The 55,341-nt window shown below is 72.8% G+C and carries 58 protein-coding genes, 1 tRNA gene and 2 pseudogenes (1 of these 61 only partly in view); 33 read left to right on the plus strand and 28 right to left on the minus strand.

What is annotated here, in order from left to right; genetic code table 11:
- The coding region (locus tag BLW04_RS10295; protein ID WP_139306802.1) for a transposase at positions 1–310 on the plus strand (310 nt) is incomplete at its 5' end.
- An 86-nt stretch (positions 311–396) separates the two neighbouring features.
- On the opposite strand, the gene BLW04_RS10300 is transcribed toward BLW04_RS10295, so the two are convergent.
- Positions 397–2,997 (minus strand): bifunctional FO biosynthesis protein CofGH, encoded by a 2,601-nt coding sequence (locus BLW04_RS10300; RefSeq protein WP_091539802.1) that lies wholly within the window; start codon positions 2,995–2,997, stop codon positions 397–399.
- 85 nt (positions 2,998–3,082) lie between these two features.
- Complete coding sequence (locus tag BLW04_RS10305; RefSeq protein WP_091539804.1) at positions 3,083–3,592, minus strand: flavin reductase family protein; 510 nt, start codon at positions 3,590–3,592, stop codon at positions 3,083–3,085.
- 34 nt (positions 3,593–3,626) lie between these two features.
- On the opposite strand from BLW04_RS10305, the gene BLW04_RS10310 reads away from it, so the two are divergent.
- The 4 genes from BLW04_RS10310 (at position 3,627) to BLW04_RS10325 (ending at position 7,979) form a co-directional block, all read left to right on the plus strand.
- Complete coding sequence (locus tag BLW04_RS10310) at positions 3,627–5,048, plus strand: dihydrolipoyl dehydrogenase family protein (RefSeq protein ID WP_217630973.1); 1,422 nt, start codon at positions 3,627–3,629, stop codon at positions 5,046–5,048.
- Positions 5,049–5,522: 474 nt separating this feature from the next.
- Positions 5,523–5,870 (plus strand): YciI family protein, encoded by a 348-nt coding sequence (locus BLW04_RS10315; protein WP_091539815.1) that lies wholly within the window; start codon positions 5,523–5,525, stop codon positions 5,868–5,870.
- On the plus strand, positions 5,867–7,168 hold the full coding sequence (locus tag BLW04_RS10320; protein ID WP_254781261.1) for an RNA polymerase sigma factor: 1,302 nt from the start codon (positions 5,867–5,869) through the stop codon (positions 7,166–7,168). The genes BLW04_RS10315 and BLW04_RS10320 overlap by 4 nt, the downstream gene beginning before the upstream one ends.
- A complete protein-coding gene (locus BLW04_RS10325) occupies positions 7,152–7,979 on the plus strand; it encodes an SGNH/GDSL hydrolase family protein (protein WP_091540097.1) in 828 nt (275 codons plus the stop codon). Before BLW04_RS10320 ends, BLW04_RS10325 begins: the two co-directional genes overlap by 17 nt.
- A 21-nt stretch (positions 7,980–8,000) precedes the next feature.
- Here BLW04_RS10325 and BLW04_RS10330 read toward each other — a convergent pair whose 3' ends face one another.
- Positions 8,001–9,920: a putative bifunctional diguanylate cyclase/phosphodiesterase gene (locus BLW04_RS10330; RefSeq protein WP_254781264.1), complete on the minus strand. Its 1,920-nt coding sequence runs from the start codon at positions 9,918–9,920 to the stop codon at positions 8,001–8,003.
- Between the two features lie 196 nt (positions 9,921–10,116).
- Here BLW04_RS10330 and BLW04_RS10335 point away from each other — a divergent pair, with 196 nt between their 5' ends.
- Positions 10,117–10,818 (plus strand): hypothetical protein, encoded by a 702-nt coding sequence (locus BLW04_RS10335; RefSeq protein ID WP_217630975.1) that lies wholly within the window; start codon positions 10,117–10,119, stop codon positions 10,816–10,818.
- A gap of 132 nt (positions 10,819–10,950) precedes the next feature.
- Here the strand turns inward: BLW04_RS10335 and BLW04_RS10340 are convergent, their stop codons facing one another.
- A complete protein-coding gene (locus BLW04_RS10340; protein WP_091539819.1) occupies positions 10,951–11,253 on the minus strand; it encodes a DUF427 domain-containing protein in 303 nt (100 codons plus the stop codon).
- A 103-nt stretch (positions 11,254–11,356) separates the two neighbouring features.
- Between BLW04_RS10340 and BLW04_RS10345 the strand changes: the two genes are divergently transcribed.
- Both BLW04_RS10345 and BLW04_RS10350 read left to right on the plus strand, forming a co-directional pair.
- The gene (locus tag BLW04_RS10345; protein ID WP_254781267.1) at positions 11,357–12,403 is read left to right on the plus strand and encodes an LLM class flavin-dependent oxidoreductase; all 1,047 of its coding nucleotides are present in this window, start codon (positions 11,357–11,359) and stop codon (positions 12,401–12,403) included.
- Positions 12,404–12,458: 55 nt separating this feature from the next.
- Complete coding sequence (locus BLW04_RS10350) at positions 12,459–13,292, plus strand: HpcH/HpaI aldolase/citrate lyase family protein (RefSeq protein ID WP_175483990.1); 834 nt, start codon at positions 12,459–12,461, stop codon at positions 13,290–13,292.
- Between the two features lie 67 nt (positions 13,293–13,359).
- Here BLW04_RS10350 and BLW04_RS10355 read toward each other — a convergent pair whose 3' ends face one another.
- From BLW04_RS10355 to BLW04_RS10375, 5 genes are all read right to left on the minus strand, one after another.
- Positions 13,360–13,863, minus strand: a complete 504-nt coding sequence (locus tag BLW04_RS10355) for a hypothetical protein (protein WP_091539830.1) — start codon at positions 13,861–13,863, stop codon at positions 13,360–13,362.
- A 64-nt stretch (positions 13,864–13,927) separates the two neighbouring features.
- Positions 13,928–14,599 (minus strand): haloacid dehalogenase type II, encoded by a 672-nt coding sequence (locus BLW04_RS10360; protein ID WP_217630976.1) that lies wholly within the window; start codon positions 14,597–14,599, stop codon positions 13,928–13,930.
- Between the two features lie 91 nt (positions 14,600–14,690).
- On the minus strand, positions 14,691–15,767 hold the full coding sequence (locus BLW04_RS10365) for an alkene reductase (RefSeq protein WP_175483991.1): 1,077 nt from the start codon (positions 15,765–15,767) through the stop codon (positions 14,691–14,693).
- A 25-nt stretch (positions 15,768–15,792) separates the two neighbouring features.
- Positions 15,793–16,599, minus strand: coding sequence for an SDR family NAD(P)-dependent oxidoreductase (locus BLW04_RS10370; protein WP_091539833.1), 807 nt, complete (start codon positions 16,597–16,599; stop codon positions 15,793–15,795).
- Positions 16,600–16,638: 39 nt separating this feature from the next.
- Positions 16,639–17,115, minus strand: a complete 477-nt coding sequence (locus tag BLW04_RS10375) for a peroxiredoxin family protein (RefSeq protein ID WP_091539837.1) — start codon at positions 17,113–17,115, stop codon at positions 16,639–16,641.
- Between the two features lie 98 nt (positions 17,116–17,213).
- On the opposite strand from BLW04_RS10375, the gene BLW04_RS10380 reads away from it, so the two are divergent.
- Positions 17,214–17,903, plus strand: coding sequence for a TetR/AcrR family transcriptional regulator (locus BLW04_RS10380; protein WP_091540110.1), 690 nt, complete (start codon positions 17,214–17,216; stop codon positions 17,901–17,903).
- Between the two features lie 100 nt (positions 17,904–18,003).
- Here BLW04_RS10380 and BLW04_RS10385 read toward each other — a convergent pair whose 3' ends face one another.
- From BLW04_RS10385 to BLW04_RS10400, 4 genes are all read right to left on the minus strand, one after another.
- Positions 18,004–18,777, minus strand: coding sequence for a hypothetical protein (locus BLW04_RS10385; RefSeq protein WP_091539840.1), 774 nt, complete (start codon positions 18,775–18,777; stop codon positions 18,004–18,006).
- Positions 18,767–19,606 carry an alpha/beta fold hydrolase gene (locus tag BLW04_RS10390; protein WP_254781270.1) on the minus strand — a complete coding sequence of 280 codons (840 nt, stop codon included), beginning with the start codon at positions 19,604–19,606 and terminating at the stop codon, positions 18,767–18,769. Before BLW04_RS10390 ends, BLW04_RS10385 begins: the two co-directional genes overlap by 11 nt.
- Complete coding sequence (locus BLW04_RS10395) at positions 19,603–20,091, minus strand: vitamin K epoxide reductase family protein (RefSeq protein ID WP_217630977.1); 489 nt, start codon at positions 20,089–20,091, stop codon at positions 19,603–19,605. The genes BLW04_RS10390 and BLW04_RS10395 overlap by 4 nt, the downstream gene beginning before the upstream one ends.
- Before the next feature lie 225 nt (positions 20,092–20,316).
- A complete protein-coding gene (locus BLW04_RS10400) occupies positions 20,317–21,693 on the minus strand; it encodes an FAD-dependent oxidoreductase (protein ID WP_091539852.1) in 1,377 nt (458 codons plus the stop codon).
- Between the two features lie 99 nt (positions 21,694–21,792).
- On the opposite strand from BLW04_RS10400, the gene BLW04_RS10405 reads away from it, so the two are divergent.
- From BLW04_RS10405 to BLW04_RS10420, 3 genes are all read left to right on the plus strand, one after another.
- Positions 21,793–22,587 (plus strand): DUF427 domain-containing protein, encoded by a 795-nt coding sequence (locus BLW04_RS10405; protein ID WP_091540114.1) that lies wholly within the window; start codon positions 21,793–21,795, stop codon positions 22,585–22,587.
- A gap of 349 nt (positions 22,588–22,936) precedes the next feature.
- Positions 22,937–23,971 carry a DUF427 domain-containing protein gene (locus BLW04_RS28310; protein ID WP_254781273.1) on the plus strand — a complete coding sequence of 345 codons (1,035 nt, stop codon included), beginning with the start codon at positions 22,937–22,939 and terminating at the stop codon, positions 23,969–23,971.
- Positions 23,968–24,543: a carboxymuconolactone decarboxylase family protein gene (locus BLW04_RS10420; RefSeq protein WP_091539855.1), complete on the plus strand. Its 576-nt coding sequence runs from the start codon at positions 23,968–23,970 to the stop codon at positions 24,541–24,543. Before BLW04_RS28310 ends, BLW04_RS10420 begins: the two co-directional genes overlap by 4 nt.
- Positions 24,544–24,554: 11 nt before the next feature.
- Here BLW04_RS10420 and BLW04_RS10425 read toward each other — a convergent pair whose 3' ends face one another.
- Positions 24,555–24,887: a trehalase-like domain-containing protein gene (locus BLW04_RS10425; RefSeq protein ID WP_091539859.1), complete on the minus strand. Its 333-nt coding sequence runs from the start codon at positions 24,885–24,887 to the stop codon at positions 24,555–24,557.
- A 221-nt stretch (positions 24,888–25,108) separates the two neighbouring features.
- Here BLW04_RS10425 and BLW04_RS10430 point away from each other — a divergent pair, with 221 nt between their 5' ends.
- Complete coding sequence (locus BLW04_RS10430; protein ID WP_091539862.1) at positions 25,109–25,351, plus strand: hypothetical protein; 243 nt, start codon at positions 25,109–25,111, stop codon at positions 25,349–25,351.
- 146 nt (positions 25,352–25,497) lie between these two features.
- Here the strand turns inward: BLW04_RS10430 and BLW04_RS10435 are convergent, their stop codons facing one another.
- Positions 25,498–26,658 carry a flavin-containing monooxygenase gene (locus BLW04_RS10435; protein ID WP_091539866.1) on the minus strand — a complete coding sequence of 387 codons (1,161 nt, stop codon included), beginning with the start codon at positions 26,656–26,658 and terminating at the stop codon, positions 25,498–25,500.
- Positions 26,655–26,801 carry a CBS domain-containing protein gene (locus tag BLW04_RS29600; protein WP_091539869.1) on the minus strand — a complete coding sequence of 49 codons (147 nt, stop codon included), beginning with the start codon at positions 26,799–26,801 and terminating at the stop codon, positions 26,655–26,657. Before BLW04_RS29600 ends, BLW04_RS10435 begins: the two co-directional genes overlap by 4 nt.
- A 44-nt stretch (positions 26,802–26,845) precedes the next feature.
- Between BLW04_RS29600 and BLW04_RS29605 the strand changes: the two genes are divergently transcribed.
- The 4 genes from BLW04_RS29605 (at position 26,846) to BLW04_RS29155 (ending at position 29,199) form a co-directional block, all read left to right on the plus strand.
- Positions 26,846–27,421, plus strand: coding sequence for a glutaredoxin family protein (locus BLW04_RS29605; protein ID WP_091540122.1), 576 nt, complete (start codon positions 26,846–26,848; stop codon positions 27,419–27,421).
- Between the two features lie 136 nt (positions 27,422–27,557).
- Positions 27,558–27,755 (plus strand): HAD family hydrolase, encoded by a 198-nt coding sequence (locus tag BLW04_RS10450; RefSeq protein WP_091539873.1) that lies wholly within the window; start codon positions 27,558–27,560, stop codon positions 27,753–27,755.
- Between the two features lie 126 nt (positions 27,756–27,881).
- Positions 27,882–28,448 carry a hypothetical protein gene (locus tag BLW04_RS10455; protein ID WP_091539877.1) on the plus strand — a complete coding sequence of 189 codons (567 nt, stop codon included), beginning with the start codon at positions 27,882–27,884 and terminating at the stop codon, positions 28,446–28,448.
- 619 nt (positions 28,449–29,067) lie between these two features.
- Entirely contained in the window at positions 29,068–29,199 is a 132-nt protein-coding gene (locus tag BLW04_RS29155; RefSeq protein ID WP_256375477.1) for a hypothetical protein, read from the plus strand.
- A 340-nt stretch (positions 29,200–29,539) separates the two neighbouring features.
- Here the strand turns inward: BLW04_RS29155 and BLW04_RS10460 are convergent, their stop codons facing one another.
- Positions 29,540–29,959: a hypothetical protein gene (locus BLW04_RS10460; RefSeq protein WP_091539882.1), complete on the minus strand. Its 420-nt coding sequence runs from the start codon at positions 29,957–29,959 to the stop codon at positions 29,540–29,542.
- A gap of 426 nt (positions 29,960–30,385) precedes the next feature.
- On the opposite strand from BLW04_RS10460, the pseudogene BLW04_RS10465 reads away from it, so the two are divergent.
- Together BLW04_RS10465 and BLW04_RS10470 are read left to right on the plus strand one after the other, a co-directional pair.
- Positions 30,386–30,718: pseudogene (locus BLW04_RS10465) on the plus strand (MFS transporter); the annotation flags it as partial.
- A 219-nt stretch (positions 30,719–30,937) separates the two neighbouring features.
- Positions 30,938–32,332 carry a radical SAM protein gene (locus BLW04_RS10470; RefSeq protein ID WP_091540125.1) on the plus strand — a complete coding sequence of 465 codons (1,395 nt, stop codon included), beginning with the start codon at positions 30,938–30,940 and terminating at the stop codon, positions 32,330–32,332.
- Between the two features lie 256 nt (positions 32,333–32,588).
- Here the strand turns inward: BLW04_RS10470 and BLW04_RS10475 are convergent, their stop codons facing one another.
- From BLW04_RS10475 to BLW04_RS28315, 3 genes are all read right to left on the minus strand, one after another.
- A complete protein-coding gene (locus tag BLW04_RS10475) occupies positions 32,589–33,032 on the minus strand; it encodes a hypothetical protein (RefSeq protein ID WP_254781275.1) in 444 nt (147 codons plus the stop codon).
- 147 nt (positions 33,033–33,179) lie between these two features.
- A complete protein-coding gene (locus BLW04_RS10480; RefSeq protein WP_091539890.1) occupies positions 33,180–33,983 on the minus strand; it encodes a DUF427 domain-containing protein in 804 nt (267 codons plus the stop codon).
- Between the two features lie 9 nt (positions 33,984–33,992).
- The gene (locus BLW04_RS28315; protein WP_254781279.1) at positions 33,993–34,241 is read right to left on the minus strand and encodes a hypothetical protein; all 249 of its coding nucleotides are present in this window, start codon (positions 34,239–34,241) and stop codon (positions 33,993–33,995) included.
- On the opposite strand from BLW04_RS28315, the gene BLW04_RS10485 reads away from it, so the two are divergent.
- The gene (locus tag BLW04_RS10485) at positions 34,128–34,466 is read left to right on the plus strand and encodes a nuclear transport factor 2 family protein (protein WP_254781315.1); all 339 of its coding nucleotides are present in this window, start codon (positions 34,128–34,130) and stop codon (positions 34,464–34,466) included. The genes BLW04_RS28315 and BLW04_RS10485 overlap by 114 nt on opposite strands.
- A gap of 69 nt (positions 34,467–34,535) precedes the next feature.
- Here the strand turns inward: BLW04_RS10485 and BLW04_RS10490 are convergent, their stop codons facing one another.
- Positions 34,536–36,227 (minus strand): radical SAM protein, encoded by a 1,692-nt coding sequence (locus BLW04_RS10490; RefSeq protein ID WP_175483992.1) that lies wholly within the window; start codon positions 36,225–36,227, stop codon positions 34,536–34,538.
- A 142-nt stretch (positions 36,228–36,369) separates the two neighbouring features.
- Between BLW04_RS10490 and BLW04_RS10495 the strand changes: the two genes are divergently transcribed.
- From BLW04_RS10495 to BLW04_RS10515, 5 genes are all read left to right on the plus strand, one after another.
- Positions 36,370–37,194, plus strand: coding sequence for a TIGR04283 family arsenosugar biosynthesis glycosyltransferase (locus BLW04_RS10495; RefSeq protein ID WP_175483993.1), 825 nt, complete (start codon positions 36,370–36,372; stop codon positions 37,192–37,194).
- Positions 37,191–38,597 (plus strand): MFS transporter, encoded by a 1,407-nt coding sequence (locus tag BLW04_RS10500; protein WP_175483994.1) that lies wholly within the window; start codon positions 37,191–37,193, stop codon positions 38,595–38,597. Before BLW04_RS10495 ends, BLW04_RS10500 begins: the two co-directional genes overlap by 4 nt.
- 177 nt (positions 38,598–38,774) lie before the next feature.
- The gene (locus BLW04_RS10505) at positions 38,775–39,182 is read left to right on the plus strand and encodes an AhpC/TSA family protein (protein WP_091539910.1); all 408 of its coding nucleotides are present in this window, start codon (positions 38,775–38,777) and stop codon (positions 39,180–39,182) included.
- The gene (locus BLW04_RS10510) at positions 39,179–39,586 is read left to right on the plus strand and encodes an FAD-dependent oxidoreductase (RefSeq protein ID WP_091539915.1); all 408 of its coding nucleotides are present in this window, start codon (positions 39,179–39,181) and stop codon (positions 39,584–39,586) included. Before BLW04_RS10505 ends, BLW04_RS10510 begins: the two co-directional genes overlap by 4 nt.
- Positions 39,561–40,130 carry an NAD(P)/FAD-dependent oxidoreductase gene (locus BLW04_RS10515; protein WP_091539918.1) on the plus strand — a complete coding sequence of 190 codons (570 nt, stop codon included), beginning with the start codon at positions 39,561–39,563 and terminating at the stop codon, positions 40,128–40,130. Before BLW04_RS10510 ends, BLW04_RS10515 begins: the two co-directional genes overlap by 26 nt.
- A 103-nt stretch (positions 40,131–40,233) precedes the next feature.
- Here the strand turns inward: BLW04_RS10515 and BLW04_RS10520 are convergent, their stop codons facing one another.
- Genes BLW04_RS10520 through BLW04_RS10530 form a run of 3 tightly spaced genes read right to left on the minus strand, consistent with a single transcriptional unit; the run spans position 40,234 to position 42,532 of the window.
- The gene (locus BLW04_RS10520) at positions 40,234–41,700 is read right to left on the minus strand and encodes a dihydrolipoyl dehydrogenase family protein (RefSeq protein WP_091539921.1); all 1,467 of its coding nucleotides are present in this window, start codon (positions 41,698–41,700) and stop codon (positions 40,234–40,236) included.
- Positions 41,697–41,972 carry an anti-sigma factor gene (locus BLW04_RS10525; RefSeq protein WP_091539924.1) on the minus strand — a complete coding sequence of 92 codons (276 nt, stop codon included), beginning with the start codon at positions 41,970–41,972 and terminating at the stop codon, positions 41,697–41,699. The genes BLW04_RS10520 and BLW04_RS10525 overlap by 4 nt, the downstream gene beginning before the upstream one ends.
- Positions 41,969–42,532: an RNA polymerase sigma factor gene (locus BLW04_RS10530; protein WP_091539926.1), complete on the minus strand. Its 564-nt coding sequence runs from the start codon at positions 42,530–42,532 to the stop codon at positions 41,969–41,971. The genes BLW04_RS10525 and BLW04_RS10530 overlap by 4 nt, the downstream gene beginning before the upstream one ends.
- Before the next feature lie 276 nt (positions 42,533–42,808).
- On the opposite strand from BLW04_RS10530, the gene BLW04_RS10535 reads away from it, so the two are divergent.
- Complete coding sequence (locus BLW04_RS10535; RefSeq protein ID WP_091539931.1) at positions 42,809–43,210, plus strand: hypothetical protein; 402 nt, start codon at positions 42,809–42,811, stop codon at positions 43,208–43,210.
- Between the two features lie 40 nt (positions 43,211–43,250).
- Here BLW04_RS10535 and BLW04_RS10540 read toward each other — a convergent pair whose 3' ends face one another.
- Positions 43,251–43,640: a heavy metal-responsive transcriptional regulator gene (locus tag BLW04_RS10540; RefSeq protein WP_091539935.1), complete on the minus strand. Its 390-nt coding sequence runs from the start codon at positions 43,638–43,640 to the stop codon at positions 43,251–43,253.
- 82 nt (positions 43,641–43,722) lie between these two features.
- On the opposite strand from BLW04_RS10540, the pseudogene merA reads away from it, so the two are divergent.
- The 3 genes and pseudogenes from merA (at position 43,723) to BLW04_RS10555 (ending at position 47,831) form a co-directional block, all read left to right on the plus strand.
- A pseudogene (gene merA, locus BLW04_RS10545) lies at positions 43,723–45,130 on the plus strand (mercury(II) reductase).
- A gap of 70 nt (positions 45,131–45,200) precedes the next feature.
- Positions 45,201–46,550, plus strand: a complete 1,350-nt coding sequence (locus tag BLW04_RS10550) for a dihydrolipoyl dehydrogenase family protein (protein WP_091539938.1) — start codon at positions 45,201–45,203, stop codon at positions 46,548–46,550.
- A gap of 114 nt (positions 46,551–46,664) precedes the next feature.
- Complete coding sequence (locus BLW04_RS10555; protein ID WP_256375478.1) at positions 46,665–47,831, plus strand: MFS transporter; 1,167 nt, start codon at positions 46,665–46,667, stop codon at positions 47,829–47,831.
- Between the two features lie 141 nt (positions 47,832–47,972).
- On the opposite strand, the gene BLW04_RS10560 is transcribed toward BLW04_RS10555, so the two are convergent.
- Positions 47,973–48,045 (minus strand) — tRNA-Arg (locus tag BLW04_RS10560).
- Positions 48,046–48,813: 768 nt separating this feature from the next.
- Here BLW04_RS10560 and BLW04_RS10570 point away from each other — a divergent pair.
- Entirely contained in the window at positions 48,814–49,185 is a 372-nt protein-coding gene (locus BLW04_RS10570; protein ID WP_175483995.1) for a helix-turn-helix domain-containing protein, read from the plus strand.
- A gap of 102 nt (positions 49,186–49,287) precedes the next feature.
- Positions 49,288–49,932 carry an APC family permease gene (locus tag BLW04_RS10580; RefSeq protein ID WP_175483989.1) on the plus strand — a complete coding sequence of 215 codons (645 nt, stop codon included), beginning with the start codon at positions 49,288–49,290 and terminating at the stop codon, positions 49,930–49,932.
- Between the two features lie 195 nt (positions 49,933–50,127).
- Here the strand turns inward: BLW04_RS10580 and BLW04_RS10585 are convergent, their stop codons facing one another.
- Positions 50,128–51,888 carry a PucR family transcriptional regulator gene (locus tag BLW04_RS10585; protein WP_091539953.1) on the minus strand — a complete coding sequence of 587 codons (1,761 nt, stop codon included), beginning with the start codon at positions 51,886–51,888 and terminating at the stop codon, positions 50,128–50,130.
- A 138-nt stretch (positions 51,889–52,026) separates the two neighbouring features.
- On the opposite strand from BLW04_RS10585, the gene gabT reads away from it, so the two are divergent.
- Positions 52,027–53,385 (plus strand): 4-aminobutyrate--2-oxoglutarate transaminase, encoded by a 1,359-nt coding sequence (gene gabT / locus BLW04_RS10590; protein WP_091539956.1) that lies wholly within the window; start codon positions 52,027–52,029, stop codon positions 53,383–53,385.
- On the opposite strand, the gene BLW04_RS10595 is transcribed toward gabT, so the two are convergent.
- Positions 53,274–54,839, minus strand: a complete 1,566-nt coding sequence (locus BLW04_RS10595; RefSeq protein WP_254781288.1) for an aldehyde dehydrogenase family protein — start codon at positions 54,837–54,839, stop codon at positions 53,274–53,276. The two genes, gabT and BLW04_RS10595, sit on opposite strands and share 112 nt — an antisense overlap.
- Before the next feature lie 197 nt (positions 54,840–55,036).
- On the opposite strand from BLW04_RS10595, the gene BLW04_RS10600 reads away from it, so the two are divergent.
- A protein-coding gene (locus BLW04_RS10600; protein WP_091539960.1) for a purine-cytosine permease family protein crosses the window boundary here: on the plus strand, positions 55,037–55,341 show its start. The gene runs 1,162 nt beyond the window's last position; the window shows 305 of its 1,467 coding nt (coding positions 1–305); it begins with the start codon at positions 55,037–55,039; its stop codon lies off the right edge, out of view.

Here is a 55,341-nt window from a genome sequence, read left to right on the forward strand (position 1 = left end):
GTTCCGGCTGCTGGCGGACAAGGCGTACTCCCATCCCAGTACGCGGGCGCACCTGCGGGCGAAGAAGATCGCTCACACGATTCCCGAACGCAGCGACCAGATCGCACGCCGCAAGGCCAAGGGCTCGGCCGGTGGGCGACCACCGGCCTGCGATGCCGAGCTCTACAAGGACCGCAACACCGTCGAACGCGGGTTCGGCCGGCTCAAGCAGTGGCGCGCTATCGCCACCCGCTACGACAAATACGCCACCACCTACCTCGGCGGTGTCCTCCTCGGCTGCATGATCATCCATCACCGCGTCCGCAGTTAGCAGACACGCTCTAGTCAGTTGCCCGAGTGTTCGGTGGCCGAGCCTGGCTCCCGGTCGGATATCTTGTGGGCAGTAGCCCGTCTTGCTCAGAGCAGGGTCAGCGCCCGGCGGCCGGCGTCGGAACGGGCGGTGGCCAGCCGTTCGGCCGACGGCCTCCCGTACTCCGTGGTCCGCTGTCGGGCCGGCCGGCCGATCGCGGCGGCCATCGCCTCGAGCTCGGCGATGGTCTTCAGTGAGCCGTTGCCCGAGCCGGCCATCCGGCTGATCGTCTCCTCCATCAGCGTGCCGCCCAGGTCGTTGGCGCCGCCGGTGAGCATCGCCTGCGTGCCGGCGTCGCCGAGCTTCACCCACGAGGTCTGGATGTTGTCGATCCGCCCGTGCAGCAGCAGCCGGGCCACCGCGTGCACAGCCCGGTTCTCCCGGTTCGTCGGCCCCGGGCGGGCGACCCCGGCGAGGTAGATGGGCGCGTTGTGGTGCACGAACGGCAGCAGCACGAACTCGCGGAAGCCGCCGGTCTCGTCCTGCAGCGCGGCCAGCGTGCGCAGATGGCCCACCCAGTGCGCGGGGGTGTCGACGTGGCCGTACATCATCGTGGAGGTCGTCGGCAGCCCCACCGAATGGGCGGTGCGGACCACCTCCAGCCAGGTCGCCGTCGGCAGCTTGCCCTTGGTGAGCACCCAGCGGACCTCGTCGTCCAGGATCTCCGCCGCCGTCCCCGGCAGACTGTCGACGCCGGCCTCCTTCGCCACAGTGAGGAAATCGCGGAAGGACAGCCCGGTACGGGCCGCGCCGTTGACGACCTCCATCGGCGAGTAGCTGTGCAGGTGGATGTCGGGACGGCGGGACTTCACCTCGCGCGCCAGGTCGAAGTACGCCGTCCCGGGCAGGTCGGGGTGAATGCCGCCCTGCATGCAGATCTCGGTCGCCCCGCCGGCCCACGCCTCGTCGACCCGGTCGCCGACCTGCTGCATCGACAGGGTGTAGGCGTCGGCGTCGGTGCGCCGCTGGGCGAACGCGCAGAAGCGGCAACCGGTGTAGCAGACGTTGGTGAAGTTGATGTTCCGGTTCACCACGTAGGTGACCTCGTCGCCGTTGACCTGTCGGCGGACGTCGTCGGCCAGCGCGGCGAGAGCGGTCAGGTCGTCGCCGTCGGCGCCCAGCAGGGTCAGGTACTCGGCGTCGGACAATCCGGCCGGGTCCCGCTCGGCGTGCCGGAGGGCCGCATGCACCTCGGGGTCGCCGACGGTCAGCGCGGTCGAGTGCCCGTCCCGTGCCGAGACGGTCGCCTCACGCAGCTCTGCCCAGTCGCCGTAGACGGCGTCGAAGTCGCTGCGCCGGTCGCCGGTGCGCCCGACCGTGTCCACCTCGACGTGCAGCTCGGTGCGGCCGGTCGCCGCTGCGCCCCACGCCTCGTCCGGCTCCTGCCAGGGCAGCCCGACCGGGAGCCGGCCCTCCACCGCCAGCCCGTCGGGGCCGGCGAGGGCGGAGACGTGCGGGCGTACCCGCGGGTCCAGCCACGGCTCGGGTTGCGTCACGTAGCCGGGCTGCGCGGCCAGCCGCTCGCGCAGCGTGAAGCCGGCCTCGCGGGACAGCTCGGCGAGGGTCTCGATCTGCGGCCAGGGCCGCTCGGGGTTGACGTGGTCGGGGGTCAGCGGTGAGACCCCGCCCCAGTCGTCGACGCCGGCCCGCAGCAGCAGGCCGAGCTCGGTGGCGTCGGAGAGGTTCGGCGGAGCCTGCACCCGCGCCTGGGGGCCCAGCATCAGCCGGCTGACGGCGACCGCGGCGATGTACTCCTGCAGCCCCAGGTCGCCCGTCGCCGCCATCGCCGTCCGCGGCTTGGCCCGGAAGTTCTGCACGATGACCTCCTGCACGTGCCCGTGCCGCCGCGCCGAGGCCCGGATCGCCGCGATCGCCTCGACCCGTTCGGCGTAGTTCTCCCCGATGCCGAGCAGCACGCCGGTGGTGAAGGGCACGGCGGAGCGACCGGCGTCCTCCAGCACCCGCAGCCGGACGGCGGGCTCCTTGTCCGGCGAGCCGAAGTGCGGGCCGCCCGGCTCCGACCACAGCCGGGTCGCCGTCGTCTCCAGCATCATCCCCATCGACGCCGACACGGGCTTGAGTCGCTGGATCTCCTCCCAGCTCAGCACGCCGGGGTTCAGGTGCGGCAGCAGCCCGGTCTCCTCCAGCACCCGGATCGCCATCGCCCGCAGGTAGGCCAGCGTCGAGTCGAAGCCGTGCGCCTCCAGCCACTCCGCGGCGACCGGCCAGCGGGCCTCCGGGCGGTCGCCGAGGGTGAGCAGCGCCTCCTTGCAGCCCAGCGCTGCGCCGGCCCGGGCGACGTCGACCACCTCGTCGGGGGAGAGGAACGGTGCTTTGCCCTGCGCGCGCAGCTGACCGGGCGTAGCCACGAAGGTGCAGTAGTGGCAGCGGTCGCGGCACAGGTGGGTCAGCGGGATGAACACCTTGCGGCTGTAGGTGACCACCCCGGGGCGCCCGGCCGAGGCCAGCCCGGCGTCGCGGACCCGGGAGGCGGCGGCGAGCAGTCGGTCGAGGGGGTCGCCCGCACCGAGGCCGCGGGCGTGCAGCAGGGTCTCGGCCTCGGTGGCGTCCAGGGTCACCCCGCGCTCGGCCCGCACCAGGGCGCGGCGGAGGGCGGAGTCGGTCGGGGCGGGGATCGGCGCAGTCATCTCGCCCCCGACGCTAACCCGGCGATGTGACGCCCGCGTTCGCGGATGCCTTCCGGCCCCGTCCAGAGGAGGACGGGGTCCTTCCTCACGGACGGCGGAGGGGCTGCCCGGCGCCGTCGGTCCACCGGCCCCGCAGCCGCACCAGCGGGTCGCCCTCGCCCAGCACCGGTACCGCATCCACCCGCAACAGGGCGAGCACGTGGTCCCCGGCCGGCACCACCGAGTGCAGGCGGCAGTCCAATGCGGTCAGCGCGCCCTCAAGAACGATGGCCCCACTGTGCTCGGCCCGCCGCCAGGGCACCGCATCCAGCAGGTGCCGGGCGCTGGGCCGCCCGGCCGAGGAGAACCGGCTGGCCAGGATGGCGTGGCGGGCGGCGAGCACGTTGACCGCGCAGGAGCCGACGCTCTCCAGCACCTCGCAGGGGTAGCCGTCGGCGGCCAGGCCGAGCGCGATCAGGGGCGGATCGGCGGACACGCTCATCACCGAGGTGACCGTCGTCCCGACGTCGTCGATGTCGTCGCGCACCGTCATCAGCGCCACCCCGGCGGCGTAGGTGCGCAATGCCGCGGAGTACTCGGTGGCGTCGACCGGCATGCGGTCAGTCGACCACAACCGACAGGATGGGCGGGTGGCTGACGCAGAGAAGACCTACGACGTCATCGTCCTCGGCGCGGGGTCGACGGGTGAGAACGTCGCCGACATCGCCGTTCGGGGCGGCCTGAGCGCGGTGCTGGTGGAGGCCGAGCTGGTCGGTGGTGAGTGCTCCTACTGGGCGTGCATGCCCAGCAAGGCGCTGCTGCGCGGCAGCGAGGCGCTCGCCGCCGCCCGCGCCGTGCAGGGCGCCGCGGCGGCGGTCACCGGCGAGCAGGACGTCGCCGCCACCTTGGCACGGCGCACCTCCTTCACCTCCGACTGGAACGACTCCAGTCAGGTGGAGTGGGTGCAGGGCGCCGGCATCGACCTGGTCCGCGGCACTGGCCGGCTGGCCGGGGAGAAGTGCGTCGTGGTGACCTCCGTCGACGGGACCGAGCAGACGCTCACCGCCCGGCAGGCGGTCGCCGTGTGCACCGGGTCGATGGCGAAGATGCCGCCGGTCGAGGGGCTGGCCGACGTCCGGCCGTGGACGTCGCGGGAGGCCACCAGTGCCACCACCGCACCCGGGCGGCTGGTCGTCATCGGCGGCGGGTACGTGGGCTGCGAGATGGCCACGGCCTGGCAGCAGCTCGGCTCCCAGGTGATCCTGCTGCAGCGCGGCGGGGGCCTGCTGCCCGGCCTCGAGCCGGCCGCCGGCGACGCCGTCCTCGCCTCGCTGCGCGAGATGGGCGTCGACGTCCGGCTCGGCGCCGACGTGACCGGCGCCCGCCGGGACGGCGACGAGGTGGTCGTGAGCACCGCTGACGGCGAGTTCCGCGGCGACGAGGTGCTGGTGGCCACCGGCCGGGCCGCGCGCACCGAGGACATCGGCCTGGACACCGTCGGCCTCGAGCCCGGCGCCTATCTGGACGTCGACGAGTCCCTGCAGGTCCCCGGCACGCCGTGGCTCTACGCCGTCGGCGACGTCAACGGCCGCAAGCAGCTCACCCACATGGGCAAGTACCAGGCCCGCCAGGCTGGCGCCGCGATCGTCGCCCGCGCCCGCGGCGCGCAGGTCGACCTCGCCGACTGGTCGCCGTTCGTGGCCACCGCCGACCGGCTGGCCGCCCCGAGCGTGGTGTTCACCGAACCGCAGGTCGGCGCGGTCGGGCGCACCGCCGCCCAGGCCGCCGAGGCGGGCCTGCCGCACCGCGTCGTCCAGTACGACATCGGCAGCGTCGCCGGGGCGGCCGTCTTCGCCGACGGTTACACCGGGACGGCGATCGCCGTGGTGGACACCGAGCGGGAAGTGCTGCTCGGCGTCACCTTCGTCGGCGCGGGCATCGCCGAGCTGCTGCACTCCGCCACCATCGCGATCGTCGGGGAGGTCCCGATCAGCCGGTTGTGGCACGCCGTCCCGTCCTATCCGACGATCAGCGAGGTCTGGTTGCGGCTGCTCGAGACCTATCGGGGCTGAAGAAGGACCCCTCTGCCCCCCACGCCTCGCAGGCTCGGCGCGGGCCCCTGCAGAGCGGCCGTCCGGCGGCTGGGCAGATCGCGGCCTGGACGACGACGCACGGCGTGGACCTGGGGGGCCGAGGGGCTCCAGCTGGAGCTGACTGCGGGGCGGCCTGCCCACGAGCTGGACGGCGTCACCAGCGGCGGGTGCTCGGCCGGCGACGTGCTGTCGGTGACCGTCCAGCCGGACGCGGGCCTGCTGGTGCGGCTCGCACGGTTCCTTGGCGGCGGAGCGCAGCCGGGTCAAGCTTGTCCCTGCTGGACCTGCCGGTGCTGCTTGAGGAGCTCGTCGAGCTGGTTCCGGAGGATTTGCGCCGGCACCAGCCCGGTGGGGCCTCCGAACACCGCTGAGGGAGTTGTCGATCTGCCGGGTCGCCGTTCGTACAAGGGATGAGCCGGCACCGCGCCGGCCGTCGCCACAGGAGGTCTCCCGATGACCCAGTACCTGCTCAGCGTCGTCACCCCGGCCGAGGGCGCGGAGCCCCCGACCCCGGACGAACTCACCGGGATCATGGCCCGCGTCGAGGCGGTGCAGACCCGCGTCCGGAAGGCCGGCGCGTGGGTCTTCGCCGGCGGGCTCGCTGCGCCATCGTCGGCCACCGTGCTCCGGCCGCAGGGCGATGACGTCCTCGTGGTCGACGGCCCGTTCGCCGAGGGCAAGGAGTACGTGGGCGGCTTCTCGATCATCGACGTCGGCGATCTGGACGAGGCGCTCCGCTGGGGCCGGGAGTACGTGGCCGCCATCGGGCTGCCGATCGAGGTCCGGCCGTTCGTGTGGTGATCCGGTCCCCTGTCGAGCAGGTGTTCCGTGAACAGCACGGCCGGGCGGTCGCCGTCCTCGTGCGCCTCCTCGGCGACATCGACCTCGCCGAGGAGGCGGTCGCGGCCGCGTTCACCGCAGCGGTCGCTACGTGGCCCGAGCGTGGTGTGCCGCCGAGTCCGGCCGGCTGGATCATCACCACCGCTCGCAACCGGGCGATCGACCGGTTGCGCCGGGAGTCCGTGGGTGCGGCCAAGCTGGCCGAAGCGGCCCTGCTGCACGGGCCGGTCGAGCCCGACGAGGCGGGTCCGGTGCGCGACGACCGGCTGAGGTTGCTGTTCACCTGCTGCCACCCGGCGCTGTCCTCAGCGACGCAGGTGGGCCTCACCCTCCGGCTGGTGGGAGGGCTCACCACCGCGGAGATCGCCCGCGCCTTTCTGGTGCCCGAGGCGACGATGGCCCAGCGGCTGGTCCGGGCCAAGGGCAAGATCCGCGATGCGCGGATCCCGTACCGGGTGCCGTCGACGGCCGACCTGCCAGCGCGCCTGCGCTCGGTACTGGCCGCCGTCTACCTGATCTTCACCGAGGGCTACACCGCCAGCACTGGTGACCGGCTGGTCCGGGAGGAGCTGTGCATCCAGGCCATCCGGCTGGGCCGCCAGCTCCTCGAGCTGTTCCCGGACGACCCGGAGGTCATCGGGCTGCTGGCGCTGATGCTGCTGACCGACTCCCGGCGGGAGGTGCGGACCGGCCCGGACGGTGAGCTCGTGCTGCTGGCCGACCAGGACCGCTCGCGCTGGGACCCCGCGCTCATCGCCGAGGGCCAGGCGCTCGTGCGCCGGTGCCTGGCGCGCAACGAGCCCGGCCCGTATCAGGTGCAGGCGGCGATCACCGCGGTGCACAGCGACGCCCCGGTCGGCGCGCTGACCGAGTGGGGACAGATCCGGCAGCTCTACGACCTGCTGCTGAGCCTCACTCCGACGCCGGTGGTGGCGCTGCACCGGGCGGTCGCGGTGGCCGAGTTGGACGGCCCGGCCGCGGGGCTCGCGCTCGTCGAGGAACTGGCGCTCGACCGGCACCCGCTGGCCCACGCCGTCCGGGCCGACCTGTTGCGCAGGCTGGGCCGCACCGGGGAGGCTGCGACCGCATACGCCGCTGCCCTGGCCGGGACGGAGAACGCGGCCGAGCGGGCCTTCTTGCAGCGCCGGCTCTTCGAGCTGAGAGCGACCGGGACAGCGGTCAGCGCCACGGGTGGCGCGCCTTCCCCGCCGCCGCCCGGGTCGTCGTGGTGCAGTGGAGGACGTGCAACCGGGCAGTGACCGACGGACGTGGCGGCGCTACATCGCGCTGGGGGACTCCTTCACCGAGGGGCTCAGCGACCCCGACCCGGGCCGGCCGGACGGGTACCGCGGCTGGGCCGACCGGCTGGCCGGCCACCTGGCCGCCGCCGCGCCGTCCGGGGAGGTCGAGTACGCGAACCTCGCCGTCCGGGGCAGGCTGCTGCCCCAGGTGCTCGCCGAGCAGGTCCCGGTCGCGCTGGCGGCGCGGCCGGACCTGGTGAGCCTGGTCGCCGGTGGCAATGACCTGCTGCGCCCGGGCGCGGACCCCGACCAGCTCGCCGCGGACCTGGAGGCGGCCGTCGTCTCCTTCCGGGGGGCCGGGGCGGACGTGCTGCTGGGCACCGGCGTGGACCCGCGGCAGACCCCGATCATCCGGCGGACCCGCGGGCGGGTCGCGGTGTTCAACGCCCACCTGTGGTCCATCGCCGCCCGGCAGGGTGCCGTGGTGCTCGACCAGTGGGGTGCCGCCTGGATCCAGGACGACCGGCTCTGGGACGCCGGGGACCGGATCCACCTGACCGCCGAGGGCCACCGGCGCACCGCGTTGGCCGCCGCGGCCGCGCTCGGGGTGCCGGTCGCCGGGGCCGACACCGACTGGCGCGCCCCGCTCGCGCCGGCGCCGGCGCTGCCGACCCGCGAGGTGGTCGCCCAGGAGCTGGCCTGGGTGCGCGGCTTCGTGCTGCCCTGGATCGGCCGGCGGCTGCGCGGGCGGTCCACCGGCGACGGCCGCGCCGCCAAGCGCCCGACGCCGCAGCGGGTCGCCGCCTCGGCCCCCACCTCTACGGGCTGACCTCCCGAGGAGGGGCGGACGTCAGCGGGAGCCGTCGGGCTCCGGGGTGTCGGTCTCCGTAGCCGGACCGTCGTCGCCGTCGTCCTCGGAGGGGGCGGGTGACGGGAGCGCGGTGCCTGCCACGAGCTCGGTGACCGAGGCCAGGTCGGCGAGGGCGGCGGAGTCGCCGAGCGCGGCCAGGTCCTGCGGCGCCCGTTCCAGCCCCAGGTCCCGGGCGGGCAGGGGCGCGGGACGGCCGAAGGCGTAGCCCTGGGCCATCAGGCACCCGTGCTCGAGCAGCCAGCGCGCCTGCTCGCTGTCCTCGATGCCCTCGGCGATCACCTGCAGGCCCATGCCCGCGCCCAGCTGCAGCAGCCCCTGGACCAGCGCGGCGGTGGCCGGCTCGGCCACTACGTCGGCCACGAACGAGCGGTCGATCTTGAGCGTGTGGATGGGCAGCCGGTGCAGCGCGCTGATCGCGGAGTAGCCGGTGCCGAAGTCGTCGAGGGCCAGGGTGACGCCGCTCTCGGTGACCGCGAAGACCGACCGCAGGGTGGCCTCGGCGGCGAAGAGCGCGGTGGACTCGGTGATCTCCAGCTCCAGCCGGGAGGCGGGTAGCCCGGAGTCCTCGAGGGCGTCGGCGACCAGGTCGCTGAAGCCGGGCTCGGCGAGGTGCCGGGCGGAGATGTTGACGTGCACCCGCAGGTCGTCGTCCCAGCCGGCCGCGTCCCGGCACGCCCGGTAGAGCACCCACTCGCCGAGCTTGGACGTCAGCCGGTTGTCCTCGGCGGCGGAGAGGAACGCCCCCGGCGGGAGCAGCCCGCGGGTGGGGTGCTGCCAGCGGATGAGGGCCTCGTAGCCGAGCAGATGCTCGTCGGAGAGGGCGACGATCGGTTGGTAGAACAGCCGTAGCTCGTTGGCGTCGACCGCCCGGCGCAGGTCGGTCTCCAGCTGCAGCTGGTCGACGTCGTCGTCGGTGAGGGCCTCGTCGTGGACCTCGATCCGGCCGCGGCCGCCACTGGCCTTGGCCCGGGCCAGCGCGCTGTGCGCCTGCCGGAGCAGCGCCTCGGGGGCCATCTCCGATCCCAGGGTCACCCCGACGCTGGCGGACAGGGTGATCTCACGGTCGCGGACCAGAAAGGGTTCGTCCAGGACGCCGAGCAGCCGGTCGGCCAGCGTGCGCAGCGCGTCGACGTCCTCGACCTCCTCGGCCAGGACCAGGAACTCGTCGGCGCCGAACCGGACGGCCATGTCCTCGACCCGGGTGCTCCAGCGCAGCCGGTCGGCGACCTGGCACAGCAGCTGGTCGCCGCCCTCGTGGCCGAGGGAGTCGTTGACCGCGGTGAACCGGTCGAGGTCGAGGTGCAGGACGCCGACGGTGGTGCCGCGCCGCCGGCTGACGGCCAGGGCGTGCTGCAGCCGCTCGGTGAGCGCGCGGCGGTTGGGCAGGCCGGTCAGCGGGTCGATGTAGGCACGGCGGACCAGGTCGTCCTCGGCGCGCCGGGCGTCGGTGACGTCGACCAGGGAGAGCAGTACGAACTGCGGCTCCCCGGTCGTGCGGTGCACGATCTCCCGGCTCTGGACGACCCAGACGGTGTCGCCGTCGGACCGCTGCAGCCGGCGCTCGCCGACCACCTCGAGCTGCGGGTCGATGAGCGGGCGGCCCGGGACGGACTCGACGGCGAGGTCCTCGACGGGGACGTCGTCGGGGTGGCTGAGCAGGTCCAGGTGCCGCCCGACCAGGTCCTCGGAATTCCGGCCGGTCAGCGTGCAGAACGCGGGGTTGACCACGAGCAACCGGCCGTCGGTGTCGACCACTGCCTTGCCGATCGGTGCGGCCAGAAAGAGGGCCCGGAAGAGCTGCCCCCGGTCGGCCAGCAACATGTCTGCCGCGCGCAGGCGCCTCGAGGAAACCGCGCGGAGCGGCGCGCCCGGCGGGGTCGCGGGTGCGGAGAGCGTCACGCGCACAGGGTGGCCCATCGAACGGTGTTGACGGTGGAACCGGGCGCTTGAACGCGTGTTCGTGCCGTCACTCTGCGTTATCAGGATGGATGGTCGCCATGCGTGGCGATCCAGTTACCGAAACGTGACCATCCGGACCCGACCCCGGGGGCGAAGACATGTCGTCCGCAACAGATCCTCAGCTCTGGGAGTCACCGTGCAGCTCAAGAAGACCGCCACCAAGACCTCTCTCGCGATCGCCCTGGCGCTGACCGCCACCCTGGGCCTCGGCGCGTGCGGTGCCAACGACACCGCCTCGAACGCCTCCGGCACCTCCTCCTCGGCCAGCACCTCCGTCGAGACCGCGGCCGCCGACGCCGTCGCCACCGTGCCCGCCATCCCCGGTGGGATGACCGAGGTCGCCCTGGACGCCGACTTCGTCGCCGCGCTGGGCACCCTGGGCCTGACCCCCGGCGTCATCGGCGGCGCCACCCTGACCGACGGCACCGTCGCCTTCCCGATCACCGGCGGCACCGTGACGCTGTACGACAAGACCACCGGCTACCGCCCCTGGGTCCAGGGCATCCTGTTCCACGAGGGCAGTGGCCTGAGCCTGACCGCCGGCGCCACGACGGTCGAGCTGACCGACTTCGCCGTCGACCCGGGCAAGCCCGCCCGGCTGTTCGGCAACGTCAGCGTCAACGGCCAGCTCGCGGCGAGCAGCGCCCCGCTGTTCGACCTGAACGGCAAGAACCTCGAGCCGCCGACGATGAACGCCGACGGTTCGGTGGAGCTCACCGGGACCAGCGTCAACCTGTCCCCTGAGGCCGCCGCGCTGCTGAACCAGACCTTCGCCACCGACGCGCTGTCCGGCGGCCTGGTCATCGGCATCGCCACCATCACCGTCGAGACGAAGTAGTCTCTCCGGCCACCTGTGCCGGAGGAGCCCGTGAGCTGAGGCCCGACGCGCACGGGGGTGGTCCCTTCGGGGACCGCCTCCGCGCGGTCGGGCCTCTCGCATGCCCGGCCTGGTCGGACTCGGTAGAAACCCTCAGTCGCCGACGGTGACCCCGGGGGAGAAGGCCACGTAGCCGGCGAAGTCCCGGCCGACGCGCTCGACTGCCGAGGGCTTGAGGTCGGGGTAGCTCCAGGCGCCGTCCTTGCGGGTACCCGACGGCGTGACGACATCGAAGTACTGGGCGGCGCCCTTCCACGGGCAGGTGTAGGCCGTCGGGCTCTGGCTGAGCGCGCCGTCGGTCACCGCCGCCGGCGGGAAGTACCAGTTGCCCTCGATCTTGACCAGGTCGTTCTCCGGCGCCTCGGCGATGACGGTGCCGTCGATTGTCGCGCGCATGGTGTGCCCTCTCGTCGTCCGGATGTGTCGGTGGGCACAACAGCGCCGACGGCGTGGATCGTCCCGCGGGAATCCGCAGGCCCAGGTGAGCGCTGAGGCCGGCATGAGTGAGCCCGGCGCGCACATGCGGAAGCGGATCGGTTTCCTGTCCTTCGGCCACTGGCAGCCCATCCCCGGCTCCCAGGTCCGGACGGCGCGCGACGCGCTGGTACAGAGCGTGGAGCTCGCCGTGGCCGCCGAGGAGCTGGGCGTCGACGGCGCCTACGTGCGGGTCCACCACTTCGCCCGTCAGCTCGCCTCGCCGTTCCCGCTGCTGGCGGCCATGGCCGCGCGGACGTCGCGGATCGAGGTCGGCACCGGCGTGATCGACATGCGGTACGAGAACCCGCTGTACATGGCCGAGGAAGCCGCTGCCACCGACCTGCTCAGCGACGGCCGGCTCCAGCTCGGGGTGAGCCGGGGGTCACCGGAGACGGTGCTGCGCGGGTCCGAGGCGTTCGGGTACGTGCCGGCCGAGGGCAGCGACGACGGCGCGGTGGCCCGGGAGCACACCGGCCTCTTCCTGTCGGCGATCTCCGGTGCCGCGGTCGCCCGGACCGACCCGCGGATGTCCGGCGGGGTCAGCAGCCGGCTGGCTGTCCAGCCCCAGTCCCCGGGTCTGCGCGACCGGATCTGGTGGGGGTCGGGCACCCGCGCCACGGCGATCTGGACCGCCGAGCAGGGGATGAACCTGATGAGCTCCACGCTGCTGTCCGAGGACACCGGTGTGCCATTCGACGAACTGCAGGCCGAGCAGATCAGCCGCTACCGGGCCGCCTGGGCCGACGCCGGGTGGGAGCGGCAGCCACGGGTCTCGGTGAGCCGAAGCGTGATGCCGATCACCAGCGACCTGGACCGGCAGTACTTCGGCAAGGAGACCGGCGAGGACCAGGTCGGCTACCTGGAGGGGGCGCGGTCGCGGTTCGGCAAGGGCTACGTGGGCGAGCCGGACCGGCTGGCCGAGGAGCTGGCCAAGGACGTCGCCGTCCGGGAGGCCGACACCCTGCTGCTGACCGTGCCGAACATGCTCGGCGTCGAGTACAACGTGCACCTGCTGGAGACGATCGTGGCGCACGTGGCCCCGGCGATCGGCTGGACCCGGGCGGAGTAGCCGCCTCCGGTGACCCGGCAGCTGGGGCACCGGAGCGAGTCTGAACAATGGCCGGGTGCACAGAGGCAGAGACGTAGACCCTGGAATCGCCCGCTCGTGGCTGCTGGTCAACGGCGCCCGGACGGAGTTGTTCGACCCGGCGCACGGGTCCCGGGCCGACCAGGTCGTGCTCGATATCGAGGACGCCGTCGACCCGGCCCGCAAGGGCGAGGCTCGTACCTCGGTCGCCCAGTGGCTGTCGGGCGAGAAGCGCGCGTGGGTACGGATCAACGACCACTCCACGCCGTTCTGGGCCGACGACGTGGCGGAGCTGGCCGGGCTGCCAGGTCTGGCCGGAGTGATGCTGGCCAAGACCGAGGCCGCCGAGCACGTGACGGAGACCTTCGACCGGCTCGGTGGCAAGACCCCCGTGCTGGCCCTGGTGGAGTCCGCGCTGGGCATCGAGGAAGCTGTCCGGATCGCCTCGGCCCGCGGTGCCTTCCGGCTGGCCTTCGGCAGCGGTGACTACCGGCGCGACACCGGCACCGGCGCCGACGACCTGGCGATGGCCTACCCGCGGTCCCGGCTGGTCATCGCCAGCCGGGTCGGTGGTCTGCCCGGCCCGATCGACGGCCCGACGGTGAGCACCAGCCACCCGGTGCTGCGGGAGCAGTCGGCGCTCACCGTCTCCCTGGGCCTGACCGGCAAGCTCTGCCTGGACCTGGACCAACTCCCGGTCATCAACGAGGTCATCAGCCCGGCACCGTCGGACGTGGCGTGGGCGAGGGACTTCCTCGCCGACTTCGACGCCCGCGGCCAGGTCATCCGGGACGGCAGTGACCTGCCCCGGCTCGGCCGGGCCCGGAAGATCGAAAGGCTCGCGACCGCGTTCGGCGTCGAGCCGGCCTGAGTTCGGGCTGAGACGGCCACGCCGGCCGCACGGCCGAGGCGACGGCGCGGCTGAGGCGACGGCGCGGTCAGCCGGGTCGGAGCTCAGTCCGGGGACGCCGTGGCAACTCCCCGGACCGGAGGCCGACCAGCGAGGCGGCGACGACGATCCAGGTGACCACCGCAGCCGCGAGCCAGCTCAGGTGCGTGGCCAGTGGATACGACCAGAACATGGTGGTCCCCACGCCGGCCAGTGTCGCGGTGAGCAGCGCCAGGACTGGCCACCACACCCGGCGCAGCGCCGCGACCAGAGCCACGGCCGGCACCCAGTACGCCACCTGGCTGGCCGGGCCCAGCGCGCGGACCGGGCCGCCGAGAGTCTGGCCGCCGGGAACGGCGTCGGTCCAGGGGGCGAAGAACATCGATGCACAGTGGAAGGCCAGCGCCAGCAGGCTGACCGCGGCGACCCCGAGCTCGGCTCGCCCGATCGACACCGCCCGTCGGCGGAGAAGAGGGTGCCCGACGGCGAGCCGCGCGGCAGCACCACAGGCGGCGGCCGCTGCCAGGAGGGTCCAGTAGAGCGGCTGGTTCACGTCGGGACCTCCTGTCGGCGGAGATGGGGCCGCCCGCCGAGAACGCCGTGCGCAGCGGGCCCGGTCACGCCAACTGCGTGGCGAGGTCGGTCAGGCCGGTCGCTGTGAGTTCCGGTGCGGTGAAGGAGTCCGGATACGAGCCGCCGGTCCGGTTGATCCACGCAGTGGACATGCCCGCCCGGGCGGCGCCGTCGATGTCCCACGGGTGCACGGCGACCAGGAGCATGTCCGACAGTGGGACGTCGCAGGTTCGGGCGGCGTACTCGTAGGAGCCCCGGGCCGGCTTCCACATCCCGGCGTCGTCCACCGACAGCAGCGCCTCGAACTCGTCGCGGATGCCGGCGGCGGAGAACAAGCGCTCCGAGACCTGCGTGGAGCCGTTGGTGAGGGTGACCAGCCGACGTCCCGACCCGCGCAGCGCCCGGATGCCGTCGACGACGTCGGGATGGACATCCAGCTGGCTGAAGCCCTCCATCACGTGGTCGACGGACGCGTCCAGGTCACGGTCGAGGTCCACTCCGGCCAGCACCGTGTGCAGCGCGTCCACGCCCAGCTGCGCGAAGGTCGGCTGTGCACCGGCCGCGGTCAACGCAAAACCGTCGCGCAGCAGGGTGGCGAACCAGAGCTTGGCCAGGTGCTCGGGCGCCCCGACGTCGCTGAATCGCTGCGCCATCGGGCTCATGTCGGACAGGGTCTCGTTGACGTCGAAGACGATCACGGAAGGCTGCGCGGGCAAGGTCTCTCCTCGGTGTGGGCGTGGTGACCGGACGGGAACACGATGACCCCTGGCGGAGCATCCCGCCCGGCCACGACAGCGGCGGGCTCGCTCAGGCCACCTGGTCCAGCGTCGGGTAGTCGATGTACCCGGTGTCGGTGCCCCCGTAGAAGCTGTTCTCGTCAGCGGCGTTGAGATCGGCGCCGACCTCCAGCCGTGCGACCAGGTCGGGGTTGGCGAGGAACGCCCGCCCGACCGCCGCCAGGTCGGCGCGGCCATCGGCCAGCAGCGCGTCGAGGTTGTCCGGCGTCGTGGCGAGGCTGAAGGCCGGGTTGACGACGACGGTGCCCGACCAGGCCGCACGGATCTGCTCGGTGACCCCGGGCGGCCCCTCGACGACGTGCAGATAGGCCAGCTCCAGCGGCTGCAGTCTGGCTACCACAGCGGCGTACACGTCCTCGGTCTCGTGCTCGACGATGTCGTTGAAGCTGTTCGCCGGGGACAGTCGCACCCCCACGCGCTCCGCGCCGACGGCCTCAGCCACCGCCGTGGTCGCCTCGACCAGGAACCGCGCGCGGTTCTCGGCCGAGCCGCCGTAGCGGTCGGTGCGCTGGTTGGTCCCCTCGGCCAGGAACTGGTGCGGCAGGTAGCCGTTGGCACCGTGCACCTCGACGCCGTCGAAGCCGCCCTGATCGACCGCAAGCGTCGCCGCGGCGGCGAACTCCTGGACCACTGCCTCGACCTCGTCGGTGGTCAGGGCCCGGGGCTCGACGAAGTCCTGCAGGCCCTCGGTGGTGACCACCTGGCCGGCCGGGCGCACCGCGGACGGGGCCACCGGGAGGGCGCCGTCCGGCTGCAGCGAGGGGTGGGAGATCCGGCCGGCGTGCATGAGCTGCAGGTAGATCCGGCCGCCCTGCTCGTGCACGGCATCGGTCACCCGACGCCAGGCGACCGCCTGCTCGGCGGTGTGGATGCCCGGGGTATTCGGATAACCCTGCCCGGCGGCGCTGGGCTGGGTGCCTTCGGTGACGATCAGGCCGGCACCGGCCCGCTGCGCGTAGTAGGTGGTCATCGAGTCGGTCGGAACGCCGTCCGCGCCCGCGCGGTTGCGGGTCATCGGCGCCATCACCAGGCGGTTGGGCAGCTGCACGCCGCCGAGGGTGTACGGGGAGAACAGGGGCGAGGGCACGTGAACTCCTTGGGTCGTTGCTGGGTCAGAGGCTGGAGTGGCCGGCGACGGCCTGCTCCAGGGCGTCCTTGCGGCCGGCGAGCAGGCGGTCGACCGCGGCCGGGTCGGTGCGGTTGGTCTCGATCATCTGGCTGCGGGTCTCGCCGCCGCGGATCACCGTGAGGCTGTCGTCGGCGATGCCGGCCAGGGTCGCGGTGGCGACGTCGTCGGGGCTCTCGTACTGGAAGCCGTGCTCCGGGCCGGCCTTCGAGCTCGCCATCATCGGGGTGCTGGTGGCACCCGGGAAGACGGTGAGCACGTGCACGCCCTCGCCGTACAGCTCGCGGCGGAGCGCCTCGCCGAAGTGCGCGATGCCGGCCTTGGTGGCCGCGTAGGTCGTGTAGAAGGGCATGGCCACCAGGCCGATGCCGGAGGAGATGTTGACGACCAGGCCCTCGCCGCCGGCCCGCAGCGCCGGCAGGGCGGCGCGCGTGAGCAGGATCGGCGCGGTCAGGTTGAGCGTCACCTGCGCGATGACCTCGCTCTCCTCGATCGCGTCCAGCCGGCCGGCCCGGACGTTCCCGGCGTTGTTGATCAGAACGTCGATGTTCCCGAACCGCTCCTGGGCGGCGGCCACCACGGTCGCAGCGGCACCGGGCTCGGTCAGGTCGGCGGCGACCACGTGCGCCTGGCTGCCCCGCTCGCGGACCAGCGCGGCGACCTCCTCGAGGGTCTCGCCACTGCGGCCCACCAGGGTCAGCCGGGCGGAGTGCCCGGCCAGCTGGAGGGCGAGGCTGCGGCCGATGCCACCGGCTGCGCCGGTGAGCAGGATCGAGCGGTCGTGCAGGTTCATGGGGTTCCTCTCAGGAAAGCGTCGTGCGGACGGCGATGGTCAGGCGTGGTCCTTCAGGTAGCGGACGAAGCCGACGACGTCGTCGGGCACCAGGCGGCCGATCGCGCCGGAGGAGTAGACGGCGGTGACGACGGTGCCGTCGGGGGCGAGCACGAAGCCGGTCGACTGCAGGTAGTGCGGCTCGTCGTTGACGTAGGAGCCCAGCGTGGCGGCCACCTCGTCGGCGTCCGCGCTGTGTGCGACGGGGAAGTCCAGCCGCCGCTTCTCGACCAGCTCCGTGGACGTCGCCTCGTCGTCGACGGAGAGGGCGACGACCTTGATACCTGCGGCGTCGAGCTCGTCCTTGGCCCGGGAGAAGGCGGATAGCTGGGCGTTGCAGTAGGGACACCACGAGCCCCGGTACACCAGCACGACGCCGAAGTTGCCAGCCAGATCCCCGGGCAGGGAGAGCTTGCCGCCGCCGACGAGCGGCAGCGTCAGGTCGGGGAAGGTCTGGCCGTTGTCGAGTCGGGACATGATGATCTCCTCAGGTGGATGCGAGTGGACCGATCGGTCCATCCTTGTGTGCGGCCAACAGTGGACCGATAAGTCCAATTCCCCGTATCATGATCGTCATGCCTGGCGCCGCAGATCGCGTTCCCGAGCCGGCGCTCACCGCGCGGGGTCGGGTCACCCGCGAGCGGATCGTGGCGGCGGCGGCGCAGCTGATGCACGAGCACGGCGTCGCCGGCACCAGCCTGGACGACGTCCGTGCCGGGACCGACACCAGCAAGTCCCAGCTCTACCACTACTTCGCCGACAAGTCCGCGCTGGTCCAGGCGGTGGTCGGGCGCCAGGTGCAGCTCGTGGTGGCGGCCCAGCAGCCCGAGCTGGACGAGCTGGACTCCCTGGCTGCGCTGTACCGGTGGCGGGACCGCGTCGTCGCGGTCAACTCGGAAAGGGCCTGTGTCGGTGGGTGCCCGCTGGGGCGGCTGGCCAGTGAGCTCGCCGAGGACGACCCCCGGGCCCGGGCGGCCGTGAAGGCCGGCTTCGAGCAGTGGCGCGAGCGGCTGGCCGCGGGCCTGCGCGCCATGCGGGCACGCGGGGAGCTGGTCGGGGGCGCGGACCCCGACCGCCTGGCCCTCGCTGTGCTGGGGGCCGCCCAGGGTGGCCTGCTGCTCGCGCAGACGGCGCGCTCTGTCGCCCCGCTGGAGGCTGCTCTCGACCTCGCGCTCGACGGGATCCGGGTGCACCTGAGCCCCGGCTCGGCGGCCGTGGCCGGCCGCCACGTTCCCGCGGGACCGTCGTCACGCCCGGGCGAGTGAGAACGGTTCCGCGGAACCGCGGCGCCTTTGGCGCGGCACCGCCGCGCAGCCGGCATCGACGCCCCCAGCCCCGGGCGATCAGCGTGCTCGCAGCTCTGGCTCAGTCGCCGGAAGCGCTCGAGGCGGCGAGGACGAGGACCCGGGGGAGGGTCGTGGCGTAGGCCTCCAGAACGGCGGCCATGCCGGGTGCGGCATCGGCGACCCCTGCCTGCGACAGGGCGGCCGGTGAGGCGGCCACCTGCCATGGGACGCGGCGGGCGGCGTCGACGGCCCGCCGCTGCAGGTCCTCTGCCATAGGCCTGGTGGCGGGGGCCTGGGGGCCCAGCGCCGCCCAGGCCGCAGCCAGCCGGCCCTGACCGGCGAGCTCCCGCCAGATGCTGTTGACCATCGGGGTGTCCAGGGCGGCCCGGATCTCGCCGTACACCTGTGCTGCGGGGGCGTCCTGCGGCGAGGGAGCCGGTCGACGTGGCTGGACCGGCCGGGATGCCGGCACCTGGCCGGGCGCCGGTGGCGCGTCCAGCTCGTCGTCCAGGGCCAGCCGCAGGCCCGCGGCCAGCAGGAGCATCCGGCTCAGTGGGCCGGCGAACCGGGCGAGGACCGAGCGGACCTCGTCGTCCTCCGGCGGGATGGACGCGGTGCGCACCGAGGCCGCCAGCTCCTGGGCCAGCGCGCCGAACCGGTCGTCCCGGAGCGCCGGAGCGGCCTGTTCGGCGGCCAGCACGAGGTAGCCCGGGCACAGCGCGAGCGACTTGAACAGGCTCGGCACGAACGGCATCCCGTCGAGGAGTTGCGCGTAGACGCCGGCCACCCGCCCGGTCGCCTCGTCCTCCTCCACCATCGGGTAATCGGCGAATCTGTCGCGGTCACCGCGCATGGGAGACCTCCGCCAGGACCTCGTTGACCGCGGCCGCGAGGACCCCGGGATGGTCCTCGGGGGTGAAGTGCCGGCCGCCGGGGATGGTCTGCAGCGTGGTGTGCAGGTCGGTGGCCAGCCGCCGGCCGTACCCGACCTTCTGGAACCGGTCGGCCTCGCCCCACACGACCCGGGCGGGCAGGCCGAGGGAGGGCAGCCGGTCGCTGATGGCCAGGGTGGCCTGGACGTCCAGTGCACTCACCTGGCGCATGAGGCTGCGGGCGGCGCCGTGGGTGACGTAGGGCTGCCAGTGCACGCCGATGGCCTCCAGTGCCTGCCGTCGGTCGTCGTGGCCGCGGTGGAACAGCTGGACGAGGGTCGGGTACAGCGCCACCTCCGGCAGGTAGCGCAGGACGCCGGCAGCGCGCTTCATGGCCAGGACGCTCGGGATCGGCCAGGAGTCGTAGCAGACCGCGTTGGTCAGGACGATGCCGGAGAACGCCTCGGGCCGGTGCACTGCGGCGATCTGTGCGACGCCGCCGCCGAGGTCGTGCCCGACCAGCACCGGCGGCGCAGGCAGGTCCAGCGCGTCCAGCCAGCGGAGCAGACGTTCGGCCTGGGCAGTGAGACCGAGATCGCGACCCTCGCCGTCGGGGATGGAGGTGCCGTAGCCGGTCATCTCCCACGCCAGGCAGCGGCCTTCCACCAACGGCAGCACGTGCCGCCACAGCTGGGGGGACGTGGGCACGCCGTGCACCAGGACGACGGGTTGTCCCTCCCCGTGCTCCAGCCAGCGGAGCCGCTCACCGGCGACCATTCGTTCGTGTGCCCGCAGGACCGGCTCGCTCACGACCGTCGCGCCAGGTGCCGCAGGGCGGCCCGTGCTTCGGGCAGCGCGACGGGTAGTGCTGCGGCCTGGGCCAGCGCCGCCACGGTGCACCAGGAGCAGACCTTGCGGTGCTTGGTGACCTGCTCGGCCATCAGGTAGAGCCCACCGGCGGCGTCCACCGCCGTCTTCGCGGCCAGCGCCAGCGGAACCCACGGCGTGGCACGTGCGCGGGAGCGGTCGCCCATGCCGGCCAGCACCAGGGTCACCGCGGCGCTGGCCAGGCCCAGTGCGGCATCGGGGGTCTTCAGCTCCTGGTAGGCCTCTCCGGACGCGTCGACCGCGTCGGCGTCCAGGAAGGGCAGTGGCAGTTCGGGCACCCGGCGGAGCACGCCGAACTGGTAGAGCCCCACGACGCCGAGCGCGAAGCCGGCCAATGACGTCAGGCCGGCCACCCACCGGCGCTGCTCCAGGAAGTCCCCGCTGCCGCGCCGCAGGTCGTCGCTCACCCGCTCCGCGGCGGCCGAGCTGGACCGGCCGATCCCGCCGGGTCCCGGGCGCACCGACGCCGCCGGTGGACCCGCCGGTCGTTGTCTGATCGTCGTCCGTGTCATCTCTACCTCCGGTCTCGGCATCGCCTCTGCATGCCCGGAGAGGCGTCGATCGACTCATCCGTGTCCAGCGAACTCGGTGCCGACCGGCGGCATGGCCGCGATGTGGGCGACTTCGATCGATCAGAGTTGCCGGACGTCGGCTTCCACGGCTTCGAAGGCCTTGCGCGCGGCGATGAGGACCGGGTCCCAGACCGGGGCGAACGGGGGTGCGTAGGACAGGTCCAGGGACAGGATCTGGTCGACGGTCATCTCGTTCCAGATGCAGACGGCCAGGGCGTCGATGCGCTTGGCGGAACCGGCGCGTCCGACGACCTGGGCGCCCAGCAACCGTCCGCTGCGCCGCTCGGCGATCATCTTGAGCCGGATGGGTTGGGCGCCGGGGAAGTAACCGGCCGTGGTGGTCGAGTCGACCGAGGCCGTCACGAACGAGTAGCCGGCTGCCTGCGCCTCCTGGCTGGACAGGCCGGTGCGCGCGACCTCCAGATCACACACCTTGGTGATGGCGGTGCCGATCACGCCGGGGAAGGTGGCGTACCCCCCGCCGATGTTGATCCCGGCGACCCGGCCCTGTTTGTTGGCGTGCGTGCCCAGCGCCACCACCATCCGCTGGCCCGACAGCCGGTGCCGTGACTCCACGCAGTCACCGGCCGCCCAGACGCCGTCCACCTCGGTGTGCATCCGGGCATCGACGGCGATGCCGCCGGAGGTCCCCAGCGGGATCCCGGCCTCCCGGGCCAGCCGGACGTCGGGCCGCACCCCGAGGCCGAGGACGACGAGATCGGCGGGCAGTTCCCGGCCGCCTGCGGTCAGCACCGCGCGGGCTCGTCCGTCGGTGCCGACATCGACGGCGACGACCTCCTCGGACATCACCAGCTCGATGCCCTCGCAGCGCACGGCATCGGCGATGAACTCTCCGACATCGGGATCGAACGTGCCCACCGGTGTGGCCGAGCGGTCCACCACTGTGACGTCCAGGCCGCGGACCCGGCATGCCTCGGCGATCTCCAGCCCGATGTAGCCCCCGCCCACCACCACGACCCTGCGCACGCGGCCGCTGTGGAGTTCGGCGCGCAGGGCCACGCCGTCGTCGAGGACCTGGACGCCGTGCACCCCGGCGGCATCGATCCCGGGCACCGGTGGGCGCATCGGCACACTGCCGGTGGCGCAGACCAACTCGTCGAAGGGCTCGCTGCCTTCTCTTCCGCCGTCCAGTTCCCGCCAGGTGACCGTCCGGCGGTCCAGGTCGATGCCGGTCACCTCGGTGCGCATCCGCACGTCGACGCCCATGGCGCGGTGCTGATCGGGCGTGCGGGCGATCAACGCGGCCTCGCTCTGCACCGTGCCACTGATCCAGTAGGGGATCCCGCAGGCGGAGTAGGAGGTCGCGCGGCCCCGCTCGAACATCACCACGTCCAGGTCGGCGCACCGCTTCCTGGCCTGCGACGCGGCGCTGCCACCCGCGGCATCCCCGCCGATAACCACCAGTCGCTGTCCCACATTCGGGACTGTATGCCGCCGCCACGTCCCCGGCTGCCGGTGCTCGGCGATCGGGCGGCACGCAGGCAGGGCGACGGCAGGCGGGCCTACCGTCGCACCATGTCGCTGACGCTCGGTACCGGCCCGCTCGCCCGCCCCTCCCAGGGCCGGCTCAACGCCGATCTCTGGTCGGTCGCCCCAGCGCACGCACTGTTCCTCCACCCGCTGCAGGAACGCATCCGGGGGGAAGTCGGCGGGCAGACGGTCGTCGACACCACTGACGCGCAGCTGCTGCACGAGACCGGCTTGATGCCACGCTGGTACCTCCCGCTGGCCGACGTCACCCCGAGCATCCTGCGCCCGAGCCTGGCCCGGACGACCTGCCCGTTCAAGGGCGAGGCGAGCTACTGGCACCTGGAACTCGATGGCCACCGGCTCGAGGACGCCGCCTGGTCCTACCCCGACCCGCTGCCCGGCTGCCCCCCGCTGGCCGGCCTGGTCTCGTTCTACCTCGAGCATCTCGATGCCTGGTACGTCGAGGACGAGAAGCTGCTGGGCCACCCCCGCGATCCGTTCCACCGGGTGGATGCCCGGCGCTCCTCGCGGCACGTCGTCGTGCGGGTCGGCGGGGTGGTAATTGCCGAGACCCGCAGCCCGATCGCTGTGTTCGAGACCGGCCTGCCGGTGCGCTACTACGTGCCGGAGGCGGATGTGCGGCGCGAGGTGTTCGAGCCCAGCGAGACGGTGACCGTCTGCCCGTACAAGGGTGTGGCGAACTACGAGCACGTCGCCGTCGCCGGGCAGCGCTACGACGACGTCGCGTGGTGCTATCGGGAGCCGCTGCTGGAGGCGCTCCCGGCCGCCGGCCACCGCTCGTTCGACGGCGAGGGCGTGGACGTTGCGGCCTCGACCTGAGCCGGGGAGTCGAATCCGAGCCGGATCGGGGCGCGAACCGAGGAGGGTCCGGCTGACTGCTCGACATCCTGCCGATCCATCGCACCGGACGAACGCGAGGCGACTCGACAACCGGCCCGGGCAACTCTCCGGTGCGCAGGATCGACGCGGTCGATGTGTCCGGAGTTCCCTCGTGGGCGCGGTCTGATCGGACGCCGGAGGACATGGCCGCGGAGCGGCGCTGCCGGCCCGTCCTCGGCCGGCTGCACACCCAGCTGAGCTGGTTGGTGGCGCAGCGGGAAGGTGTCGCCTCGGCCGCCGGGTTCCCAGGTGCGGGACGAGGACCGAATCGGCAACGGAGGCGGCGGAGATGAGTCACCCGGAGGCTCCGGCAGCAAGCATCGAAGTTCTGTGGCGGCCCGGCTGCCCCTACTGCGCCCGGCTCCGCCGCGGTCTGCAGCGGGCCGGCGTCCCCACCGTCGAGCGCAACATCTGGGCGGACCCGGCTGCGGCGTCCCGGGTGCGGGCCGCCACGGGGGGAGACGAGACCGTGCCAACGGTCCTGGTCGGCGGCCGGGCGTTGGTCAATCCGTCGGTGCGGGACGTCGTTGCGGCCGTGCGGGCGGCGTATCCGGAGGACGCCGAAAGGGTGCTTGGGTCCGCGACGGAGCCGCCGTCGGCCTCGGCCACAGGGCGTACGGCGGCGGGGTGGACGCTGGCCGCCGCAGCCCTGTGGATCCTGGTCGCGGCATGGCGACCGACCACGACGTGGCATCTGGCTCCGGTGCTCATCGCCGCAGCCGCGCCGTGGCTGGTGGGCCAGGACCTGCGCGCCGGGGACCGGCGGGCCGGTCGCCGGCTCGCTGCGGCCGCCGTCGCTGGGTTCCTCACGGCGGCCACCATCACGGCAGGGTTGGCCCGGGTCGGCCTGCTCCGCGGGCCCACCGTCCTCGGCCCCCTCCACCCATGGGCGGAGTCGCTCGTGCTCGCTGCAGCGGCGGCCGCGCTGGCAGCCGCCCCGGGACTGGCGCGCGCGTTACGGGCGCCCGCGGCCCGGTCGGCCTGGATGGGGGAGCATCTGCTGGCGCGCTCGGACGACGTGGTGATGGTGGAGGGAAACGCCTACTTTCCGCCCTCGGCGATCCAACCTGGCGTGCTGACCCCGACCTCCACGCGGACGGTGTGCCCGTGGAAGGGAGTAGCGGGCTACTACACGGTCAACGCCGGCGGCGTGGAGCACCCCGACGCCGCGTGGTCCTACCGTCATCCTTCGCCGCTGGCCCGGCGGGTGAAAGACCGCGTTGCCTTCTGGGGTGACGTGGACGTCCGGGCCGAGCCACATTCCACTGCGAACGGCGACGGGACCGTCGGCGCCGCCGGACAACCGAGGAGTGACCGGCCGTGACACATCTACCCTCCCTCGGCGACGAGGCCGTTCTGGTCGACGTCTTCCGGCGGTTCCCCGAGACCGCCGGGCCGCTGCTGGACTACCACCAGGTGCTGCTGCGCGGGTCGTCGCCGTTGTCGGTGGCCCAGCGCGAGCTCATCGCTGCCTACGTCTCGGCGCTGAACTCTTGCCAGTACTGCCACGGGGTGCACGCCGCGACGGCGGCCGCCTTCGGTGTGGACGAGGGCCTGGTCACGGCCCTGGTCGCCGACGTTGACTCCGCCCCGGTCGGCGCCACGATGAAGCCGGTGCTGCACCTGGCGCGCACCCTGACCCTCACCCCGGCGAAGGTGCGTGACAGCGAGGTGGCGGCGGTGTATGCCGCCGGCTGGGACGAGCGGGCCCTCCACGACGCGGTGAGCGTGTGCGCCCTGTTCAATTTCATGAACCGGCTGGTGGAGGGGTTGGGCATCACCGCCGCGCCCGACTACTACCAGACCTCGTCGCGTCGGCTGGCCGGCGCGGCCGGCTACGCCGGGCTGCGTGACCTCCTTCCTGGCCAGCACGGGCAGGGCAGTTCGCCCAGCTGACAGGCAGCAGATCAGACCCAGATCCGCGAGTTGGGGCCGTCGGGGAGCGCGCCGCTGTCGAGTGATCCGGCGGCACCCCGGTGGTCCTTCGGGTCGCAGGGACAGGCGAGGCCGGGGGCCAGCCGGGAGAACACCGACGGGGCGTCGAAGCGGGGAAGGCACATCCAGTCGACCGAACCGGCCCGGGACACCAGTGCGGCACTGTGACAGTCGGACAGGAAGCCGTACTCGCCGATCGGCAGATCGCTCACCTGGCCCTCCCGCCGGTGCCCCATGGAATGCGGCAGGGCACGGGTCGGCTGGATGGGCTGCCCGGTGGCCGGCTTCTGTGCACGTGCGGTCATGGCAATTCCCTTCGTGGGCGGGGGAACCCGGTAAGACCGACCGGCTCTTCCCCGACACGGCCCATGAAGCGCCCCGACCGTCGCTCCCTGCGCGGGAAGTCGGCGCGCTCGCCGGCCTGGCGGGCACTTTCACCATGACGGCCTGTGAACCGCCCCGGAGATTGCTGCCGTCGGCTTCCGCCAGGCCCAGGCCGACGAGCCGGGACGTTCCACCGTCACCCTTGGGATCGACCCGGTCCAACCCCTCGGTGCCGTGGACCCAGGAACGCGATCCCGGCGGCCACCCCGGCCTGCTCGCCGACCCGCAGAGACGCACGCTGCTCGCCGCCCGGGCGGTGGCTGCCGGCGCGGAGTGGGTGTTGGCCCTCCGCACGCTCATTCCCGTCGGCGTCGTGCTCGAGCAAGACGCCGAATACCCCACCTTCAGCGAGGGGTGCACCACCCTGGAGGCGCTGCCCTCCTGAAGCCACGTGGCAGCTTCGTCCTGTCATCCGTAGGCGGACGCCACTCGACGCGAGGCGACGTCCGGGAAGATCAACACCGCCCAAATGGTGGAGGTCCGGCATGCCGACCGCGCCGCGGTGACCGCGAGTTCGGTGGCCCGTCGGGGCTACGGGCCACGGGTGCCTGCCCGACTGCGGTGGCGCGAGCCGATGATGCGCTGTGCGGTGGCGCGGGCGTCCCGGTCGACACCGTCGATGATCGAGGAGTTGAGGCGGGTCTGCCAGGGCAGCCCCATCCAGTGCAGACCGGGTACTGGCGACTCGCCGGCGTCGTGCACCGGCGCGCCGTCGTCATCGACGGCACCTGGAACGTCGATCCACGAGGTGTCGGGCCGGAACCCGGTGCACCACAGGACCGTCGTGACCGCGACGGTGGTGGCGTCGGCCAGGGTGACGTGGTGGCCGTGTGCGCCGGTGACGCGGTGTGGGAGCAGCCGGACCCGGCCGCGGCGGACGAGCGTGCGCAGTTGGGTGCCGACGATGGCATCACCCCGGTTGCGGATGTAGCGGGACACCGCGGCGCTCCGGTCGGCGTTGAGGACACCGGCGAGGTAGATCCACCAGTACATGCTCACCCCGAGGATCGTCTCGGGCAGAAACCAGGGGCGGCCGGGGCTTGCGACGGTGACGCGGCGGCCGGCGTCGGCGAGCTCGAGGGCGAGCTGCGCCGCGGAGTTGCCTCCACCCACGACCAGCACCTCGCCGTCGGGGACGTCGGTGGGGCGGCGGTAGTCGCGGGAGTGCAGCTGCCGCACGTTCGGGTCGAGGTCCCCGCTCGCGGGCGGCCGATGCGGCCGGTGGAACGGGCCGGTGGCCACCACGACGTGGCGTGCCCGTACGCGACCGCTCGAGGTCACCGCCACGAACCCGGACCCGTCGCGGGTGAGCCGGTGCACGCGTACTCCGGTCTCGACCGGCAGGGTGAAGTGCTCAGCGTAGTCACGCAGGTAGTCGGCCATCTCGGTGCGTGGGGGGCACCCGCCCGGGCCTCGTGGGAAGCGCCGCCCGGGCAGGCTGCTGAAGCGTCTCGGGGTGAACAGCGTCAGGCTGTCCCATCGGTCGAGCCAGCTACGCCCGATCGGTGCGGCGTCGAGCACCAGCACGCGCAGATCGGGATCGGCGGTGAGGTGGTAGGCGGTTCCGAGCCCGGCCTGACCGGCACCGACGACGAGTACGTCGACGTCACGGCCGGCGGGATCGGCGGGGGACGCGCGGGTGGGTTCGTCGGTGCCGGGTCGCGGCGGGGGGACCGTGTCGTTCGGGGTCATGTCAGGTCGGTCGGGTGGAGGGTGCCCATGAGGTGTCCTTCGGGGTCGGTGACGATCGCCAAGCGCAGGTAGTGTCGCGTCAGCCGCTCACGCACCGCAGCGACGGGCTCGTGGGCTCGCAGGGTGAAGGGGCCGGGCTCCATCAGTTGCCCGATACGCGCTCACGACCTTGGTGGGGGACTCTCACATGACAGTTCCTGAGGCGGTGGTGACCGTCTACACCCGTCCCGGATGCCCGTTCAGTGCGGCGCTGCGCTGGCAGCTGCGCCGCCTCGCCGTCCAGGTCCGGGAGATCGACATCTGGGCCGACCGTGACGCCGCCGGTGTGGTCCGCGTTATCACCGGCGGTGACGAGACCGTCCCGACGGTCGTCGTCGGCACCCGGACGATGGTCAGTCCCGGTGTGGACGCGGTGCGTGCGGCGCTGGCCGAAGTGGCCCCTGAGGGTGAAAATCGCGGCGGCGCTGTCCACGGCGGGGCGAGTGGTGCGTTGGACGGTCGGGCCGGCACTGATGCTCGCGGTCTGGACGGCGGTCGCTCTGCTCAGCGCGGACACGGTATTCCACCTCGGGCCGTCGTTGGTGGCTGCGTCCTGGGCCGTCACGGCCCGAATGGACGCCGCCCGCGGACTCGGGTTTGCGCTCGGCGGCATCCTGGCCGCGGGCGGGGTGGCACTCTCCACCGTCGCGGGCGGTGCCGCGCTCGATGTCATCGTCGCCGGCCGCAGCGCTCGTCGAAGCCGGGATGTCGATCGTGTGTCTGAGCAACGGCGCTCGGGAGAGTACCGAGGAGTTCCTGGTCCGCAGCGGCCTCGATCAGCTGGTCGACGAGGTCATCAGCGTCGGTGAAGGGCGGATGCGGAAGCCGCTCCGCGGGTCTAGGACCACGCTCTGTCCGCCGTGGGCCGACCGGCCGATGACGTCGCGCTGGTGGCCGTGCACGCCTTCGACTGCCACGGCGCTCATGCCGCCGGGCACACCACTGGTTGGGCCGTGCGACTGGAGCAGTACTCCGCGGAGATCTCCACCCGGGCCGACGGGATCGGTGACGACCTGGTCGACGTCGCCACCCGACTGATCGCCCTGCCCGAACGCTGACCTGCCGGAGGTTGGCCCAGCGAGTGCGTTGAACTGCAACACCACGAGAAGCAACACCCGACGAGAAGGAGTCTGTGATGGCCACCCTGCGTACCGACGATCGCCCCCCGCGGACAGGGTCCGCTCATGTCTGACATCACCGATCCGGGCATGACCACAGGCGCCGCGGCGACCACCGACCCGGGAAACCCCGTGCCCGCACCCGGCCGCTGGCGGTGGGTCCCCGCCCTCGTCGGCGCGCTCGTCGTATCCCTGGCGGTCGCCCCCGTCGGGCCGCTGCCGTTCTACGTGACGCCGCTGATCCTCGGAGTGACCTACCTGGCCGCCGCCGTCGTGGGTGGGCGGTCGGCGACGTTGTGGGCCCCGGGGTTGATCATCACCGCTTGGGGTGGCGCGGTGGTGCTCGTGTTCAGCCACACCCTCAACGCAGACTTCGCGGCCGTCGCGGTCACCGCCCTCGGTATCGGGGCCACCGCGGCGGCGCTGCTGGGTCGCGTCGGGTTCCGCATGGATGCGATCGCGGTCGCGCTGTCGGTGCTGTTCGCCGGTCTCACCGAGCTCATCGCCTCCCTCGGCGTCGCCATCCTCGGGCGGGGCTGGTTCTACGGCGCACTGCTCGGAGTGTGGGTCCTGAGCGACCTGGCCCGCATATCCCCCCTGAGGCGGACGGGTTCAGGGAGCGCGCGTGTGTGACAGCCGGACCCGGGTGCCACGGCCCCGTCGTCCGCCAGGAGCGTCCCCCCGGCCGGCGATACGCGTAACTGCGGCGCAGCTGAGGGTAGGGGGGCGGGTGTAGAGCTGGAAGATTTCGTGCAGACCGCGGTCAGTACGCCCCACTCGAGGACGTGCCCGTCGTCATCGAAGACCGCCTTGACGGGCCGGGGTAGCTGACGGCCTGGCCGTGGTCGCGGCACTCGCCGTGCTTGCCCGTGTAAGCCACGACCGTCACCGCATGACCTCGATGCCTTCCACGACCTGCCAGGGGACGCGTCCCGTTTGACCAGATGGATGCTGTGAAACCCCGCCCGCTCGATCGCGGCCAGGAACGGCTGCAACGCCCCGGAGCTGCAGCCGTTCCACAGCGCCGGGTCCGCCCGCGGCCGCTCGGGTACCTCAGTGGAGCTGACGATGTCGGATATGGCCGCCTGCCCACCCCGCCGCAGGCCCCGAAAGATCCCGTCGAACAGTGCCGTCTTCTGCTCGGTGGCGACCAGGTTCAGCACACAGTTGCTCATCACGACGTCGATCGAGTCATCGGAGACCAGCGGCGCCTGGGCGCGCAGCCGCCGCTGCTAGGCCTCCACCGCGGCCAGTGAGGCAGGTCGTCGACGGGATGGGCGGCCAGCCACTGCTCCAGCGCGTCGAGATCCAGCGCGAGGTCCTGGATGCGGGCCTTGCGGAACTCGACGCCGCCGTGCCCGACACGCGCGGCGACCACCGATGACCGGCCCGCCCGGGCCGACCACCTGGGAGGCGATGAAGCAGATCTTCCCAGTGCCCGAGCCCATGTCCAGCACCGTCTCACCGGCAGCGAGGTAGCGGCTGGGATCCCTGCACCCGTAGTCGCGCTTCAACACCTGCGGCGGGATCGCGGCGAGGACATGCGGGTCGTAGTCGACCGCGCAGCACAGCGCCGCCTCGACCTGCTGCGCCCGCGTTTCCTCGCCGGGCCACCGCCTGCTCCTGATCGGTCGCCGCCACCGGGTCGAGCACCTGCTCCTGGGAGACGGTGACGGCGGTGTCCGCTGTCGTGGACGTCTGGGTCATCGGACCTCCGGGGACGCTCATCGGGCCGTTGCCGGCTGCGGCGCCTGCGAGTTCGGGTGGGTGTAGCTGCCGACGATCTCGCCGACCTGCTCGTAAGCGACGCGCACCAGGAAAGTGCTCAGCCGCCCGTAGGACCCCGCATCAAGGACGAAGAAACTCGGTCCCGGGGTGCGCAGGGCGTCGACACCGACGGCGGGTTGAGCCAGGCAGTCCCCGCCGGCGGTGCCGAGCAGGGTGGCCGAGAGGTCCATCGGGGCGGCGGTGGCGTAGGACTCGTGGACCTGCAGTTGCCGGTAGAGCGCGGCGTCCCCGACATACCCGGTGAGGCTCAGGAGATGGTCGACGGCGAGGTGGCGCGTGCCGCGCGGGGAGCGCAGCCGGACTCGGACCTGTCCGCGGTCGGGTTCCAGGGCCTGCACGGTCGTGCGGGTGTGCACCGTGACGCGGTCGGTGTGGCGCCGGCCAGGTCTCGGGTGGTGTCGACGAGGGTCTGGCGGGCCGACAGGGTGTCGCCGGGGATCTCGCCCCAACTCGCGGCCGGGTCGCGGATCACCCAGTCCAGGCGGGTGCCGGGCAGCGCGGCGAAGCTCTGCGCCGCGGCCTACGCGAATTTACCCGCGCCGACGAGCAGGACGGTGCCACGCCACCGGCCCCCTCCGGGTGGTTGCCCAGCGCGGGAAGGGCACGGATGATCCGCCCGCCCAACGCGGTCTCGCCCGGAGCGGCGATGCCGCCATCGCCCATCGGGTTGGGATGGCCGAAGGTCCCGGTGCAATCGAGCACCATGTCAGCGGTGTGCACGTGCTCGCCCTCAGGTCCCTCGATCAGGAGCCGGAACGGTCGCCCGGGACGCCGTCCCGGCCGTCTGGTTGGTCGGCATCATGCTCGGGGCCCTGGTCGGCGGCCGGCTCACCGACCGCTTCGGCCGGCGCCGGCTGTTCGTGCTCACCCTGCTCTGGTACGCCGGCTTCACCGTGCTGACCGGGCTGTTCCCGTCGCTGAGCTCGGTCTATGCGCTCGGCTTCCTCGCGGCGCTGGGCGTGGGCGCGGAGTGCTCGATCATCAATGCGGCGATCGCGGAGTTCATGCCAGCGAGCGTGCGCGGGCGAGCCAACGCCGTGGTGATGAACGTCTGGTCGGTCGGCGCCGTGCGGGCCGCGCTGATGGCCTACCTGCTGCTCAACGTCACCGCGTGAAGCGCCGGCTCCTCGTGGCGGGTCATGTTCGTCCTGGGCGGCCTGCTGGCCCTGGTGCTGTTCTTCCACCGCCGGATCCCCGAGTCCCCCCGCTGAGCGCTGCATGCGCCAGCTATCGACATCACGGGCCGGGAAGGAGCGGACACGCTCGACGGGTTCCCTTGTTGCCCGGGTCACGTCCCGTGCGCTCGGACCGGATGGGCGGAGTCTGTGGTGGGCATGCGTAGTGCAGTACGCCGGTGGGAGAGGCTCACCCGGCCGGTCCACCCTGAGACGGCCGCGGTGCTGGCCGAACGGTGGGCCGCGCTGCCGGAGGCGGTCCGGACACCGGCCCAGAGTCTGGGGCGGCACGCCGTCGGGTGCGAGGGCACGCACGGGGTCTTCCCGAAGTGCAACCTGACGTGCACGCCCTGCTACCACTCGGCGGATGCCAACAAGGTCCGCGTCGACGGGACGCACACGGTGCGGGAAGTCGATACCCAGATGGCCTACTTCCGCGAGCGGCGCGGACCGTACGCGCACGCGCAGCTCATCGGTGGCGAGGTGAGCCTGCTGCCGCCCGAGGACCACGCGGCTGCGCTGCTCCGCATGCGTGCACATGGCCGGGAGCCGATGTCGATGACCCACGGTGACTTCGACGCCGACTACCTCCAGCGATTAGTGCTCGACGACGCCGGCGCGCTCCGGCTGGGGCGGGTGAGCTTCGCCGCACACTTCGACTCGCTGATGCGCGGACGACGGGGCGCGGTGCGACCGCGAACCGAGGCGGAGCTGCACCCGTTCCGGGAGCGGTTCGTCCAGATGTTCCTCGACACGCGCCGGGAACTGGGGCTGCGGTATTACCTGGCGCACAACATGACGGTCACCCCGGCCAACGTCGGCCAGCTCGCCGAGACGGTGCGGGCCGTGCTGCCCATGGGTTTCTCGATGATGTCCTTCCAGCCGGCCGCGCACGTCGGTGATGAACGACGCTGGCGGGAGAGCTATCAGGAGATGAGCATCGACGCCGTCTGGGCGGCGTTGGAGGAGGGCGTGGGCCACCGGGTGCCCTACGAGGGTGTCGAGTTCGGGGACCCGCGCTGCAACCGCACGGCGTTCGGCTTCCTCGCCGACGGTTCCTGGGTGTCCCTGCTCCACCCCGACGACGCACGTGACATGGCGGCCCGCGACCGGTTCTTCGACCACTTCGGCGGGGTGGCCTTCACCGGCACCGCACCCCACCTGCTCGCGGTCAAGGTCGCCCGGGTGCTCCGACACCACCCTGGTGACCTCGTCGTGGCGCTGCGGTGGGCGGCGCGCACCGTGCGCCGGACCGGGGGTGCACGTCGGCTGGCAGGGGCAGCGCGCCGCGGGACCCTGCGCCCGATGACCTTCGAGGTGCACAGTTTCATGGACGCCGCGCAGGTCGCGCCGGCCTGGGATCTGCTGCAGCGCGGAATCGTGGCCGAAGACCCGGAGTTGCTGGCGACCCAGGAGAGGCTGACCGCCTGCACGTACACGATGGCGCATCCCGAGACGGGTCAGTTGGTCCCGGCGTGCGCCCAGCACTCGGTGCTCGACGTCGCCGAGAATGTCGAGCTCCGCAGGCTGCTCCCGCTGACGGTCGTGAACTGAGCTCAGCGTGTCGTTCGACCCCAGCCCCCCGGGAGTTGCCCGGTGATTCGGGGGCTGGCCCGAGGGTGGCCATCACTGAGTCCGCCCGGGAGCGCGGGCCCACCAATTCGACGGTGTTGGATGCGGTGGCCCCGGCAGGCGACGACGCCACCGCAGCTGCGGCCGGTCGTTGGCCGGCCGCGGGCGGCCGGGCACCACTCCACCCGGGGCCCGGTCCGAGCCGGGCGGGGGCCGGGAGAGCAAGATCAGCAGTCCCTCATTGCCTGGTGGCCGGAAAGAGGCGGTCGAAGATCGCTGACGTGGCCGCGATGTGCACGGCCTTGTCGAGGACGTCGATGGTGGCCTCCTTGCGCGACCACGTCCACGGCTTGCCGAGCCCGAGTGCGGTGATCATGACGAGGTCCTGGGTGTAGATGGCGCCGAACGTCGTGGCCGTGCCCCGCAGACCGCGCAGGCCCTGGTGGGCAGCCGCGCCGTAGGCGGCACCCCACATGGCCCCCAGAGCGGTGTGGGCCGCGTAGCTCAGCCGCTTCATTCCCGCGTCACTGCCCGGCTTGACGGGCAGCAGCTTCTGGACCAGCTGAGCCGGGCCGTAGCTGTCCTCACGCCCGGAGATGGGCATCTCGACCAGCTTCTGGAACGTGGTCATCACCACGCTGCCGGCCACACCGGCCAGCGCACCTCGACCGAGGTCGGCCACGAGAGAGGGGCGTCTGGTTGAAGAGGAAACGAGTCGCATGGCTCGGAGCTACCCGGCTGAGAGGAGCTCATGCACACCGAAGAGGGTTCGGCGGATCCGGTCCCGGTACGGGTTCCCACCCCGCCGGGCGGCGGATGGCGGACGGCCTCACTCCCGACCGTCGTCGTGCCTGACATCGAGGTCGACCCGCTCCGCGACGAAGCACAGCAGCCCCCGGACGGCTTCGGCATCGTGGAACGGTTCGGGATAGGTCCAGACCAGGTCCTTCTCCAACCGCTCGCCCAGCCGGAGGGACCAGTAGTGGGCGATGCCCTTGTAGGGGCAGCGGGTGGTGGTGTAGCTGGGCTCGAGCAGCTCGGTGCGCACGTCCTCGCGGAGCAGGTAGTAGCGCACCGGCAGGCCGGACTCGATGAGCATCCGTGGCCGGGTCGAGTCGGCCACCACGACATCGCCGATCCGCACCTGCACGTGCCTGGAGCTCCGGAGCACGTCGATGCGGGTGTAGGGATCGCGGGGGTGGACGAAGACCTCCTCGTCCTCCTCGAACACCCCGTCCATCGAGTCCCAGTCGAAGGCGACCAGCCCCGCGACCGCTGCCGCTGGCTCCGGTGGCTGCTCGAAGGAGTACGCCGCGTCCACCGCCCGCCGGTCCCCGGCCCGCACCGTCCAGTACGTCCCCTCTCCCATCGCCGGGTCGGACCTGCGGCGCTCGCTGCGCTCGAACAACTCGGCACGCACGTCCTGGCGGGGGAACAGGTACGTCGGCGTCCGGCCCGGCGGATGCAGCAAGCGGACATCGGTGCTGTCAGCGACCGTCGCCCCGCCGAGGATCACCCGCACCCGCCGCGGCGTGTGCTCCAGGTACAACACGTACTCGGGCCGGTGCGGATCGAAGTTGAACGACCCCGCCGGATGCTCGCCGAACGGTCCACTGCCTTTGGTCAGACTCACCCCGCTGCGCTACCCGAGCCGGCGGATCTCATGTGAGAGGCCAATCTGCCTCGCGTTCCGTCGCTCGACGGCGGCCTCACCCAGCGCGGTGGTGAGCTCCGGGGGGTCGGCCTCCAGCTGCACGACACCGCCGCCCTCGCCGCGCTGTACGACGAGCACGGGTTCTTCGAGGACCCCGTCGGCGGCCAGCGGCACGAGGGACGGGCGGCTGTCCGCGAGCACTTCGCGGTGGCTCTGCAGGCACCGCGCGAGGTCCACCTCATGTCCATCGCAGTGGTCGGTACCGAGGTTGCCGTGCTGTTCCGCGCTGTCGCGACCGACGGCACCACCACCGAGGTCTTCGACGTGATGTCCTTCACCGACCAGGGCCACATCGCCTGCACCTGGGCCTACTGGCCGGCAGGAGCAGGCGATGCCGCGCCATCGGAGCCGGATGCGAGGCGGCCGTCGACCCGGCGCCCGGGCCCTCCAGGCTCCCGATAGACGGTCACCGCGTGATCTCCGGAGACCGTCCACGGAACCAGAAGACCCACGCGATCGCGGGCGGACCGGTCAGACCGCGCAGTTGTAGACCAGGGGCAGCGAGCCGTCGCCCTGCCGCAGGCGCAGGAAGATCTCCACCGCCCGCCGCTTGGCCTCGGCCATCGGGATCTCCGGGCCCCCGAGCAGCATGTCGGGTGAGGTGGCGAGGTCGGCCCCAGCCGGGTGCCAGTGCCAGCCGTCGGCGGTGGCGGTCAGCTCCGGCACGGTGTTCTCCGCGCCGATCGCCACGCCGCCGTCGGAGTGTCCGCGGTGGACCAGTGGGCGGACGGCGAAGTCCCGGCCGCGGATGCCCTTCGCCGCGAGCAGTTCCCGCAGCGGCTCGACCTGGTCGCCGTTGTCCGCCGTCTCGGTCATCCCCACCCGCACCGGCAGGCCCAACCCGAGGGCTGTCTCCAGGCCGGCCATTGCCTTGGCCCAGGAGCCGCGTCCGCGGTGGGCGTCGTGAGTGGCGGCTGCTGCGCCGTCCAGTGAGGTCTGCAGCGTCAGCCGGGACCGACCGGACAGCCGTTCCAGTTGGGTGCGCCGATAACCCTGGTAGAGCATCCCGTTGGTCAGGCAGACGACGTCGAGCCGCTCGGTGGCATACAGCAGCATGTCCACCAGGTCGGGCTCCAGGAAGGGCTCGCCGCCGGTGACGTAGACCTCGGTGAAGCCTTCGGCGACGGCGTCGTCGACCAGGGCGCGGAACCGGGGCAGCCCGAGGCTGCGCCGGCGGGCCCGGGGCGAGGAGGCCACCGAGCAGTAGTCGCAGGCCAGGTTGCAGTGGAAGTTGGTGTAGGCCCACAGCCGCGGCGGGAAGAGCAGGGAGCCGAACAGCGGCAGGACCGGTAGTCCATCGTCGGGAACCGGTGGGGCGTCGGCCCAGGTGACCGGTGCGGCGGAGAAGTCGGGCACCGCGGACTTGTAGAGCTGGTAACGGCCGCGGGAGCGCTCGGCCGGCGGCACGACCTCCAGGCACGTCGTCCAGTGACCGGACTCGACGGTCTCGGCGAAGGCCTCGGGGAGACCGGCGGCGCGGATGGACGCGGCCTGCGCCTGCCAATCGTAGTGCAGCGGCACCAGTTGGGCGCTGGCACCCTCCGGCCCCAGGTCGACCAGGGCGAACCAGACGTGCTGGCCACCGTCGTTGGCCGGCCGGCCGAGCACCCCGACGTTGACGACCAGCGTTTCGCCGCCGTCCCGGCGCGGGACCCGGCGGGTCCAGGGCAGCCCGGAGTGGGTGCAGCAGATGACATCGGCGCCGGAGGCCTCGACGCGCAGCCGGTGCTGCTCGTCGGACAGCGACTCCCACCAGAAGTCGTTGACCGCGAGCGTCGAGCCGTGCACCAGGTGGACGTCGACCCCGTCGATGTCCTCCCGGCGCTCGGTGGGCAGCGTCCGCATCCAGGCGGCGAAGGCGGGGGAGGTGTGCGCGAAGGTGTAGTCGTAGGCGATGGCGGCGAAGGCGTTGTCGGCGTCGTCGGTGTATCCGCAGCCACAGTCTTCCTGCCCGCTGCCGATCGCCACCTCGTAGTTGCCGGCGATGCACTCGATCCCCGAGCTCAGCAGCAGCGGCCAGATGGCCTCGGGCTCGGCTCCGTAGGCGCCGAAGTCCCCCAGGCAGACGAGCCGGTCGGCGCCGAGGGCCCGCGCCTGCTCGACGAAGGCGCGCAGGGCGTAGGGGTTGGAGTAGGTGCCGCCGCAGACGGCCAATCTCGTCACGCTCCGGGAACCCACCCAGGCCTTCCGGACCTTCCGCGCGCAGGCTGCGGATCGGGGAAGGGTCGCCCGGGGTCACCGGGTTCCCTGCCCGGGACGCCCCGTCGGAGGCGTCTGCGAACCGGACGGCGACTGGAGGCGGTCGGTGACAGGTCTGCGCGGCGGTCCGGTGGCAGGAGCCTCGGCAGCAGCGGCGCTGCCGTTGACCGTGTCCATCGTCGTCCCGGTGTTGGACGAAGCAGCCAAGGTCGCCGGCGCACTCGACCGGTTGACGCGCGACTTTCCGGGCTGCGAGGTGGTCGTGGTCGACGGCGGCTCCACCGACAGCACTCCCCGGCTGGTCCGAGCACCGGCCCGCGTGGTGTCCACCTCTCCCGGCCGGGGACACCAGGTGAACGTAGGCGCTGCGCACACCTCCGGGGAGGTGCTGTGGTTCCACCACGTGGACACCCACGTCGACCCGGTGGCGCTGGGGCAGCTGCGGGCGGCTTTGGCCGACCCGGCCGTCGTCGGCGGCGGTCTGACGCTGCGGTTCGACCGTCGCAGCGCGGGCCTGGACTACGTCGCAGCCACCTCCAATGCCCGGGCGCGGCGGTTGCACTGGGTCTTCGGAGACCAGGCGATGTTCATTCGCCGGTCGGTGTTCGAGGAGCTGGGTGGGTTTCCCGAGTTGCCCTTGATGGAGGACCTGGAGATGTCGCGGCGCCTGGCGCGCGCCGGCCGGATGGTCCTGCTCCCCGCCACGTCGACGGCTTCGGCGCGCCGGTTCGACGAGCACGGCACGCTCCGGCTCCTGGTGTTCATGCAGTGGCTCAAGCTCCTCTACTTCCTCGGTGTCGACCCCGCTGACCTCGCCCGTCGCTACGCGGCCGGACCGCGGTGGCCGGTCGGCCGCCGATCTGCCCGTCGCCGGCCCGGCGTCCCGGCACACCCGGTCCCGGTCGCCGCGGGTAGATGGGACGCCCAGTGAGCACAGAGATGGCCGCGGCCAGCATCGGCGACCGACTCGACCGGCTGGCGTGGAGCCGCCGGCACACCACCATCCTGATCGCGCTGGGCGCCGGATGGATGTTCGACTCCTTCGAGGTGCAGGTCTTCTCCAGCGCCGTCGGACCGCTGGGGGACGAGTTCCGGGCCTCGGTGTTCGCCCGCGACGCCGTCCTGGCCGTCTGGCTGGTCGGGATCCTGCTCGGCGCCCTCGTCGGCGGCCGGCTCACCGACCGGTTCGGGCGGCGGCGGCTCTTCCTGGTCACCTTGCTCTGGTACGCCGGCTTCACCATGCTCACCGGCCTGGCCCCGTCGCTGGGCTGGGTGTACGCGCTGCGCTTCCTGGCCGCCCTCGGCGTGGGCGCCGAGTACGCGATCGTCAATGCCGCCATCGCCGAATTCATGCCCGCGCGGGTGCGCGGCCGGGCCAATGCGGTGGTGATGAACTTTTGGCCGGCCGGCGCGATCCTCGCCGCGCTGATGGCCTATCTGTTGCTGAACAGCGCGGCGCTCAGTGCGGGGCTCTCCTGGCGGTTGACGTTCGTGGTCGGCGGCCTGCTGGCCCTGGTGGTGCTGTTCTTCCGCCGTCGGATCCCGGAGTCCCCGCGGTGGCTGGCCGTCCGCGGCCGGCACGCCGAGGCCGACGCGATCGTCTGCGCGCTCGAGGCTGCGTCCGGGCAGCCGGCTTCGCCCGGCCACGCTTCTGCCGAGGTGGCGCCGCTCGCGACGGGTGCCGCGCTGCGGGAACTGGTCCGCCGCCATCCGGGACGGCTTGCCCTGGGCGCGAGCCTGGACCTGGCCGAGGCGTTCGGCTACTACGGCCTGTTCGCGCTGCTGTCGGTGGTCGTCCTCCCTCAGGTGCAGTTCTCTCAGGCCGAGATCCCGTTCTTCTACATCCTGGGCAATCTCGGTGCGCTGGCCGGCGGGCTGCTGATGAGCAGCTTCTTCGACCGGCTCGGTCACCGCCGGACGGTGCTGGGCTGCTACACCGCCGCTGCTGCCGGCGTCGGGTTCCTGGCGGCGGCGACGGCGACCGGCAGCGCTGCGTGGGTGACCGTGGCTTTCGTGGTGGCGAACGCCTGCGCCACCGCGGCCTGGACGTCGGCTTATCCGACGTTCACCGAGCTGTTTCCGACCCACCTGCGCGGCGCGGGCGTCGGGGCCTCGGTCGCCATTGGACGGGTCGGCGCGATCGTGGGCACCCTGCTGCTGCCCGCCCTGGCCACCACAGCCGGCGCCACCACCTCCTATCTGCTCGTCGTCGGATTCTGGCTCGCAGGGGCTGGCGCCATGGCGGTGTACGCGCGGCGGGGCGGCCCGGAGGCGGCCGGCCGGTCGCTGGAAGCCCTCTCCCCGCGGTCCGACCTCGCGACCACGGCCGCCTGACCACACCACCGGAAGACTGGAATGCCGCATCGGGAGAACGTGTCCATCGGCGTCGGCGACGTCGCCCTGACCGATGCCTCGGGCACCCGGACCGTCCTGGGCGGCCCGCCCGGGGTCCAGGTCGTGGTGCTGATGCGCCATCGGCACTAGCTGCCGTGCCAGCAGCACCTGGTCCAGGTGCAGAACGCGCACGACGATCCGCGGATCGGGCTGCTGCTGATCGGCTTCAGTCCCGCCGACCGGCTGGACCCCATCGCCCGCCGGCTCGGCTGGACCGGCGCCGTCCTCAGCGACCCCGACCGGGAGCTGTACCGGCGGCTGGGCATCGGCCGTGCACCGTGGTGGCGGGTCTACACCCCGGCCACGCTGGCCATCTACGTCCGTGCGCGGCGGGCCGGCCGGCGTCCTTCCCGGCCCACCGGTGAGGACACCCGGCAGCTCGGCGCGGACGCAATCATGGTCGGAGCAACGGTGCTGACACTGTGGCGTCCCCGCAGCCCGGACGACCGGCCATCCGCCGCCGACGTGCTCGACGAGGGCAGGCGGGCGCTGGCGACCGGCGGCCCGGCGAGTGATCCGGCGTGAGCGTCGGCGGCGGAGCAGGCGACGGGCACCGGCCGGATGAGGTCGATGTACTGGTCATCGGCGCCGGCCAGGCGGGCTTGGGAACGGCCTACTGGCTCCGCCGGTGCGGCATCGAGCGGCTGCTCGTCGTCGACGCACAGCCCGTCGGACAGAGTTGGCTGGACCGTTGGGACAGCCTCCGGCTGTTCACCCCTCACCGGTCCAGCGCGCTGCCGGGGTTGGCGTTCCCGGACGGTCCGCACCGGGCCCCCTCCCGGGTGGAGATGGCGCCCTACCTGAGTGCCTATGCCGCGCACCCGGGCCTGCCCGTGGAGACCGGGGTGCGCATCTCGCGGCTGACCGGAGATCCGGAAGGTCTCATGGCGTGGACCTCGACGGGTGCGAGCCTCCGGTCTGCACGCTGAGGTCGTCCAGCTGCACTCGGCTGCCTACCGCCGACCGAGCGACGTCCCGCCCGGCCCGGTGCTGGTCGTCGGCGGCGGCAACTCCGCCGCGCAGCTGGCGATCGAGCTGGCGGGGACGCACGAGGTGACCGTCGTCAGCTCCCGGCCCCTGTGGTTCCTGCCCGAGGGCGTCCTCGGGGTGAACATGTACTGGTGGACCCTGCTGACCGGCGTCCTCAACTCCGCCAGCACCTCACCGGTGTCGCGGTACGTCCAGCGGCGGGGCGACGCGATCGTCGGTCGGCAGGTGCGGGACCTGGCTGACAGCGGGCAGCTCCGGCTCCTGCCGCACCGCCTCGTGGCGGCGGAGGAACGGCGCGTCACCCTGGCCGACGGGACGTCGCTGCCGGTCACGTCGGTGCTGTGGTGCACCGGCTTCCGGCCCGACACCGCATGGGTCCAGCCCCGGGCGCCACGAACGCCGCCGGTACGCCGATCGACCAGGGCGGTGCGTCCCCTGTCCCGGGGCTGCACTGGGTGGGCCTGCCGTGGCAGACCCGGCTGAACTCCGCGATCATCGCCGGCGTCGACCGGGACGCCCGGGCAACGGCACAGCGCGTCGTGCGTTCGCTGCGGAGTTGACCGGCGTCCTCTGATCCAGGCGATGGTCAGCGGTGGCTGTCGAGCAGCGCCCGCCGCACCCGGACGACCGTTCCGGTCAGCAGCCGGGCCGCCGGGGCCGCCAGCCGCCCCTGGACGCGTTCCACCGCGGTATTCCATACGCCGTCGTTGTAGGTCGGATAGGCGTGCGTGGTGCCGGCCAGCGCCGAGGCGCGCATCCCGTGCCGGACGGCGAGGGTGAGCTCCCCGAGCGTCTCACCGGCCCGGGGGCCGACGACCGTGGCACCGACCAGACGACTTCGGCGGTCGAGGACCAGCGCGGTGAACCCATCGGTCTGCCCATCGGTCACGGCCCGGTCGAGATGGGTGTGCGCCGCCCGGTGCACGGTGCAGCCGGCCGGCGGGGCGGCGGTCGAGACCCCGACGGCGGCGAGCTCGGGATGGGTGTAGGTCACCCGGGGGACCACCGGATCGACACGGCGCCGCAGCCCGAGGACGGCGTTTGACGCGGCAAGGCTGCCGTGCACCCCGGCGGTGTGGGTGAACTGCGGGTGCCCGGTCAGGTCACCGGCGGCCCAGATCCGGGGGCTGGTGCTGCGCAGCGCGTCGTCCAGGACGACGGTGTGGTCGTCTCGAAGCTGGACGCCGGCGGCCGCGCAGCCCAGCTCATCGGTGCGGGGACGACGTCCCACGGCCACCAGCAGATCCTCGAAGGGCACGACCGCGTCGTCGGCGAGCAGCAGTTCACCGCCCTGGTCGTGGTGGGTGACTCCGGTGACGTGCTGTCCCAGCATCAGGCGCACGCCGTCGCGCCGCAGGGACTCGGCCACCAGCGAGGCGGCGTCCGGGTCCTCCTTGCCGAGCAGCCGGTCGGCACCCTCGACGAGGGTCACCTCGGCGCCCAGCCGGGCGAAAGCCTGGGCCAGTTCGCAGCCGATCGGGCCGCCGCCCAGCACGGCCAGCCGGGTCGGCAGGTCGGTCAGGTCCCACACCGTGTCACTGGTCAGCACGCGGCCAGGATCCAGGCCCGGGATCGGCGGCAGGGCTGGTGCCGCGCCGGTGGCCAGCAGTGCCTGCCGGAAGCGCACCGGCTGCCCGTCGACGTCGGCGGTGTCCGGGCCGGTCAGCCGTGCGGTGCTGAAGATCACGTGCACCCCAGCGGCGCGCAGTGCCTCCGGGGAGTCGACCGGGGCGATCGTGGCGATCGCTGCCTGCACGTGGGCCATCACCCGCGGAAAATCCACCCGGACACCGTCGACCTCCACCCCGAGCGGACCGGCGGAGCGGGCAGTCGCCGCGGCGGAGGCTGCGGCGAGCAGCGACTTGGACGGGACGCAGCCGGTCCACAGGCAGTCGCCACCGGTTCGGTCACGCTCCACGAGAAGTACCCGCGCACCCAGACCGGCCGCGGTCTTCGCCCCCACCATGCCCGCCGTGCCGCCGCCGACGACCAGCAGGTCCCAGACGCCGGACGGCACGGACGGGGACGCGGGCGCCGACGATGTGGCGGTCATCGGCGACCCTCCACGAGCTCGTCGACCACCCGGTGCATACGGTGCACCGCTGCCGGATCGGGACGCAGCCGTGCCGAGAGCCGCCACATCGCCCACCGCAGCGACCGGAAGTCCTCGACCGCGCTGGCGCAGCGGGCGCACTCGGCCAGGTGTGCTTCCAGGCGGGGGACCTCCGCCGGGTCCAGTGGGGCGGACGGATCGGCGTCGAGGTAGCGCTGCAGGCGGGCAGCGGTGAAGTGACAGGACAGCATCCGCCGGGCGCCGGCGATCATCGGACACTTCCTTCGCGGTCGGTGTGGGCACGGAGGTGGGTGCGCATCCGCTGGCGGGCCCGGCTCAGCCGGGACATGACCGTGCCCAGGGGGATGCCCAGGGTTTCGGCGACCTCGGCGTAGGTCAGCCCGTTGACGTCCACCAGGACGACGACGGTCCGGAACTTGGGGTCCAAGCTCCGGATGGCGCGCTCCAGGTCGTCGGGCAGGATGTCCCTCACAAGCTGCTCCTCCGGGCTTGGCTCGGCGAGGGCACCGAAGGCAGGACGCACCCCGGGCAGGATGCTGATGTCCTCGACGGTGTCCGGCCGGCGCCGACGGTTCATGTTGACGTGGGTGTTGCGCAGGATGGTCAGCAGCCAGGCCCGCGGATGCGCTCCGTCGAAGCCGTCCAGTGCCCGCCACGCACGCACCAGGCTCTCCTGGGTCAGGTCCTCGGCTTCGGCCCAGGATCCGGTGAGCGTGCGGGCGACCCGCAGCAGGATTTCGATCTCCGGCTCGACGTGGGCGCGGAACGACTCGGCCCGCCGAACGTCGGGATCAGCCGGCGGAGAGGACATGCCTCGGAAACCCGGTGATCGCCGCCACCTGTTCCCGGGCCGTCCCGGCGAGTCAGTTGATTTCTGAGTTTCCGGACGATGGGTCCTCGGCTGCCGCTTCGTTATCCATTCGTTGCCCCGTGCCCGCGTCCACCCGGATCCCGGGGTAACACAACGAGGCATGAGCTACGTCACTGATGACACAACGCATGCCGACCGTGCCGACGCAGGGCGGATGGCCCGTGGCTGGGCTGGGGCTTCGTCGCCGGCTTCCTGGCGGGAGGGCCGTTCATCGCGTTGAACGCCTGGTTCGCCGGCTCGATGGGGAACCCGCCGCTCACGCCCTTCCGGGTCGTCGCGACCATTGTGCAGGGGCCGCCGCCACCCCAGGCGACCATCTGGATCGGCATGCTGATCCACTCACTGCTGTCCGGCATCTTCGGGCTGGTGTTCGCCGCCCTGATCGCATCGATGCGGCGCCGGACCTCGCACGGCGCGCTGCTGTGGGCCGGGCTGATCTACGCCGGGCTGATCTACATCGTCGATTTCCAGGTGCTCGCCCGGTTCATCCACCAGTTCTCCGCCTTGCGGGCCACCAACCAGCCTCTCGAACTGGCCGCGCACCTCGTCTTCGGTGCCGTGCTGGTCGCGCTCCTTGCCCTGTGGGCCCCGCGCACCCGCGGGCGCCGCGCCGAGTAGGCCGGGCTGACCTGACCGGCTGCACCGGAGAGCAGCCTTGCTACAGATAGCGGCAGACGGTAGCCGGGTCGCAGGTCTCCGGGTCGGCGGCGGCGGTTCCGGCGTGTAGCCCGGCCACGGTGGCGCGGAGCTCGAGCAGGTCGGCGATCTGCCGGTCCAGGTCGGCCAGCCGGCGGCCGAGCAGGTGCTGGACGTGCTCGCAAGGGGCGTCGCCACTGTCGCGGATCTCGAGGACCTCCCGGATCTCGGCCAACGTCAACCCGGCGCCTCGGCTGCGGCGGATGAAGTCCAGGCGGGGGAGTGTCTCGTTCGAGTAGTCCCGGTAGCCGGCGCTGGTGCGCGCCGGTGGGGGAAGCAGCCCCGCCGTCTCGTAGAAGCGCAGCGCCTTGGTGCTGATGCCGGCGGCCGTGGCCACCTTGCCGATACGCACGGTCTCTCCTTCGTTCCTGGTGTCGGCTTGACCTTGCCCTGCACGGGAAGGTCCAGCCTGGACGCAATCGAGGAGGTCAGCAATGCGTGCAGGTGCGCAGCAGAGCCGCGACGAGGTCGACCTGGCGGTGATCGGGCCGGGTGGGGCGGGGCATGGCAGCGGCGATCGCCGCCCGGCAGGCCGGCGCCAGCGTCGTCGTGATCGAACGCGGCGTGCTGGGCGGCACGTGCGTCAACGTGGGGTGCGTGCCGTCGAAGACGCTGCTGGCCGCGGCGGGCGCGCGCCACGGTGCGGCGACCAACCCCTTCACCGGGGTGCCGACCTCGGCCGGGAAGGCCGACCTGGGTGCGCTCGTGGCGCAGAAGGACGAGCTGGTCGCCGGGATGCGTCAGGCCAAGTACGCCGACGTCGCCGGCGCCTATGGGTTCGAGGTGCTCGCGGGACACGCTCGCTTTCCGGATCCCTCCACCCTGGAGGTCGATGGTCACGCGCTGCGGGCGCGGGCCTGCATCGTGGCGACGGGTTCGGAGCCGGATCGGCCCGATCTGGCCGGGCTCGCCGAGGTCGAGTACCTGACCTCGACGACGGCCATGGAGCTGGCCGAGGTACCGGAGTCGCTGGTCATCATCGGTGGCGGCTACGTCGGCATGGAACAGGCGCAGCTGTTCGCGCACCTCGGCGCACACGTGACGATCGTCGGACGACTGGCTCCGCAGGCCGAGCCGGAGCTGACCGAGGTCCTGCGGGGCGTGTTCGCCACCGATGGCGTCGAGGTGGTCGAGGAGCGGGCCAGCGCGGTCGCCGGCAGCGCGGCACAGATCACGGTGACCACCGCGTCCGGCCGGCGGGTGAACGGCCATCGGCTGCTGGTCGCCACCGGCCGCCGCGCCCGCACCGACGGCCTCGGGCTGGCAGGCGCCGGAGTGCGCACCGATGAGCGCGGCTCCGTCGTCGTCGACGAGGGCGAGCGCACCTCCAATCCCCGCATCTACGCCGCCGGCGACGTCTCCGGCGCACCGCAGTACGTCTACGTCGCCGCCGCGGGCGGTCGGGTCGCGGCGCTCAACGCGCTGGCAGCCGACCCGGCGGCTCCCGCGGCCCGAGTGGACTACACCGGGCTGCCCAGCGTCGTGTTCACCCGGCCGCAACTCGCCTCGGCCGGATGGAGCGAAGCGGAGGCGTTGCGGCGGGGGCGCCGCTGCGAATGCCGGATCCTGCGGTTGGACGATGTGCCTCGCGCGCTGGTCCAGCGGGACACCCGGGGTGCGGTGAAGGTGATCGCGGACGCCGACACCGGGCGGCTGCTCGGCGTGCACGCCCTGGCCGACGGCGCGGGCGAGATGATGCTGGCCGCCACCTACGCCATCAAGGCCGGGATGACCGTCGACGACCTCGCCGACACCTGGGCGCCCTATCTGACGATGGCCGAGAGCCTGCGGATCGCCGCGGGCCTGTTCCGCAACCAGCTGCCGACCTCCTGCTGTGCCTGATCGGCGCCAGCAGCACTCGACCGGTCAAGGCGCTCAGCACCACCACACATGGCACGCGAAGGGAGACATCATGACCGAGCAGGTCGACGTCGCAGTGATCGGGATGGGACCGGGAGGTGAGGTCGCCGCCAGCCGGCTGCTGGCCGCCGGCAAACGGGTCGCGGTGATCGAACGCGAGCTGATCGGTGGCGAGTGCGCCTACTGGGCGTGCATCCCGTCCAAGACGGTGCTCCGGCCGCCGGAAGCCGCCGGTGCGGCCGATCGCGCCGCGGGAGCCGGGGGCGCACGGCTGGACTGGCCGCAGGCGCGGGAGTACCGCGACTACATGGCCCGCCACCTCGATGACTCCGGTCAGGTCAGCGGCTACGCCGAGCAGGGCGCGCTGGTGCTCAAGGGCGAGGCCCGGCTGCTGGCTCCCGGGCGCCTGGAGGTCGCCGGCCGGGAGGTGCGTGCCGACCACGTCGTCCTCGCGACCGGCTCGGAAGCCGTCGTCCCGGCCATCGACGGCCTCGATGAGGTGACTGTCTGGACGAACCGGGAGACCTACACCGCCGCGGACCTGCCCGCCCGGGCGGTCATCGTGGGCGGCAGCGCGGTCGGCATCGAGACTGCGCAGTTCCTGACCCGCTTCGGGGTACAGGTTACCGTCGTCCAGCGCGGGGACCGGCTGCTCGGCCGGGAGGAGCCCCGCGTCGGGGAGCTCGCGCGGACCGCCCTGCAGGCGGCCGGAGTCGACGTCCGCACCGGCACCAGCCCCCGGCGCGCCCACCGGGAAGGCGCCGACAGCGTGCTGGACCTCGAGGACGGCAGCCAGGTCCGTGGCGATGTGGTCATCGTCGCCACCGGGCGCCGGCCGCGGACCGATGGCCTCCGCCTGGAACGTGCCGGTGTGCGCCTCGGCAGCTCGGGCGGGATCGTCGTCGACGAGCACTGCCGCGCCGCCGACGGAGTGTGGGCGCTCGGCGACGTCACCGCCGTCATGCCCTTCACCCACGTGGCCAAGTACCAGGGGCGCATCGTCGCCGACGCGATCCTCGGCCGGCCGCGCGCCGCCCGGTACGACGGCATTCCCCGGGTGGTGTTCGCCGACCCGGAGATCGCTGCCGTCGGACTCACCCAGGCCCAGGCCGACGAGCGCGGGCTGCACACGACCGCGGCCGAGGTCGACCTGGCCCGGTCGCTGGCCCGGCCCTGGACCTACGAACGCGACCCCCGGGGCCGGCTCGGCCTGCTCGCCGACACCGACCGCCGCGTCCTGGTCGGCGCCTGGGCGGTGGCACCCCAGGCGGGGGAGTGGATCCACCAGGCCGCCATGGCGATCCGGGTCGGGATCCCTGTCGACACCCTGCTGGACCAGGTCGCCCAGTTCCCCACCTACAGCGAGGGCTATCTCACCGCGCTGGAGGCGCTGGACATGTGAGTTCTGCACAGGGTGCGGCTGCATGGCGACGGATGAGGAGGTCCCGAAACGGGAACCGACAAGAAGCGGACGTCGGCGGACCACAAGGCCGAGAGATCGTCACTCGCCGGACTGCTGCGCCAGCCGGCCTACCGACGGCTGTGGACGGCGCGGACCGTGTCGCAGTGGGGAGATGCCTTCAACACCGTCGCCCTGGCCCTGCTGGTCTACTCACTGACCGGTTCAGGCCTGGGAGTGTCCGGCGTGGTGATCGCCGAGATCATTCCGGTCCTCGCGCTGGCGCCGCTGGCCGGCGCGCTCGTCGACCGGTGGCCGCGCGTGCGGGTGATGGTCGGCGCCGACCTGGCCCGCGGGGCGCTCGCCTTCGTGCTGCCGTTCGTCGACGGCAGTGTGGTGCCGGTCTACGCCGTCGCCGTCGGGCTCTCGGCGGGGGCGGTGTTCTTCAACCCGGCCGCGCAGTCCGTGGTCCCGGCCATCGTGCGGGAGCGGGAGTTGGTCGCGGCCAACAGCGGGCTGTGGAGCGCGGCGGTCATCTCCCAGATCGTGCTGGCTCCGTTGGCGGGCGTCGTAGTCGCCGCCTTCGGCTTCAGCTGGGCGTTCTGGGTCAACGCCGCCAGTTACCTGCTGTCCGCGCTGGTCCTTCGCCGGCTGGCGCTGCCCGCCGCCCCGGCGCCGGGCGAGCGCGGGTCCTGGTATCACCAGGCGCGGGAAGGCATGTCGGCGATCACCGGGCATCCGCTCCTGCGCGCCCTGGCCGCCGGGCAGTTCCTCGCCGCGCTGTCGGCCGGCGCCACCGGCGCCCTGCTCGTCGTGCTCGCCCGCGACCACCTGCACCTCGGCGCCGGGAACTACGGCCTGCTGCTCGGCGCAATCGGTGTCGGCGCCGCAGCCGGTCCCTTACTGCTCGCCAGGCTCACCGACAACCCCCGCCAGCCGGGATACGTCCTCGGCCCGTTCCTGCTGCGGGCCGCCGTCGACGCCGTCCTGGCTACCGTGACCGGCCTGGTGCCGGCGATGGCGGCCCTGATCGCCTACGGGCTGGGCACCTCCACCGGGGCGGTCACCTTCAACTCCTTGCTGCAGACCGAGACTCCCGAACGGTTGCGCGGCCGGGTCTTCGCCGGCTTCGACGTCCTCTGGCAGTCCGGCCGGCTGCTGTCCCTGCTCCTGGGTGGCCTGCTCGCCGACGTGCTCGGCATCCGCGCTGTCTACTACCTGGGCGCCGGACTTCTCGTCGCCGCCGCGGGCGTCGGATGGACCGGACTCCGGCGGCGCAGCTGACCGGGTCGGACGGGACCGGCATCCCGTCCGACCGCGCTCAGCGCTGTGGAGGACCTCGACGGTGCTGTCCGGGGTGAACGGCCGGCCGGGTCCGCTTCCACACTGTGGGTCCGTGACCCATCGACATCACGGCGTGGTGTGCGCGCCCGGCAGGGATCGAACCTGCGACCAAGTGCTTAGAAGGCACCTGCTCTATCCACTGAGCTACGGGCGCTCGGCGACAGATCATCGCATCGCCCCGGCGGCCCGTGCGTCGCCTCAGCCTGAATCCAACGTCGAGGTAGTCGCGTAACTGCGCGTCGGAATGCACGAATCCCCCTTCGGGTAGGGGCGGCGATGCGGTTCGCCTCAGGCCGGCGTCGTTCGTGCAGCAGGGCATCCGTTGGATGCAACTGTCTCATCGGCGCCGGTCGCCCGGGCCGTGGTCAGCGTCTCGGTGCGCAGCCGGGCCGCACCCCGGGCGGAGTTGGTCCCGCCGGCGTCGCCTCGGCTGGCGGCGATCACCGGCGGCGTGGACGCGATGGACAGCAGCGCGTCCCGCGCACGCCGGCGCCCTGCTTGGCGTAGCCGTGGGCTTACCAGATGATGTCATCGAGGTCGACGTAGGAGACTCGTTCGGCGCCGGCCGGCAGCGGCGTGCAGTGCGCCGGGCGGTCAGGAATGCCGCGGCCACGCTGTCCAGTTGGCGGACGTGGCCGAAGGTGAACGACCGCAGGAATGTGCCCAACGTCGACGGTGTCCGAATCCCGGTGGACAACCGGGTCATGCCGCCGTGCCGCAGCCGGCGGGCTGAACGGGAACGGACTGGTGCTCGTGCGGGCCGGCTCGGCTACACCTACGACATGGTCGCCGCGGCACGCCGCGGCGGAGCCAGGTTCTCCGTCACCGCCCGGATGACCGCCACCGGGCGTCCCTAGGGCTGTCCGGCCCAGGGATCGCCGGCTTCCGCCGCACGCACGCGCAGGCACAGGCGGCCCGCCGCGTGGCCTCCGCGGAGACGACACCGGCGATCAGCTTCGGCGACGAGGGCGTGGCGATCACCTCGCTGCTGGCGAACGACGTGGACTCCACCCGGGCATGGGTGGCCGAGGTGTTGGGCCCGTTGGCCATCGACACCGCGGCCACCCGCCTGCTCCGGGAGACGCTGCGGGTGTTCTTGCTGAACGGTGAGAACTACACGGACACCGCCGCCGCCATAAACTTGCACCGCAACACCGTCCAGTACCGCGTCACCAAGGCGTCGCAGCACAGCGGAGCGCCCGTCAGCTCCAGCTGGGTCGACCTGGCGGTGGCGCTCAACGTCTGCCACTTCCTCGGCCCCGCCGTGCTGGACGTCGTCACGACCCGAGGTTGACCATCACTTGCTTGACCTGGGTGTAGTCCTCGAACCCGTACATCGACAGGTCAATTCCGTAGCCGGAGTGTTTGCGGCATCTCGGCGACCAGCGGGATGTGCGTGTTCACCCACACGCAGCCGAAGTCCAGCCGCTTGGTCATCCGCATCGCGCGGCCCAGGTCCTACGCGGCAACGTTCCTCGCCGCGGCGCTGAGCGGGCTTTTCCTCTTCTACGGGTTCGAGGCGTGCGGCGACGTGGCCGAGGAGGTCGCCGACCCGACCCGGCGCATCCCGCGGGCGATGATCCTGACGATCCTGGTGGGCGGCGTCTCCGGGTTGCTGTCCTTCGCCGGCTACGTGCTCGCCGCACCCGACCTGCAGGCGATCGTGGCCGGCACCGACGCCGACCCGATCCCGACGATCCTGGTGAACTCCCTGGGCACCCTGGGCACCGTGGGCGCCAAGGCCTTCCCGGTCATCACGGTGACCGCCTTCATCTCCTGTGTGCTCTCGCTCCAGGCGGCCGGCAGCCGGCTGCTGTACGCCTTCGCCCGCGACCGGATGCTGCCGGGGAGCCGGTGGCTCTCGCACGTGTCGGACAAGCACTCCGTGCCCACCAACGCCCTGGCGGTGGTCTGCGTCGTGCCGATCCTGATCGCGCCGTTCGTGTTCTGGCGGCCGGACACCCTCGCCCGGGTGACCGCGTTCGCGGTGCTCGGCATCTACGTCGCCTTCCAGGCCGTCGTGCTCGCCGTGCTGCGCTAGCGGCTCAAGGGCTGGCGCCCGGCCGGCCTGTGGAACTTCGGCTCTTGGGGGATGGTGGTCAACGTCGTCGCGCTGGCCTATGGCGTGTTTGCCATCGTCCTGCCCTGCAGCCGGCGGACACCGACGCGTTCCTCGACCGGTGGATCGTGCTCATCGGGCTGCTCGTGGTCGGCGGCGCCGGGCTGCTCTACCTGTTCATCGCCCGCCCGGACCGCAACTCCGAGGACGTTCCCGAGGGCGATGCGATCGAGGTGGCCGCCCAACTGCGCCGGATCCGGGCCCGGGCCGGGTCGACAGCGCCCGCGGAGGAGCTGCGCTGACGTCGTCCCTCGCCGGCTGAGGGGCTGACCGCCGCCGGTCGCCGCCCGTGCCGTGGAGCACGGGCGGCGGCCTGCCCGCCGGGCGGGTCGGCCGGATCAGGACGGCCGCTGGACCTCCGGTCGCGGCGGTGCGGTTCCCCCGGCGGCAGTCTCGGACCCCGGCGCGGACGCCGGGGGAGCCCAGGTCCCGGCCGAGCAGGTTCCCGACCCGCCGGATCCGCTTGCGCAGGGTGTGCCGGTGCACGCCCAGCCGGACGGCCGCGGGCTCCCACTGCCCGTGGTGGGCCAGCCAGGTGCGCAGCGAGTCGATCAGCTGACCGCCGCCGGCCACGTCGGCGGCCACCACGGGGGCCAGCAGTGCCTCGGCGAACGCGCGGGTGCGGTCGGGGTCCAGCAGCGGGGTGAGGCCCAGCCCGGCCAGGTCGGCGAAGTGGGTGACGGAGGACCCGCCCAGCCGGCTCTGCTCGGCGGCCTGCCGGGCCTGCCGGGTGCCGGCGGCCAGCTGGGCCCACGGCACGGCCGGGGAGATGCCGACGGCCACCCCCGGCACCCGGTCGGGCAGGACGGCCAGCCGCTGCGCGAGTTCCCCCGCGTCGGTGACCAGCAGCACCAGGGCGTCGTCCAGCTCGGCGGAGAACAGCGGCTCCCGGGCGTGGGCCGCCGCGTCGGCGGCGACGTCGACCGCCGCAGAGCGGTGCTCGGGGCTCCCCAGGACGGCGAGGACCCGCAGCGGACCGGTGGGCAGGTGTTCGCCCAGCGCCTCCACCGCCGGTGCCACCACGGCCTCCTCTCCGGCCAGCAGCATCCGCAGCAGCGCGGCCCGCAGCGCCGCCGTCGCCGTGTCCAGCGCCCGGGACTGCTCCAGGCGCAGGGTCAGCAGCAGGGCGGCGGCGTTGACGACGTGCCGGTCGGCCGCCGGCACCGGGCCGGGCAGCCCCACCGCGAGGAAGCCGCGGGTGCGGGGACCGTTGCCCAGGGACTGCAGCAGCACCGACTCCCCGGGCCGGGACAGGGCGGCGCTGCTCGGGGCACGGACCACCCGCAGCCGGTCGACCTCCGCGGCGAGCCCCGCCGCGCGCCCCAGCGCAGCCGGCGGCCGCGCCTCCAGGGGTGTGCCGGCGGCGTCCATCAACAGTGCCCAGCCCCCCACCTGGCGGGCCACCCGGTCCACCACGGTCGCCGGGGCGCCCGGCGCCAGCGCGGCCCGGGTGAGCTCCTGCAGAGCGGTGGAGGTGCGGCTGACCGCGGCGTACTCCTCGGCCGCCAGCGCGGCCGACACTGCCCGGGACAGCGCGATGAACGGGATCTCCCGGGGGACCTCCAGCACCGCCAGCCCGCAGGCGTCCGCCGCGGCGACCAGCTCGGCGGGCACCGTGCCGTGGCTGATCCCGGTGCCCATGCCCAGGCCGACGACGCCGGCGTCGGCCAGCCGCCGCACGTAGACGGCGAGCTGCGGTCCGCAGGCCAGGGCCAGGCCGGTGGTCAGGAGCAGCTCGCCACCCTCGAGGAAGGGCGTGGGGTCGGTCAGCTCGCTGACGTGCACCCAGGACACCGGACGGTCCACGGGTGCGGCGGTGGTGTGCAGGGTGAGCGCGAGCGCCGGGTTGTCGAGGAGCTGGGAGACGGTGACCGGCACAGGGCGACCTTCGACGGAGTGGACACTGGGGTGGCTGCGGAACGCCGGTCTGGACGGTACCGCCGGTCACGTGCGCGACCGCACCCTTGCAGCACGCCCGTCCCCCGTCCGGGGGCAGCGCACTGCAAGGAGGCAGCGATGACCGACGTGCTCACCGGACCGGCGAGCGTCACCCAGGAACGCCGACTGGTCACCGAGGTCCCCGGTCCTCGCTCGCGCGAGCTGCTGGAGCGGCGCACCGCCGCGGTCGCCTCCGGCGTCGGGCTCACGCTGCCGGTCTTCGTCGAGCGCGCCGGTGGGGGAGTGGTCGTCGACGTCGACGGCAACTCACTGATCGACCTGGGCTCCGGGATCGCCGTGGTCAGCGTGGGCAATGCTGCCCCCCGGGTCGTCGAGGCGGTCCAGGCGCAGGTGGCAGCCTTCACCCACACCTGCTTCATGGTGACGCCCTACGAGGGCTACGTCGCCGTCTGCGAGGAACTCTCCCGGGTCACGCCCGGCGATCACGCCAAGAAGTCGGCGCTGTTCAACTCCGGGGCGGAGGCCGTGGAGAACGCCGTCAAGATCGCCCGGCACGCCACCGGGCGGCAGGCGATCGTGGTCTTCGACCACGCCTATCACGGCCGCACGAACCTGACGATGGCCCTGACCGCGAAGAACATGCCTTACAAGCAGGGCTTCGGGCCGTTCGCCACCGAGGTCTACCGGGTGCCGATGTCCTACCCGTACCGCGACGAGCCCGGCCTGACCGGGCCGAAGGCCGCCGCCCGCGCACTGGCGCTGGTGGAGGCCCAGGTGGGCGCGGGCAACGTGGCTGGGGTGCTCATCGAGCCGATCCAGGGCGAGGGCGGTTTCGTCGTCCCGGCCGAGGGCTTCCTGCCGGCGATCGCCGACTGGTGCCGGGCGTCCGGGGCGCTGTTCGTCGCCGACGAGATCCAGACCGGCTTCTGCCGCACCGGCGACTGGTTCGCCTGCGAGGCCGAGGGCGTCGTCCCCGACCTGATCACCACCGCCAAGGGCATCGCCGGTGGGCTGCCGCTGGCCGCGGTCACCGGCCGGGCCGAGCTGATGGACGCCGTCCACTCCGGTGGCCTGGGCGGCACCTACGGCGGCAACCCGGTGGCATGCGCGGCGGCGCTGGCCACCATCCAGACGATGCGCGAGCAGGATCTCGCCGGTGCCGCCCGGGCCATCGAGGCGACGATGCTGCCCCGGCTGCGCGCGCTGCAGGAGCGCACCGGCGTGATCGGCGACGTCCGGGGCCGCGGCGCGATGATCGCTATTGAGCTGGTTCGGCCGGGCACCAGCGAGCCCGACGCCGAGCTGACCGGGCGGATCGCCCGCGCCTGCCACGCGCAGGGGGTCGTCGTCCTGACCGCGGGGACCTACGGCAACGTGCTGCGTTTCCTGCCGCCGCTGGTGATCGGTGAGCACCTGCTCACCGAGGCGCTCGACGTCCTGGACGCCGCCTTCGCCCAGGAGGCGGGGGCCCGCTGAGCGCTCGCTGACCCCGCACGCACGTCGGGTCCGGCTCCTCGTACGGAGGAGCCGGACCCGAGGTGCCTGTTCAGACGTCGATGCCGGCCCACGCCGGAATCCTTCACCCCGCCGTAGGGCATCTGGTCGGCCCGGAAGCTGGGCACGTCGCCGATGACGACCCCGCCGAGGTCCAGCACCTGGGCGGCCCGGAAGGCGACCTGGAGGTCGGCGGTGAAGACGCCGGCCTGCAGCCCGAACCGGGAGTCGTTGACCCGGTCGAAGCCCTCGTTCACCGAGTCCACGGTCTCCAGGACGACGACCGGCCCGAAGACCTCCTCGCAGGACACCTTCGCGGTTGCCGGGACGCCGGTCAGCACGGTCGGCGCGTAGCTAGCGCCCTCGCGGACCCCGCCGGTGAGCACCCGCGCCCCAGCGGCCACGGCCTCGTCGACCCAGCTCTCCACCCGCCGGGCGGCATCCTCGTCGATCAGCGGACCGACGTCGGTGGCGTCGTCGGCCGGGTCGCCGTTGGCCAGCTTCCCGACCGCCTCGACGACGCGCGTGGTGAGCGCGTCGGCGATGTCCCGGTGCGCGTAGACCCGCTGCACCGAGATGCAGGACTGGCCGGCCTGGTACATCGCGAAGGTGGCGATCCGTCCGGCGGCCCAGGCCAGTGCCGTCTCCCCGCCCTGGTCGGGTCCCACCACGACGGCGGCGTTGCCGCCCAGCTCCAGGGTGACGTGCTTGCGCGGCACGGAGTCCCGGATCGACCAGCCCACCGGCACCGATCCGGTGAAGGAGACGACCGGCAGGCGCGGGTCGCGCACCAGCTCGGCGGCGACCTCGTTGGGCACCGGCAGCACCGACCAACTGCCCTCGGGCAGGTCGGTCTCGGCCAGCAGCTCACCGAGCAGCAGCGCCACCAGCGGGGTCGCCGGCGCGGGCTTCAGCACGATGGGCGCCCCCACGGCGATGGCCGGCGCCACCTTGTGCGCGACCAGGTTGAGCGGGAAGTTGAACGGCGCGATGCCGAGCACCGGGCCGCGCGGCACCCGGCGGACCAGGGCCATCCGGCCGGTTGCGGCCGGGTCGGTGTCCAGCCGCTGCAGGGTCCCCGACCACCGGCGGGCCTCCTCCGCGCCCCAGCGGAAGGTGGACCCGGCGCGGGCCACCTCCAGCCGGGCCCACTTCAGCGGCTTGCCGGACTCCGCGGTGATCAGCCGGGCGAACTCCTCGCCGCGCTCGGCGATCCGGCGGGAGACGTGGTCGAGCGCGGCGGCGCGTAGCGACGCCGGGGTGGCGGCGAACGGTGCCCGCGCCCGGTCGGCGGCCTCGAGCGCCTCCTCGACGTGGACGGCGGTGGCCAGCGTGGTGCGGCCGGCCTCCGAACCATCGTGCGGAGAGCGCACCTCGAGCGCGGAGTTGCCGGTCGTCGGTCGACCGGCGACCCAGTAGGGCAGGGACGTGTGCACGGCAACTCCTCGGGTGCGGCGGTGTGGTGCCCGCACGCTGCCGGACCCGCCGCCGCTGTGGGCGTGCCGATGTGGACAGGCCCCAGCGGCCCGGGGCGCCACAGTGGCGTCTCACGGTGGTTCCACTTCGTCGCTACGGTCTCGCCGTGCCGGCCACCGGGCCGGCACCTGACCGGTGCGAGAGAGCAGGAAAAGCCGTGGCGAACGCGCGCAGTGACACCCCGAAGGTCGGGGGCGTCGAGGTCCGCTCCATCGACTACGTCCCGCTGGACGAGCGGCACGGGAAGCTGTCCGACCTCGGACCGCTGTGGTTCATGAGCAACGCCCAGATCGCCACCCTGGCCGTGGGGCTGATCAGCATCACCAGCGGCGGCAACCTCATCTGGTCGCTGATCGCCATCATCAGCGGCGCGCTGATCGGCACGTTCTTCATGGCGTTCCACTCCGCGCAGGGCCCGCAGCTCGGCCTGCCGCAGATGATCCAGTCGCGGCCGCAGTTCGG

The sequence above is a fragment of the Modestobacter sp. DSM 44400 genome (assembly GCF_900107175.1).
Classification (GTDB): domain Bacteria; phylum Actinomycetota; class Actinomycetes; order Mycobacteriales; family Geodermatophilaceae; genus Modestobacter.

Excerpts from the sequence above, each read along its gene's own strand:
- BLW04_RS28310 (WP_254781273.1), top strand. The coding sequence starts at position 22,937 with ATGAGTCACCCGGAGGCTCCGGCAGCAAGCATCGAAGTTCTGTGGCGG.
- BLW04_RS10315 (WP_091539815.1), top strand. The coding sequence starts at position 5,523 with ATGACCCAGTACCTGCTCAGCGTCGTCACCCCGGCCGAGGGCGCGGAG.
- BLW04_RS10455 (WP_091539877.1), top strand. The coding sequence starts at position 27,882 with ATGTCTGACATCACCGATCCGGGCATGACCACAGGCGCCGCGGCGACC.
- gabT (WP_091539956.1), top strand. The coding sequence starts at position 52,027 with ATGACCGACGTGCTCACCGGACCGGCGAGCGTCACCCAGGAACGCCGA.
- BLW04_RS10425 (WP_091539859.1), bottom strand. The coding sequence starts at position 24,887 with ATGACCGCACGTGCACAGAAGCCGGCCACCGGGCAGCCCATCCAGCCG.
- BLW04_RS10345 (WP_254781267.1), top strand. The coding sequence starts at position 11,357 with ATGAGTGAGCCCGGCGCGCACATGCGGAAGCGGATCGGTTTCCTGTCC.
- BLW04_RS10550 (WP_091539938.1), top strand. The coding sequence starts at position 45,201 with ATGACCGAGCAGGTCGACGTCGCAGTGATCGGGATGGGACCGGGAGGT.
- BLW04_RS10340 (WP_091539819.1), bottom strand. The coding sequence starts at position 11,253 with ATGCGCGCGACAATCGACGGCACCGTCATCGCCGAGGCGCCGGAGAAC.
- BLW04_RS10375 (WP_091539837.1), bottom strand. The coding sequence starts at position 17,115 with ATGTCCCGACTCGACAACGGCCAGACCTTCCCCGACCTGACGCTGCCG.
- BLW04_RS10470 (WP_091540125.1), top strand. The coding sequence starts at position 30,938 with ATGCGTAGTGCAGTACGCCGGTGGGAGAGGCTCACCCGGCCGGTCCAC.
- BLW04_RS29600 (WP_091539869.1), bottom strand. The coding sequence starts at position 26,801 with ATGGAGCCCGGCCCCTTCACCCTGCGAGCCCACGAGCCCGTCGCTGCG.
- BLW04_RS10305 (WP_091539804.1), bottom strand. The coding sequence starts at position 3,592 with ATGCCGGTCGACGCCACCGAGTACTCCGCGGCATTGCGCACCTACGCC.
- BLW04_RS10525 (WP_091539924.1), bottom strand. The coding sequence starts at position 41,972 with ATGATCGCCGGCGCCCGGCGGATGCTGTCCTGTCACTTCACCGCTGCC.
- BLW04_RS10300 (WP_091539802.1), bottom strand. The coding sequence starts at position 2,997 with ATGACTGCGCCGATCCCCGCCCCGACCGACTCCGCCCTCCGCCGCGCC.
- BLW04_RS10405 (WP_091540114.1), top strand. The coding sequence starts at position 21,793 with ATGTCGCTGACGCTCGGTACCGGCCCGCTCGCCCGCCCCTCCCAGGGC.
- BLW04_RS29605 (WP_091540122.1), top strand. The coding sequence starts at position 26,846 with ATGACAGTTCCTGAGGCGGTGGTGACCGTCTACACCCGTCCCGGATGC.
- BLW04_RS10385 (WP_091539840.1), bottom strand. The coding sequence starts at position 18,777 with ATGCGCGGTGACCGCGACAGATTCGCCGATTACCCGATGGTGGAGGAG.
- BLW04_RS10520 (WP_091539921.1), bottom strand. The coding sequence starts at position 41,700 with ATGACCGCCACATCGTCGGCGCCCGCGTCCCCGTCCGTGCCGTCCGGC.
- BLW04_RS10370 (WP_091539833.1), bottom strand. The coding sequence starts at position 16,599 with ATGAACCTGCACGACCGCTCGATCCTGCTCACCGGCGCAGCCGGTGGC.
- BLW04_RS10530 (WP_091539926.1), bottom strand. The coding sequence starts at position 42,532 with ATGTCCTCTCCGCCGGCTGATCCCGACGTTCGGCGGGCCGAGTCGTTC.
- BLW04_RS10435 (WP_091539866.1), bottom strand. The coding sequence starts at position 26,658 with ATGACCCCGAACGACACGGTCCCCCCGCCGCGACCCGGCACCGACGAA.
- BLW04_RS10380 (WP_091540110.1), top strand. The coding sequence starts at position 17,214 with ATGCCTGGCGCCGCAGATCGCGTTCCCGAGCCGGCGCTCACCGCGCGG.